53 protein-coding genes and 20 tRNA genes (2 of these 73 only partly in view) are annotated in these 57,671 nt (G+C 34.3%); 15 read left to right on the forward strand and 58 right to left on the reverse strand.

All coding sequences use genetic code 11. The features are described from left to right. Window positions 1–328 carry the final stretch of a transposase gene (locus tag LAB100_RS07290; protein ID WP_487246459.1) on the forward strand. 506 nt of this gene lie to the left of the window's left edge, so 328 of the gene's 834 nt are visible here — the last part of the coding sequence; its start codon lies off the left edge, out of view; the stop codon is at window positions 326–328. 161 nt (window positions 329–489) lie between these two features. Here LAB100_RS07290 and LAB100_RS11700 read toward each other — a convergent pair whose 3' ends face one another. The 3 genes from LAB100_RS11700 to LAB100_RS07305 form a co-directional block, all read right to left on the reverse strand. Next, window positions 490–1,200: a hypothetical protein gene (locus LAB100_RS11700; protein WP_246001293.1), complete on the reverse strand. Its 711-nt coding sequence runs from the start codon at window positions 1,198–1,200 to the stop codon at window positions 490–492. 1,647 nt (window positions 1,201–2,847) lie between these two features. Then, window positions 2,848–3,213 (reverse strand): TIGR02328 family protein, encoded by a 366-nt coding sequence (locus LAB100_RS07300; protein ID WP_119326537.1) that lies wholly within the window; start codon window positions 3,211–3,213, stop codon window positions 2,848–2,850. A 4-nt stretch (window positions 3,214–3,217) separates the two neighbouring features. Beyond that, a complete protein-coding gene (locus LAB100_RS07305) occupies window positions 3,218–3,598 on the reverse strand; it encodes a YbgA family protein (protein WP_119326538.1) in 381 nt (126 codons plus the stop codon). A 599-nt stretch (window positions 3,599–4,197) separates the two neighbouring features. On the opposite strand from LAB100_RS07305, the gene LAB100_RS11805 reads away from it, so the two are divergent. Then, entirely contained in the window at window positions 4,198–4,281 is an 84-nt protein-coding gene (locus tag LAB100_RS11805; protein WP_371851217.1) for a putative holin-like toxin, read from the forward strand. A 208-nt stretch (window positions 4,282–4,489) separates the two neighbouring features. Here LAB100_RS11805 and LAB100_RS07310 read toward each other — a convergent pair whose 3' ends face one another. Then, window positions 4,490–4,633 (reverse strand): SHOCT domain-containing protein, encoded by a 144-nt coding sequence (locus tag LAB100_RS07310; RefSeq protein ID WP_119326539.1) that lies wholly within the window; start codon window positions 4,631–4,633, stop codon window positions 4,490–4,492. Window positions 4,634–4,802: 169 nt separating this feature from the next. Here LAB100_RS07310 and LAB100_RS07315 point away from each other — a divergent pair, with 169 nt between their 5' ends. Next, entirely contained in the window at window positions 4,803–5,495 is a 693-nt protein-coding gene (locus LAB100_RS07315; protein ID WP_126322031.1) for a TIM44-like domain-containing protein, read from the forward strand. A 36-nt stretch (window positions 5,496–5,531) separates the two neighbouring features. On the opposite strand, the gene LAB100_RS07320 is transcribed toward LAB100_RS07315, so the two are convergent. Together LAB100_RS07320 and LAB100_RS07325 are read right to left on the reverse strand one after the other, a co-directional pair. Further along, complete coding sequence (locus tag LAB100_RS07320; protein ID WP_119326541.1) at window positions 5,532–6,686, reverse strand: MDR family MFS transporter; 1,155 nt, start codon at window positions 6,684–6,686, stop codon at window positions 5,532–5,534. A gap of 68 nt (window positions 6,687–6,754) precedes the next feature. Continuing rightward, window positions 6,755–7,522, reverse strand: coding sequence for a hypothetical protein (locus tag LAB100_RS07325; protein ID WP_119326542.1), 768 nt, complete (start codon window positions 7,520–7,522; stop codon window positions 6,755–6,757). Between the two features lie 275 nt (window positions 7,523–7,797). On the opposite strand from LAB100_RS07325, the gene LAB100_RS07330 reads away from it, so the two are divergent. Continuing rightward, the gene (locus LAB100_RS07330) at window positions 7,798–10,335 is read left to right on the forward strand and encodes an Ig-like domain-containing protein (RefSeq protein ID WP_119326543.1); all 2,538 of its coding nucleotides are present in this window, start codon (window positions 7,798–7,800) and stop codon (window positions 10,333–10,335) included. Window positions 10,336–10,453: 118 nt separating this feature from the next. Here the strand turns inward: LAB100_RS07330 and lplA are convergent, their stop codons facing one another. Next, entirely contained in the window at window positions 10,454–11,476 is a 1,023-nt protein-coding gene (lplA, locus tag LAB100_RS07335) for a lipoate--protein ligase (RefSeq protein WP_119326544.1), read from the reverse strand. 256 nt (window positions 11,477–11,732) lie between these two features. Between lplA and LAB100_RS07340 the strand changes: the two genes are divergently transcribed. Next, the gene (locus tag LAB100_RS07340; protein WP_119326545.1) at window positions 11,733–14,213 is read left to right on the forward strand and encodes an isopeptide-forming domain-containing fimbrial protein; all 2,481 of its coding nucleotides are present in this window, start codon (window positions 11,733–11,735) and stop codon (window positions 14,211–14,213) included. A gap of 134 nt (window positions 14,214–14,347) precedes the next feature. On the opposite strand, the gene LAB100_RS07345 is transcribed toward LAB100_RS07340, so the two are convergent. Next, entirely contained in the window at window positions 14,348–14,986 is a 639-nt protein-coding gene (locus LAB100_RS07345) for a GNAT family N-acetyltransferase (RefSeq protein WP_119326546.1), read from the reverse strand. Between the two features lie 309 nt (window positions 14,987–15,295). Here LAB100_RS07345 and LAB100_RS07350 point away from each other — a divergent pair, with 309 nt between their 5' ends. After that, a complete protein-coding gene (locus LAB100_RS07350) occupies window positions 15,296–16,477 on the forward strand; it encodes an MFS transporter (RefSeq protein ID WP_119326547.1) in 1,182 nt (393 codons plus the stop codon). Between the two features lie 86 nt (window positions 16,478–16,563). On the opposite strand, the gene LAB100_RS07355 is transcribed toward LAB100_RS07350, so the two are convergent. The 3 genes from LAB100_RS07355 to LAB100_RS07365 all read right to left on the reverse strand — a co-directional run bounded on the left by LAB100_RS07355 (window position 16,564) and on the right by LAB100_RS07365 (window position 18,762). Next, the gene (locus LAB100_RS07355; RefSeq protein WP_119326548.1) at window positions 16,564–16,773 is read right to left on the reverse strand and encodes a DUF3923 family protein; all 210 of its coding nucleotides are present in this window, start codon (window positions 16,771–16,773) and stop codon (window positions 16,564–16,566) included. An 89-nt stretch (window positions 16,774–16,862) separates the two neighbouring features. After that, window positions 16,863–18,209, reverse strand: coding sequence for an NADP-specific glutamate dehydrogenase (gene gdhA, locus LAB100_RS07360; RefSeq protein ID WP_119326549.1), 1,347 nt, complete (start codon window positions 18,207–18,209; stop codon window positions 16,863–16,865). Between the two features lie 133 nt (window positions 18,210–18,342). Further along, window positions 18,343–18,762: a GNAT family N-acetyltransferase gene (locus LAB100_RS07365; RefSeq protein WP_119326550.1), complete on the reverse strand. Its 420-nt coding sequence runs from the start codon at window positions 18,760–18,762 to the stop codon at window positions 18,343–18,345. A gap of 143 nt (window positions 18,763–18,905) precedes the next feature. On the opposite strand from LAB100_RS07365, the gene LAB100_RS07370 reads away from it, so the two are divergent. Then, window positions 18,906–19,226 (forward strand): DMT family transporter, encoded by a 321-nt coding sequence (locus LAB100_RS07370; protein ID WP_119326551.1) that lies wholly within the window; start codon window positions 18,906–18,908, stop codon window positions 19,224–19,226. On the opposite strand, the gene LAB100_RS07375 is transcribed toward LAB100_RS07370, so the two are convergent. Beyond that, complete coding sequence (locus tag LAB100_RS07375; protein ID WP_119326552.1) at window positions 19,223–19,897, reverse strand: YoaK family protein; 675 nt, start codon at window positions 19,895–19,897, stop codon at window positions 19,223–19,225. The two genes, LAB100_RS07370 and LAB100_RS07375, sit on opposite strands and share 4 nt — an antisense overlap. Window positions 19,898–20,037: 140 nt before the next feature. Here LAB100_RS07375 and LAB100_RS07380 point away from each other — a divergent pair, with 140 nt between their 5' ends. The 3 genes from LAB100_RS07380 (at window position 20,038) to LAB100_RS07390 (ending at window position 21,638) form a co-directional block, all read left to right on the forward strand. After that, window positions 20,038–20,289 carry a hypothetical protein gene (locus LAB100_RS07380; protein WP_119326553.1) on the forward strand — a complete coding sequence of 84 codons (252 nt, stop codon included), beginning with the start codon at window positions 20,038–20,040 and terminating at the stop codon, window positions 20,287–20,289. 237 nt (window positions 20,290–20,526) lie between these two features. Further along, window positions 20,527–21,381 (forward strand): glycerophosphodiester phosphodiesterase, encoded by an 855-nt coding sequence (locus LAB100_RS07385; RefSeq protein WP_246001295.1) that lies wholly within the window; start codon window positions 20,527–20,529, stop codon window positions 21,379–21,381. 2 nt (window positions 21,382–21,383) lie between these two features. Next, a complete protein-coding gene (locus tag LAB100_RS07390; protein ID WP_246001298.1) occupies window positions 21,384–21,638 on the forward strand; it encodes a DUF3781 domain-containing protein in 255 nt (84 codons plus the stop codon). Between the two features lie 310 nt (window positions 21,639–21,948). Here the strand turns inward: LAB100_RS07390 and adhE are convergent, their stop codons facing one another. The 20 genes from adhE to murB form a co-directional block, all read right to left on the reverse strand. Further along, on the reverse strand, window positions 21,949–24,567 hold the full coding sequence (gene adhE / locus LAB100_RS07395; protein ID WP_119326554.1) for a bifunctional acetaldehyde-CoA/alcohol dehydrogenase: 2,619 nt from the start codon (window positions 24,565–24,567) through the stop codon (window positions 21,949–21,951). A gap of 285 nt (window positions 24,568–24,852) precedes the next feature. Next, window positions 24,853–26,529 carry an oleate hydratase gene (locus LAB100_RS07400; RefSeq protein ID WP_119326555.1) on the reverse strand — a complete coding sequence of 559 codons (1,677 nt, stop codon included), beginning with the start codon at window positions 26,527–26,529 and terminating at the stop codon, window positions 24,853–24,855. Window positions 26,530–26,744: 215 nt separating this feature from the next. Then, complete coding sequence (locus LAB100_RS07405; protein ID WP_119326556.1) at window positions 26,745–27,941, reverse strand: acetate/propionate family kinase; 1,197 nt, start codon at window positions 27,939–27,941, stop codon at window positions 26,745–26,747. A gap of 10 nt (window positions 27,942–27,951) precedes the next feature. Beyond that, window positions 27,952–28,965, reverse strand: a complete 1,014-nt coding sequence (locus LAB100_RS07410) for a class I SAM-dependent methyltransferase (RefSeq protein WP_119326557.1) — start codon at window positions 28,963–28,965, stop codon at window positions 27,952–27,954. Window positions 28,966–29,230: 265 nt separating this feature from the next. Further along, on the reverse strand, window positions 29,231–29,605 hold the full coding sequence (locus tag LAB100_RS07415) for a competence type IV pilus minor pilin ComGF (RefSeq protein WP_162894213.1): 375 nt from the start codon (window positions 29,603–29,605) through the stop codon (window positions 29,231–29,233). A gap of 52 nt (window positions 29,606–29,657) precedes the next feature. Next, a complete protein-coding gene (locus LAB100_RS07420; RefSeq protein ID WP_119326560.1) occupies window positions 29,658–29,939 on the reverse strand; it encodes a hypothetical protein in 282 nt (93 codons plus the stop codon). After that, window positions 29,923–30,360, reverse strand: a complete 438-nt coding sequence (locus tag LAB100_RS07425) for a type II secretion system protein (protein ID WP_119326561.1) — start codon at window positions 30,358–30,360, stop codon at window positions 29,923–29,925. The genes LAB100_RS07420 and LAB100_RS07425 overlap by 17 nt, the downstream gene beginning before the upstream one ends. After that, a complete protein-coding gene (gene comGC / locus LAB100_RS07430) occupies window positions 30,350–30,640 on the reverse strand; it encodes a competence type IV pilus major pilin ComGC (protein WP_119326562.1) in 291 nt (96 codons plus the stop codon). The genes LAB100_RS07425 and comGC overlap by 11 nt, the downstream gene beginning before the upstream one ends. Next, on the reverse strand, window positions 30,640–31,626 hold the full coding sequence (locus tag LAB100_RS07435; RefSeq protein WP_246001299.1) for a type II secretion system F family protein: 987 nt from the start codon (window positions 31,624–31,626) through the stop codon (window positions 30,640–30,642). Before LAB100_RS07435 ends, comGC begins: the two co-directional genes overlap by 1 nt. Then, window positions 31,619–32,587 carry a competence type IV pilus ATPase ComGA gene (comGA, locus tag LAB100_RS07440; RefSeq protein WP_119326564.1) on the reverse strand — a complete coding sequence of 323 codons (969 nt, stop codon included), beginning with the start codon at window positions 32,585–32,587 and terminating at the stop codon, window positions 31,619–31,621. The genes LAB100_RS07435 and comGA overlap by 8 nt, the downstream gene beginning before the upstream one ends. Window positions 32,588–32,663: 76 nt before the next feature. Next, window positions 32,664–33,398: a YebC/PmpR family DNA-binding transcriptional regulator gene (locus tag LAB100_RS07445; RefSeq protein ID WP_119326565.1), complete on the reverse strand. Its 735-nt coding sequence runs from the start codon at window positions 33,396–33,398 to the stop codon at window positions 32,664–32,666. Window positions 33,399–33,505: 107 nt separating this feature from the next. Beyond that, a complete protein-coding gene (locus tag LAB100_RS07450) occupies window positions 33,506–36,991 on the reverse strand; it encodes a leucine-rich repeat protein (protein ID WP_162894214.1) in 3,486 nt (1,161 codons plus the stop codon). A gap of 233 nt (window positions 36,992–37,224) precedes the next feature. After that, a complete protein-coding gene (locus LAB100_RS07455; RefSeq protein WP_119326567.1) occupies window positions 37,225–37,743 on the reverse strand; it encodes a VanZ family protein in 519 nt (172 codons plus the stop codon). Continuing rightward, window positions 37,736–39,340, reverse strand: coding sequence for an APC family permease (locus LAB100_RS07460; RefSeq protein ID WP_119326568.1), 1,605 nt, complete (start codon window positions 39,338–39,340; stop codon window positions 37,736–37,738). Before LAB100_RS07460 ends, LAB100_RS07455 begins: the two co-directional genes overlap by 8 nt. Before the next feature lie 82 nt (window positions 39,341–39,422). Beyond that, complete coding sequence (gene glmS, locus LAB100_RS07465; RefSeq protein WP_119326569.1) at window positions 39,423–41,234, reverse strand: glutamine--fructose-6-phosphate transaminase (isomerizing); 1,812 nt, start codon at window positions 41,232–41,234, stop codon at window positions 39,423–39,425. Between the two features lie 277 nt (window positions 41,235–41,511). After that, window positions 41,512–42,864 (reverse strand): phosphoglucosamine mutase, encoded by a 1,353-nt coding sequence (gene glmM / locus LAB100_RS07470; RefSeq protein WP_119326570.1) that lies wholly within the window; start codon window positions 42,862–42,864, stop codon window positions 41,512–41,514. Between the two features lie 21 nt (window positions 42,865–42,885). After that, the gene (locus LAB100_RS07475) at window positions 42,886–43,971 is read right to left on the reverse strand and encodes a CdaR family protein (RefSeq protein WP_119326571.1); all 1,086 of its coding nucleotides are present in this window, start codon (window positions 43,969–43,971) and stop codon (window positions 42,886–42,888) included. Next, window positions 43,955–44,812, reverse strand: a complete 858-nt coding sequence (cdaA, locus tag LAB100_RS07480) for a diadenylate cyclase CdaA (RefSeq protein ID WP_119326572.1) — start codon at window positions 44,810–44,812, stop codon at window positions 43,955–43,957. Before cdaA ends, LAB100_RS07475 begins: the two co-directional genes overlap by 17 nt. Window positions 44,813–44,977: 165 nt before the next feature. Next, window positions 44,978–47,098, reverse strand: a complete 2,121-nt coding sequence (locus LAB100_RS07485; protein ID WP_119326573.1) for a cation:proton antiporter — start codon at window positions 47,096–47,098, stop codon at window positions 44,978–44,980. A 20-nt stretch (window positions 47,099–47,118) separates the two neighbouring features. Next, window positions 47,119–48,018: a UDP-N-acetylmuramate dehydrogenase gene (gene murB, locus LAB100_RS07490; protein WP_119326574.1), complete on the reverse strand. Its 900-nt coding sequence runs from the start codon at window positions 48,016–48,018 to the stop codon at window positions 47,119–47,121. 112 nt (window positions 48,019–48,130) lie between these two features. Here murB and LAB100_RS07495 point away from each other — a divergent pair, with 112 nt between their 5' ends. Further along, window positions 48,131–48,892 carry an exodeoxyribonuclease III gene (locus tag LAB100_RS07495; RefSeq protein WP_119326575.1) on the forward strand — a complete coding sequence of 254 codons (762 nt, stop codon included), beginning with the start codon at window positions 48,131–48,133 and terminating at the stop codon, window positions 48,890–48,892. A 3-nt stretch (window positions 48,893–48,895) separates the two neighbouring features. Then, on the forward strand, window positions 48,896–49,432 hold the full coding sequence (locus LAB100_RS07500) for a 3'-5' exonuclease (protein WP_119326576.1): 537 nt from the start codon (window positions 48,896–48,898) through the stop codon (window positions 49,430–49,432). Between the two features lie 80 nt (window positions 49,433–49,512). Here the strand turns inward: LAB100_RS07500 and LAB100_RS07505 are convergent, their stop codons facing one another. The 4 genes from LAB100_RS07505 to LAB100_RS07520 are packed head-to-tail and all read right to left on the reverse strand — an operon-like array spanning window position 49,513 to window position 52,114. Further along, window positions 49,513–49,977: a GNAT family N-acetyltransferase gene (locus tag LAB100_RS07505; RefSeq protein ID WP_119326577.1), complete on the reverse strand. Its 465-nt coding sequence runs from the start codon at window positions 49,975–49,977 to the stop codon at window positions 49,513–49,515. Continuing rightward, entirely contained in the window at window positions 49,974–50,435 is a 462-nt protein-coding gene (gene tsaE, locus LAB100_RS07510) for a tRNA (adenosine(37)-N6)-threonylcarbamoyltransferase complex ATPase subunit type 1 TsaE (RefSeq protein ID WP_119326578.1), read from the reverse strand. Before tsaE ends, LAB100_RS07505 begins: the two co-directional genes overlap by 4 nt. A 15-nt stretch (window positions 50,436–50,450) precedes the next feature. Beyond that, window positions 50,451–51,419: a phosphate acetyltransferase gene (gene pta, locus LAB100_RS07515; protein WP_119326579.1), complete on the reverse strand. Its 969-nt coding sequence runs from the start codon at window positions 51,417–51,419 to the stop codon at window positions 50,451–50,453. Next, window positions 51,419–52,114: a uracil-DNA glycosylase gene (locus tag LAB100_RS07520; RefSeq protein ID WP_119326580.1), complete on the reverse strand. Its 696-nt coding sequence runs from the start codon at window positions 52,112–52,114 to the stop codon at window positions 51,419–51,421. Before LAB100_RS07520 ends, pta begins: the two co-directional genes overlap by 1 nt. Window positions 52,115–52,197: 83 nt before the next feature. On the opposite strand from LAB100_RS07520, the gene LAB100_RS07525 reads away from it, so the two are divergent. Both LAB100_RS07525 and LAB100_RS07530 read left to right on the forward strand, forming a co-directional pair. After that, window positions 52,198–53,076: a Cof-type HAD-IIB family hydrolase gene (locus tag LAB100_RS07525; RefSeq protein WP_119326581.1), complete on the forward strand. Its 879-nt coding sequence runs from the start codon at window positions 52,198–52,200 to the stop codon at window positions 53,074–53,076. Window positions 53,077–53,078: 2 nt separating this feature from the next. Continuing rightward, complete coding sequence (locus tag LAB100_RS07530) at window positions 53,079–53,627, forward strand: LURP-one-related/scramblase family protein (protein ID WP_119326582.1); 549 nt, start codon at window positions 53,079–53,081, stop codon at window positions 53,625–53,627. Window positions 53,628–53,659: 32 nt separating this feature from the next. Here the strand turns inward: LAB100_RS07530 and LAB100_RS07535 are convergent, their stop codons facing one another. Continuing rightward, a complete protein-coding gene (locus LAB100_RS07535; protein WP_119326583.1) occupies window positions 53,660–54,226 on the reverse strand; it encodes a GNAT family N-acetyltransferase in 567 nt (188 codons plus the stop codon). Window positions 54,227–54,493: 267 nt separating this feature from the next. Continuing rightward, window positions 54,494–54,991 (reverse strand): TetR/AcrR family transcriptional regulator, encoded by a 498-nt coding sequence (locus LAB100_RS07540; RefSeq protein ID WP_162894215.1) that lies wholly within the window; start codon window positions 54,989–54,991, stop codon window positions 54,494–54,496. 230 nt (window positions 54,992–55,221) lie between these two features. Between LAB100_RS07540 and LAB100_RS07545 the strand changes: the two genes are divergently transcribed. Next, window positions 55,222–55,710, forward strand: a complete 489-nt coding sequence (locus LAB100_RS07545; RefSeq protein ID WP_119326585.1) for a hypothetical protein — start codon at window positions 55,222–55,224, stop codon at window positions 55,708–55,710. Window positions 55,711–55,826: 116 nt separating this feature from the next. On the opposite strand, the gene LAB100_RS07550 is transcribed toward LAB100_RS07545, so the two are convergent. The 20 genes from LAB100_RS07550 to LAB100_RS07645 form a co-directional block, all read right to left on the reverse strand. Next, window positions 55,827–55,910, reverse strand: a tRNA-Leu gene (locus LAB100_RS07550). Between the two features lie 34 nt (window positions 55,911–55,944). Further along, window positions 55,945–56,015: transfer RNA gene (locus tag LAB100_RS07555), tRNA-Cys, on the reverse strand. A 20-nt stretch (window positions 56,016–56,035) separates the two neighbouring features. Beyond that, a tRNA-Gln gene (locus LAB100_RS07560) sits at window positions 56,036–56,107 on the reverse strand. A 6-nt stretch (window positions 56,108–56,113) separates the two neighbouring features. Further along, window positions 56,114–56,186, reverse strand: a tRNA-His gene (locus LAB100_RS07565). Between the two features lie 22 nt (window positions 56,187–56,208). After that, window positions 56,209–56,279, reverse strand: a tRNA-Trp gene (locus LAB100_RS07570). A gap of 6 nt (window positions 56,280–56,285) precedes the next feature. Next, a tRNA-Tyr gene (locus LAB100_RS07575) sits at window positions 56,286–56,368 on the reverse strand. 4 nt (window positions 56,369–56,372) lie between these two features. Then, window positions 56,373–56,445: transfer RNA gene (locus LAB100_RS07580), tRNA-Phe, on the reverse strand. Between the two features lie 5 nt (window positions 56,446–56,450). After that, window positions 56,451–56,524: transfer RNA gene (locus LAB100_RS07585), tRNA-Asp, on the reverse strand. Window positions 56,525–56,547: 23 nt separating this feature from the next. Then, a tRNA-Met gene (locus LAB100_RS07590) sits at window positions 56,548–56,621 on the reverse strand. A gap of 31 nt (window positions 56,622–56,652) precedes the next feature. Continuing rightward, window positions 56,653–56,742, reverse strand: a tRNA-Ser gene (locus LAB100_RS07595). 47 nt (window positions 56,743–56,789) lie between these two features. Next, window positions 56,790–56,861, reverse strand: a tRNA-Glu gene (locus LAB100_RS07600). A 7-nt stretch (window positions 56,862–56,868) separates the two neighbouring features. Further along, window positions 56,869–56,956: transfer RNA gene (locus LAB100_RS07605), tRNA-Ser, on the reverse strand. Between the two features lie 8 nt (window positions 56,957–56,964). Further along, a tRNA-Ile gene (locus LAB100_RS07610) sits at window positions 56,965–57,039 on the reverse strand. A gap of 13 nt (window positions 57,040–57,052) precedes the next feature. After that, window positions 57,053–57,123: transfer RNA gene (locus LAB100_RS07615), tRNA-Gly, on the reverse strand. A gap of 45 nt (window positions 57,124–57,168) precedes the next feature. Next, window positions 57,169–57,242: transfer RNA gene (locus LAB100_RS07620), tRNA-Asp, on the reverse strand. A gap of 23 nt (window positions 57,243–57,265) precedes the next feature. Continuing rightward, window positions 57,266–57,339: transfer RNA gene (locus LAB100_RS07625), tRNA-Met, on the reverse strand. Window positions 57,340–57,372: 33 nt separating this feature from the next. Beyond that, a tRNA-Ile gene (locus tag LAB100_RS07630) sits at window positions 57,373–57,446 on the reverse strand. Between the two features lie 7 nt (window positions 57,447–57,453). After that, window positions 57,454–57,527 (reverse strand) — tRNA-Met (locus LAB100_RS07635). A gap of 34 nt (window positions 57,528–57,561) precedes the next feature. After that, window positions 57,562–57,635, reverse strand: a tRNA-Pro gene (locus LAB100_RS07640). 13 nt (window positions 57,636–57,648) lie between these two features. Continuing rightward, window positions 57,649–57,671 (reverse strand) — tRNA-Arg (locus tag LAB100_RS07645); it runs 51 nt beyond the window's last position.

Raw genomic sequence — 57,671 nt, forward strand, 5'->3', positions numbered from 1 at the left:
GCCTGGTGGGAATCGTAAAAGAATATACATCAATCCTTCATTGGAATATTTTAAAGCTGGCATGAGAAGTAAACTTTCGATTCCCCAATATGCTGATATTTATGCACGTAGAAAAAATGACGTGGAACCAGTCTTCGGAAATATGAAGACTTGTTTAGGTTTCAAAAGATTCCATGTTAAAGGATTGAATAAAGTTAAAAAGGAAATGATGATCGTAGTAATGGCATTGAATATCAGGAAACTGGTATCAATGTCATTTTTTATTTGTATTTTTAGAGAACAAAAAAGTTCGATGTGGAATTTTTTCAAATTCACGTCGAACTTTTAAGATAAAGGGACTGTTTTGTCACAGCCTCTTTCCTACGATTAATCAAATAAGTATATAGAAAATGAGAGTGTTCTAAACAGTACTTCATAATTAATTATTTAAAATTATGAAGGTAAGAGTTAGTATTTGAATTGGAAATGGTTGAGCATCTCTATGAACAATCAGTTCATATTCAAATAAACGTATTTATGCTTATTTTTAATTAGAGAATATAAGCATTTGAGTGTCTTGTTCATGCAAGCCACTACTGCAACCTTGTCCCTTTTAGGGACCGGTTGCTTTTTTAATTTATAATAATCCACTATATGGTTAGGTGCAGAAGCTTGTTGTTTTATCATATTACATACAGCCAAAAATAGAATTCCTTGCGCCATTGGATTTCCACGTTTGTTTATATGATTTCCTCTGATATATTGTCCTGATTGATACATGATTAGATCAATAAGTTGTGCGGCTGTCATTTCACCGATGCCAGGCATCGAAGAAATGATTTCTAGTTCGGGTAAACTTTTAGCAAATTGAATTATCTGCCTATTCAATTTCTCTTTCTCAATCGTTATATCTATCAAATGACGCGAATAATATTTCACCTCTTGTGCTTGAACATCATTTACTCTTGTTTCTAGACAACTATTTTGGGCAAACCTAATCAGCTTTTCAGCGTATTTTAAGGCCTTCTCTTTTGAAATGTGTTTATCTGTTTCATTGATCAATATATTTTTTAATTTAGTTCTAGATATGCCTGTAATTAAATCTGGATGCGGAAAAAGATTAACTATATTTAAAGCTAACTTTGAGGTTCTACTGGCAAAAAGTTTTTCTATCTCTGGAAATGTTTGTTGTAATTCAGTATGTAAATAAACCTGATTCAACTTGCGAGAATCTTCGATTCTCTCGTAGAACCTATTTAATTCTCTAATTTTTGAATATATAGGATTCTGACATGTCATCAATCTATATTGATTCTCATAAGCACTGATGGCGATTTTATGAGCATCATCAGTGTCAATCTTTACACGGCCGTAAATTCTCTGTTTTAAGATGTAATTCAAGAGGATTTAATAAGGCATAAGGTATTTTATTATCTCTACAATATCTTTCCATGGGACGTGAATATATTCCAGTGGCTTCAAAATAAAAAGTTGGATTATTGGCACATTTTGCCGTTGCATCAAGTCTGCCAAAACCCATTTTATTATGTTTAAAATCGAACTCGGTAACACGTAAAAGACACAGTAACTATGCCCTTTAGAAACATCTAAAGCAATTATATCTGACATAATTTTCCTTTCTAAAGCTATCCGTATCAACATTTAGAATCTCATTTCCTATACACGGAATCCCACAACCTAAAATCTGAGAAGAAAAATGAAGATAACGGAGACCATTTTTAATTACGGACACAAAGTCCCTGAGACTATGTACGATCTTTGTCTTCAGTGTACAAAAAAGTTCTAAGCAAAGAATTTAATCTTTACTTAGAACTAATCTTAGGTTGTTTTCTTTATGTCGTTACAATTAGAAATATGGCCAAAAATACACGACAAAAAGATATGCGCAAAATTACGCACACCCCTTGTTATTGTCTTAATTGATTAGTGAATAGGTGTACTCCCTATAATAAAAATGCTATGTACTCAAAGTGCACAGCATAAAACAAGGAGAGAAAAACATCTCTCCAAAATTGGGTAGATCTTTTTTACTGCCTAGGTTCAATTTAGTAACCTCAAAACGTAAAACTTAATTCCAGTATTTTATTCCATCATTTTCCAACATTTAATCTTCATTTGAGTTTTTATGCTTGCACAACTTTCAGCTAGCCTTTATATATGCCCTAACGTCTCTTAACATTCTTTAGTGCGCTCTCTTAACACTTTGGTACGTAATAACATTCAATAATATATCCAATAGAAGCGTTGCTAATCAAAGTGAGAGTTATTTACAAGTGTACATTAAGTACGGTTGTAATAAAAAGTTAAGCTAATTATAAGCACATAAATCATATATATTTTTAAAGCTATCAGCAAAGTATAATAAGGCTTTATTTTTTATACACGCTGTACTGCGTATGCTTATATCCTACCAATTTCATAGTTAAATCATTACTGTTATCAAGTATATAGAGATTCTTTAAAATCTCTTTATATATTTTTGGAGCTTTTGTTAATACAGTTGTACGTCTTGATTACATAGTCTTTGGCTTGCTGTAATGTCATGACATTTACATCATTAGCATTTGTACACACATCTACAATCACATTTTCAAAAGAGGGATGTTCTAGGTCTGTTAATAAAATGTGTGATCTAGCTTTTAATCTAGTAAAGTCTACTTTAAAATAATTTTTAACATTCTTTATGGCTTTGTTTTCGTCTATCAATTAATGAACAACCTCACTCATGATATATAATTAACTTGTTGGAAACGATTAATAGCTGCTCATGCTACACATTTTATGTGTGGTTTTTTTATACCAGAAAATAAAAAGTACCATTCTTAATGAACAGCACTTTAAATAATATTATTTAATAAAGATTCCCTTAGCTTTTAAATTATCGACACACTCTTTTAAATACGTACTATTATGTTCTGGATATAAAGGATATGTACTAGGTATTTCTTCTAGTTTATTGTATGGTTCACAATGTTCACCTCTATAATTTGGATCAAACCATTCTTTGCTTGGCTTATATCCCCGTTTAATCATTTCATTCATGACTAACAGATGAAATTGATACAATTTATAGGGAGAATATTTAAAAGCATAATCTACAGTAGAATGTTTTTTGCCCCAACCGTTACCCCTAAGTGCTGCAACCTCTCTGTGTTGTCCTAATAATTGTTGCCTAGGCAATTTAGAAATCAAGTCTTCATGCCATAATCTCATATTATTATTCTCCTATTTCTTTTATTATTCTTGATTGCATAAGATACTTTATCTGATATTTATAAGTCAATCCTTTTAAAAAAGTACCCAACTGGTCATTTTCAGGTTCTAAAGATGTAATTAAGTTAATATATTCTTTTCTTTCAGAATCGGTGCATATCTTTTTAAAGTATCCCCAAATATGCTGATAGGTATTTGTTAATGTTTTCTTTGTAGGTTTAATATTTTCTAGGGATTTTATAATGCTTTCAAATTCTGCACTCTTAGTTTCAGACCAATCATTATTCTTAGCCATTAAGCGGACTGTTTCATAGCTTTTTTGGGATTTTGACATTACCCAATATTTGTTATAAGACCATTGTTTTTGCCAATTAAAAATTACCATCACCTTCAAATCATTATAGTTATGCCTAATACGACAGCGTTAAATCATTAGGTATATTGAATAGTTTAATATTTTATGAATTAAAATCATATAAAATAAAATTATGAATTTTTTCCTAATTTAATTGTTTTCTACCAAAAGTGATAGAATGAATACTTTGCTTAATTGGAATTATTCACAAGGATGTTAATAATTATCATTGATTCATTTGTATAAATTTATACCAAACCTAACTTGATATAATTGACTTGTTGATTCTTAAATCCTTTATCTGTTCATATTATGGGTGTCTTTGTGTTGCTTGGTTCATACCAACATTTCTCAATAATTAGAGATGCTTATTTACCAATATTTTAGGGTGCAACCTTTTTTTATATTAACTTGCTAAATATGAATACACAAATACTACTTTTTACAATATTCAATGATTCACATCAAAAAAGCCATTTATTAAGATTACAATAAATGACTTTCATTGATCTACTTGATATTAGATAATATTAATTATAACAAGTTAATGGCGGTGGCTAACTTCATGATACTGTGAGGTGATGCCTTATAAGATTAATTAAATGGCTTTACCTCTCGAAAGGATAACCATGAGTGTTTTTCAGGCTCTAACGTTAATGATTTCTTTTGCAACGTTAGTAGTTCTAATACTCGAATTTAATCGAAAAAAATAACCGTCTAAACTTTAGCGGGTTTACGGTTATTTGATTAACTATTAAGATTTAAAAAGTAGCTACCGTCTTAAACGGGCTATCTGAGGGGTGTTCCAGCATCCCTCTTTTTTGTACACTTATATTATAACAGGTTATTTTTAATTAGGCACATTCCTATTTTTAACATATCAAAAACAATGAATCAATTATTTAGTACCTTAATTTTTTGTTATAGAAATTCTTCTTCTGTTAGAACTCCACCATCTAATAATTGTTTTAGTTTTAACAACTCATCTACTGTAGTTGAAACTGGTTGCTTATCAGATGACTTGTTAAAAATAATTTTTCCAATATTTTCTTTCAATTCAACCATATCATCATAGTATTCTCATCTTAAGCAGCATTGAATACACCCAATTTTTTAAGTTGAATTGATGGATTTTTATTTTTCAATAATTCGTTCATTTTAAATATCTCTTATCATCTTTTATAGATACAATATAAACACTAACTTTAAACTATAACATCGAAGGGAATAAGTTTTGAAAAAAATAGTCTTACTAACAATTTTTACCCTATCTTTTCTATTCACCATCTCCACTACACCTGTTTCGGCACGTGCTGGTGGCAGTATGGGCAGTGGTTCCACTACTAGTAGCAGTTCCTCCACTAATGATAATGACAACAATTATCGTGGTTACCGCAATTACAATAGTTATGGATACAACCGCCTGTCTCTAATAGATTTCATCTTCATGGGTTTTGTTGGTTTTTCTTTCTTCAAAACTATTAAACGTCGACGTCAAAATAATTTCACAGTTCCAAAAACATATGACGAACTGCATCCGAAATTAAAAACTGCTTTTGAACCCTTTTTTTATAAGGTAGAAGATGCTTGGACCAAAAATGATTTGGAAACTTTAAATTCATTAATGTCTCCGCATTACTACTTTAAACAAAAGAGAATTATCAATAGCTATATCCGTAATCATAAAACCGATCACTTAGATAGTCTAGTTATTGTTGATCTCCAACAAGCAATTACTAATATTGATGAAAAAATTCAAGTCATTGTAACTGCACAAGCCCGTGATTATTTTCAGTATGACAATAAATCTGCTGAATACAATCAACAAATTCAAGAAGACACTAACATTGAACGTTTCACAGAAATCTGGACTTTAACTTGGAAAGATGACGACTTGCAACTTTGTGATATTAAGCCAATTTCATAATTTTCAAAAAAAAGAATCCGATATATCGGATTCTTTTTAAATTGTTTCTAATTTCTCATTTCCACGTCTAAAGACTACTAAAGAGCTCACTAAAACTAAAATTGCTAGAAAATACAGAATATTATAAGAACTGTTTTCCACAATCAATCCACCAAAAAACGGTCCAACAGCTCTTGCAAAAGTTGCCGCCATACTGACAATACTTTGATAACGTCCCGCTTCTGACTTTGGAGTTGACTCACTAACCAAAGCAGGTATACCTGGATAGACTAACATCTCACCTAAAGTCAACAAGACAATCCCTATCGCAAATGATAAATACTTAGTTGCTCCGATTATAGAAATAAATGCCGTGACAAATAAAAATACTCCTAAGGGAATTTGAATTTTCTTGAACCAAGCCTTGTTTTCTGCCAGATGATTAATTAATGGAAGGAAGATAACTATAACAATCGCATTAATTGTCCAAAGTAGTCCATATTTACTAACAGGAATCCCCAAGGTTGTTAAATGTGTCGAAATATTACTATCCCATTGCGAATAAGACACCCATGTCATCCCTAAAAATAAAGCAATCATACTAACCCCAGGACGCAACTTAGTTTTAGGTCTTTTTCCAGTAGCAGTTGCCTTGTCCTTTTTAATATCTCGATCGTTATACCAAAACAAAGCTAGGATAAAGAAGATAGCTAAAAAAATAAAGTTAGCAACAAAAACTAATGTCATCTGAACATCAGCAATATAACCACCTAAAGCCGTACCTATCGCGTTGCCTAAATTAGTTCCCACATAAATGGAATTAAAAAGTTTATACCGATCAACCTCATCAATCTGTGCTCCAAAGGAATTGATAACTGTAAAAGCACTTCCAACACCAAATCCTAATATTGGCAATAAAATTGGATATGCTGGCCAACCATGATTAAATATCAAACCAATCAAAGCCATTAAGGCAATTAAAGTACTAAATATCGTTGTTTTATGACCGCCAATACGGTCAAATAACTTTCCGCCGACATAATTTCCTAAGAAGGTTAGGATAGAATTTAAAAAAAGTACAATTCCAGCAATTGCTAGCGATTTGTGTAAATAATTGTGGATAAAGATCGTATTGATAGGCCAAATAAAGCTAGCTCCAATTGATTCCAAAAAAGCTCCCAATATCAAAACCTGTGCATTTACCTTTTTCATATCCTTACCTCCTAAAAAAATAACCGTCAGCTTAATAGCCAACGATCACATAAGTTGTCAACCGATATTTATCTTACAATAGTCAACTCATCTAAAGTTTTGCCGTCAGGAGAAATGAATTGTTTCCAACTATTAGTCCCTGCAAAATAAAGAAATGTCCCGACTTCATTGACGCTTCTTAATGTAACATCAGAAGTTAAAATATTTTCTTTGATTTGATTTTCATTTTCCTGACGAAGGCGCAATCCGAATTTACCTGCAAATCCGATAAGTCCCGCTTTAGTTAGAGGAGCATTAGCTAATAATATGGCACCCTTTTTTATAACCAATTCATTACGCTTTACCCAATAAACCGTTGCTTTGCTTCCATTGTAATCAATCTTAAAAGGAACATTAGCTAATGATTTTTGATACTTATGACGTGGTTTGGCAATAGGTTTCTTTAATTGAACAATTTGTAATCCAAAAGCTCTTAACAATGGCAAGATATTTTCCCAATATTTTCGATAAACTGCAATTGATTGATCAGAAATAGTCATCTGATAATTAACATTCATCTGGTACCCATCTTGTTTCAACTCTTCAGTTAGAAAGAAGAAAAAATCAGGTGCAATAATATTTTCAGGAACGACTATTTCAATAAAGTTGGTCGCATCACCGACATTATTTAAACTTCCAAAACTAAGTTCAACCATCTCATTATTTTTCAAAGAAAAGAAAATTGATTCTGAATTTATTTCCTCTGGTTTTGCTGAATAATAATTAATTATTCCATTATCTTTTAAATTAAGCGTTATCTGCTGATCAGATAAACTACCTGTAAAATCTGTTGCCATATTTTTACCTTCCGATACTCACAAATTTACACAATAATTAAAGTCTAACATAGCTCTGTAAGAATAAATTACTTACCAGTTAAATGAAAGTTCTATTTTCTGAAATTATCCATTAATATCTTTATAAATGACAAAAAAATCAATAATTAGTATATATTTTCTTCCAAATTATGTATCATACCAATATTTTATAAAGCTGTTTATGAAAGTTGGAAGTAACTATTATTTAGTAATTTTATAATATTTATGAGTTGTTTTATTTGGGAGAAATATTTATGAAATATTTGAAACTTATTATTCTAAATCTTCTATTAATTTTTATATCATTACTTTTTTTACCTACAAGTCGTGCAGAAGCCGTTGTCACAAATCCTAACGAATTCAATGATGGCGGTTCTAACTGGACTAAATACGGCGCTGTTAATAGTGCTACTGCCCAAAATACTTCAATTCCTATTTCAAGTTCATTAGGCTTAGGATACGGTTTTGGGGGCGCACAAAATACATCTGGAAAAGTTGTCACTGGTGGTATTGATTCTACTTTCCTAAACATGCCCCTAGACCTCGCTGGAGGTTCCTCACAGTCTAACTTCTTTTCAGGAAGTAGAATGAATGTCTTTCTCGACAATAATTCTAATTACATTAGTACAACCTTCCAGGGAAAATCTACTAGTCAAAATGATGTAAATAAACAATCAGGTTGGTCATCTCCTGATTTTCTACTCACGCCTGTTGGATACAATGGTTCCATGAGCCAAAAAGACTTTTCAATTTTAGGTTATCCTACAAGTTCGAACGGTAGTAGTAATGTTGGTCTGGAGAATAAAACCTTCTGGGTTGGAAATTATGATGGTAAAAAGGCTTATCGAATTCTTGGACAATTTACTAGAAAGTCTGCTTCTCAAACAGGAAAAGAAGCTTACGATCTTGATGTCGAATTACTATTAAGACCATCTCCAACAAACTCAGCTATTGTTCAAAGAGAATTATATGTATATAATCCATCTGCCAATAACCAGAAATTTCAAATCTATTTTGGTGAAGATACGGCACTTGGTACTAATATGGGTTACAACGATTATGTCCCCGTCAGATCCATTGGTGATGGCAGTGGTCTTTACATTAGTAATTCTGCAGATCCTAATGATGCTTCTAGAAAACTATTCATTACTAATGATTCCATTGATGGCTTTTCTGATTTTACGGGATTAAATCTTACTAATGGAGTTAATGGCAATATGTCCAATAATCCTAATTGGTTGTGGAAATTCAATAATGGCGGTGGTCAAAAAGATAGCACGGCTAACGATAATTTAATTGCTACATCTTCAAATCCATCCGCTAGTGGTGATACTGGTTATCTTTTGAAATGGCCTAGTACAACCTTAGCAGCTGGTGAGGTAGCTCATTATAGCTCAACTATTGGTGCTACCATCTCCCCATACGCTTTCCCAATTGCTCAGAAAACATATACTAATGAAACACGTTCTGATGGTACTAACAGGGTTGGAGATAAATTAAAATTTTCTCTAAAAATGCAAAATGATGGTATTAATAGTACTTTCAATTTTAATAACATAAAGGATTCTATCCCTGCTGGATTACAAATTGATCCTAATTCATTTAAAAAAATTATAACTACTGTTACTAACGGTAATAATTCTTCCACGACTTCAACCGTTTCATCTTCAGATGCCTACAATTCAGAGAACAATGAAGTTAACTTTTCCCCTGGATACCAATTAAAAGATAATCAAAAATATACACTCACATTTGAGGCTACGATTACAAATGATGCTAGTGGCAAGATGCTTACAAATACGGGTCTATTTTACGGATATGATCCAAATGCATACAGTACTAATCAAAAATATCAAGATTCTGTAAATATCCCCGTAGAGAACTCCAAATTTGGCTACACTTTCACCAAACAAATAAAAAAGTCTACCGACACTGATTATTCATCTAATGTCAAAGGCAGTGCTGGTGATCAAGTAGATTATAAAATTAACTATAACGTTTTAAGTGGCAGTAATTACACGAGTAGTTTAGCAAATGGTGCAACAATAACTGATTCTTTACCAGACGGACTTCACTTAAAGGCAAATTCAGTCAATTATACGAATGGCTCCGGCACCCAAACTATCACTAATGGCAATTCCCTAAATGATCTTGCACTAGGAACAATGGCCCCCGGACAAACGGGTACATTAACATTCAGCGCTATTATTGACAAAAGTACTGCTGGAACTATTGATAATCACGCTACTGTTAATAACGCTAAAAATAGTTTAGGAATCTCTCTTGGTGACATGACTTCATCAATTGCAACAATTAATGTTCAAGACTCTGAAAGTTTTCTTTCAGTACCAAATATCGATTTTGGATCTGTTAATATGGATGGAAAAGAAAGAACAATTAATAATGTTGCTTCTAATGGTGGTTTAAGGGTCGCTCATCCAAATACTAACAAATATTTAGTCAAGGTTTCCTATAACAATTTGGCCTCTGGAAAAATGGTCAATAGCAACGGTGATTCTATCTCTAATGGCAATTTAGATTCCAGTGGCAATGGTTTGCTTTACATTAAACAAAGAACATCATCAATTAGTGATATTGGTAAATTCGTACCTATTCTTTCAACTGGTACACCAATCCAAACTGATGAATTCACTGGTGGAAGTTCTAATACTGATCTATCCGGATATGTTGGTGTAGGTGATTGGCAAATTAAATTGGGTTCAAATACTAAGAACGGATCGTATAAAGGTACATTAACTTGGAGTATCGATGACTCTATTACCAACAATTAAGCAAATATGAAATAGAATACAATTTCTTCTGTATAGAAAATTCCTCATGTAACAACCATTCTTTTGGTGGTCGTCACATGGGGAATTTTTATATTACTTATTAAACGATGTTTTGGTTCTACGATAATAATAAACTTGCTAAAATCTCTGGTTTAATTTTTCCTAAATTAGCCGCTAAATCTACTTTGGACAATGCCTGGATTAATGATTCTTTATTAAACTCAGTTTTCACCAAGGCTTTTTCAATCAAGCTAATATCTCCGCCAGTGATGAAATCCCCATAGATTCGGATATCTGAAATACGATTGTCTTGCAACGAAAAGTTAAAGGCCACTGTTCCAATATCATAATGCTTAGAAACATAATGCGTAAAACCGGGATTCTTACCATAATTCCACTCTTCAGTATCATATTTATCCTTCAAACGTGATTCGATCACATTCCAGTCGTGATCATTCAAAGTGTAAGTTTCGATATCAGAAATTTTATCAACATGATAGATTCGTTTGAGTAGTTCTTCTTTAAATTGATTAGCATTCATACTTCTAAAAGGTTCATCAAGATTTGGTTTGATATTAGTGATTCGTTTGTTAACTGATTTAACACCTTTCGACTCCAATTTATCTTGTTCAGGTGTCAAAACTTTGCTAGCAGTATCCATATCTAAATCAAACATCAATGTTCCACCGGCAGCGTATGAATCACCAACTTTAAACATTGTCATGCCAGAGAACTTCTTCCCATCGACAACAATATCATTACGACCATGCATTTCTACACCAGTCGCCCCCATATCGTGGAGAGCATCAATGATTGGTTGAGCAAAATAAGCATAATCACCGAAATGCCCATCATCACCGATAACAATATTTTCAAAAATCAAATTACCATAATCATGATAAACAGCGCCACCACCAGAAGTTCTTCTAACTAACTGTAGTTTATGTTCCTTGAGATATGGGAAATTGACCTCAGCATAGGCATTTTGATGTACACCAACGATCACTGAAGGATTATTAATATATAAAATTAAACCGTGTCCTGGTAAACGCAAGTCATTAACTAAATAATTATCTAAAGATTGATTAACAATAGCATCGTAAACAGGCTTTCCATTTTTTGATGTATCAATAAAAAACATAGAATTCACTCCTTTTTTCTCAATTGCTTTTTACATTGTAAACCCTTTCAGCACAATTAGGAGGAAATCTGAAAAAAATCCCCCATTTTCTCTAGTTTTTAATGAAGATATAATTTTATAAATACTCTCATTATTCTCAAAAAACCTAAAAAAACTATATATTTTTAATCATTTAATTGTTTTTTAAGATAAAATAAACGTAAAAGATCATGGAAAATAATTTATTACATATTAGTTAAAAGGGGGAACAATGAGAATGAAAAAACTTATCAGAGCCCTATCACTTATTTTCACAATATTATTTATTTTTCTCTTAACCTCAACCAAAATAGCAAATGCTGCTAATGCAAATAATTTTGATGATGGTATTAGTAATTGGGGGTCCTACACCAATCCTTCTGCACAATTTAATACATTATCTATGGGTATTAAGGGTCTTAGTCTGGGCTATTCCTTTGGTTTAACTCAAGATACTAGTGGAAAGGTTTTTCAAGGACATACCAGTTCTGACAGTGACTTTTTAAAGCCAACCGTTACTACTGGTTCTAATTCATCATACTTTTCTAAGATAAATGAATTTATTGATGATAATGGAACATATAGAAATGCTCTTTTTCAAGGTCAATCTAATTCTTCTACTGTAGCTACTCAAGGTGTTTCCTTCACTTCACCTGACTTTATGATTGTTCCTTCAGACAATACGTCATCAAAAATTTATTCCAGTAATTTTGCACTTTTAGGTAGCAACTTTAACAATAATGGTAATACTGGACTTACTAATAAGAAATTTTATGCCGCCAATCTAGGAAAAGATGCCAATGGTAATGATCGTTATGCTTATAAAATCATTGGTGATTTTACTAGAAATGAAAATTCAGACAATAATGGAACATATAATCTTCAAGCTGAAATCCTATTAAGACCTTCTCCTACTAATAACGCCATTGTTCAAAGGGAATTATATTTATACAATCCGAATAATAACTCGCAAAAGTTTACAGTTTTATTCGGTGAAGATACAAGTATGAAAAATGGGTACAGCCTTCCAGATAGTGTTCCTGTTTATGATCTTGGTAGTAAACGTGGTGTCTATGTCGATAGTGATGGATACAATGGTCACAACTATCGGCTATATGTTACTAACGAAGTCTCCGATGGCTTTAATTCCTATACTGGACAATCTAAATCAGGCTCAGCCGTTAATTGGGTAGATGCCTTTTCCAATAAAATTGTTTCTGGAACTGGTGCCGAAACACAGAATAATCCTACGGGTACTCAATTATCTGGATTTGGTGATTCAGCCTACACTTTAAAATGGAGTCCTACAACCTTAGGACCTTACCAAACTGCCCATTACAGTTCCACTTTTGGTGTTGCTGCCAGTCCTGTTTCAGTTCCAACTGCAACCAAAACCTACAAAAATGAATCCAGATCTGACGGCACTAATCATATCGGTGACAAATTAAAATTCACTTTAAAAATGATCAATAATGGTTATAGCGCCAGCTGGAGCTATCAAAAACTAACCGATGAAATCCCTACTGGGCTTCAAATTGATCCCAACTCCATCAAGCAATCAAGTAACGGCGGTACCGCCAGCAGTCTTGTGCCAGGTGACTACGATTCTGATCAACACACCTTGACTGTTTATCCCAATACCACTTTAACGGATCAAAAATATACTACAATTACCTTTGAAGCTAGTATTGTTAAAAGTGCTCTTAATAATTTAAACAGTGATGGTGCTATTACTAATAAGGCTACATTCACTGGTACTGATACCGGTAATGGCGAAACTTCGAGTAAAGATTTTGACGCCTCCGTTGATATACCAATTCAACAACCTAGCTTTAATTATTCATTTTCAAAAAAAGTTCTGAATGTCACTAACGGAGATACTGATTATAAAACTAGCGTCAATGCCAAAAAGGGCGATACCGTTAGATTCAAATTGCTTTATACAGTTGCTTCAAGCAGCAAAGATACTCTAGTCAGTGGTGCCAAGATGACTGATGACTTACCTGCCGGTCTTGAATTCACTTCTTCTTCTAAATATGCCGAAGTTACTGGTCCAGATAACTATACTTATAAAGATGATTTCAACGATGGTGGTTTGGGTATTGGTAATGTCACTCAAGGTACGAGCGTCACAGTCATTTTCGATGCTAAAGTTACTGCTTCAACTGCGGGAAAAGTAACTAATACTGCTACTGTCAGTGGCGGAACAACTAGCGCTAATGAAACTCCTGGTGACATGATATCTGATGGTGCTGACATAAACATTCAAAATGTTGATTCTATTACCAGTACACCTAGTTCTATCGACTTTGGTGCCGTCAATATGTATGGCGAATCTGCTACTTTAACGAATAAAAGTACTGTTGGAGAATTAGTCGTAACTCATCCAGACACCAACGATTTCAACGTTAACGTAGCCTATGACAACGATAATGAAGGCACTAAAATGAAAAATAACAATAACGATTCCCTCTCAACTGACGGTTCTGGCCTACTCTTTATTAAACAAAGAACTAATTCTGCCACTGATAAGGGTACATGGACGCCTTTACTTCCAGGAGGAACGCCGATTCAAACAGAATCCTTTAAAGGTAATCAGCAAACCTTGAATCTATCAAATTACGTTGGTGTCGGCGATTGGAAGATCAAGCTTGCACCCGAAACGACGATTGGTACTTACCATGGAACATTGACTTGGACTTTAAGTGAATCAGTTTAGAAAATCGTAAAAAAGATTAAGTTTCCTTAATAATGACTACACTAATAAAACAATTTGTTATTCTTATCTCGTAGGAATCAGTTGTTTTTATAAAAAAAGAGTCGCTCACAAATGTGAACGGCTCTTTTTTTGCCTTAAATCGCTTTAGATAAAACCCAATCATTAACATCCCCATGGCTCAAATTAACATGTTTAACTGAACGAACGGAGAAATTGTTCTTCTTATAAAACTTAACATTTTTCTTAGTATTAGTTTCCAAAATAATATTTCGATAACCAATTTTTTTAACGTACGGACTAATGTGATTGTTGAGCATCTTACTACCGATACCTTGACCACGTAAACTTTTATCCACGGCCAAATATTCAACAACACATTTTCTTTTACCTTTGACTTTATCGAATAGATCTTCAAACTTAAAGATATCGAATGCATTGAAACCATTGAATCCGCTCTTAATAATTTCCGGTATTAATTTCAAACCGTCCATCGACAGATAATCCCAATTATTGATTTGTCTGCCTTGATTGAATTCAATTAGAGCCACTGCTCTAGGCGTTCCCTTTCCGTCAGCTCCAACATAAACCAAACCTTTTTTCATAAATACATTAACTTCTAAGGCAAAATATTTACGCATTAATTTATCAAACTTAGCGCTTGATCTAAACTCCTGTGGAAACATATTCCTTGTTGTTATGTATTCTCTAAATGATTCTACTAGTAAATTTATTATCTGGGGTTTATCACTGTTCAACCCGCTTCGAAAATCCAAAAATATGACCTCCTTATTAAGTCATGTTTATATAATAGCCACTTCTATACTGATTGTCCATCAATAGCGACCAATTATAAAATATTTATATGCCAAAAGTAGATTTTGTTATATATATTTAACAGAAAAGTTAGATTAAAGTATTAGACATTAATATAGAAGCATAGTACCATTATCAGTAATGTGAGATTTCAAGTTCATAACTGGCCGATATCTAAGTTCTTCTTAGAATATCGGCTTTCTTATAATCAACTACTATCAACAGATGGTAGTTTTTTTGAACTCAAATAACTTATGGGGAGGGGAATTATGGGAAAGAACAAAAAATCAATCTACATTCTTGTATTCAGTAACTTTTTAATTTGTTTAGGTATCGGCCTAGTTATTCCGGTCACACCTTTCATTAAAAATGAATTTCATTTCAGTACATCACAAATGGGAGTAATGACTTCACTGTTTGCCTTTGCACAATTCGTTGCATCACCAATTGTTGGTAAAATGTCTGACAAAATCGGTCGTAAACCAGTCATTGTTTTCGGATTATTCACATATATGATTTCTGAATTCATTTTTGCGATTGCAACAACCTTACCGATTTTCAATCTTTCTCGTATCATCGGTGGATTATCGGCAGCAATGGTTATTCCTACTTCTATGGCATTGGGATCTGATTTAACTACTTTAAAAGACCGTGCTAAAGTTATTGGTTGGCTTTCTGCTGCCTTTAGTGGTGGATTAATCTTAGGGCCTGGTCTTGGCGGTATCCTAGCTGGTATCACTTATAAGACACCCTTCTGGGTTGCTGGTGTCTTAAGCATCACTAGTGCTATCTTTACTTACTTCTTCTTAAAAGAAGACAAAGAGGTCCTTGAAGCCGAGGAAGCTGAGGCTGAAAAGAAAGCTCAACAAAAAGGCTCAATCAGAGCAATTCTTACTTTGCCAATGGTTATGCTTTTTGGAATGATCTTAGTTTCATCATTTGGTCTACAAGGATTCGAAAGTATTTATAGTATTTACGTTAATCAGGTATTTGATTTTGGTTTAGGGACTATTGCCCTAGTATTAACTTTAAACGGAATTATTTCCTTAATTTTACAAGTCGCAGCTTTTAACTGGATCATCAATAAAATCGGTGAAATGCGTCTAATCAGTATTGCATTCTTATTGAGTGCTATCTGTGTCTTTTGGATAACTCAAGCCCATTCACACATCGAAGTTATCGTTGCTACGTTAGTTATCTTCTCATCATTTGATCTATTAAGACCTGCCATTACCACTCTTCTAACTAAATCAAGTCGTTCTAACCAAGGATTGATCAATGGTATGAATATGTCATTAACTAGTGTCGGAAATGTTATTGGACCCTTGATGTCTGGTGCTTTGATGGATTGGAATACACACTATCCATACTTAGTCGTAACGTTTATCTTGGCAGCTTCATATCTATTAACTTTTGTTGTCAGAAGGCATCCAATCGTTCCAGCTGAATAGTAAAAAGGACAGTATCTATAAAAGAGCATTCGAGTATATAAAATACTTGAATCTTTTAACAGATATTGTCCTTTTTTATTAAAAAATTATTTTTGTCTTCTTTTGATTATCGTATAACTCAACCACTGACACAAAATGATTAAAACTAGAAAAATTCCTAAAATACCTAGACTAACCATTCTGATCTGTGGGGTTTGAGTTACCCCAGTGCCATCAACTTTTCTTAGCAAAATAAAAATCACACCTATAACAAATATAATTAACCAAATAAAATTAATTATTCGCCAAATTTTCATCTGTTTCCCCCCTTACCAATAACAGAATACTACTACTTTTCCTCAAAAAAAATGACCAACTGCAAAAGCAATTGATCATTTTCTATTTTTTAAACCAAACCTTGAGCAAGCATTGCTTTAGCGACTTTTTCAAATCCGGCAATATTGGCTCCGGCTTGGAAATCCTTGCCTAGATCATATTCTTTATCAGCAGCAGCAGTTTTATCATAAATATCTTGCATGATGTCTTGCAACTGTCCGTCAACATCTTCAAAACTCCAAGATAGTCGTTCACTATTTTGACTCATCTCCAAAGCCGATACAGCTACACCACCAGCATTGGCTGCTTTGGCAGGTCCATAAATAATTTGATTATCTTTATAAACCTTAATAGCTTCAGTATTACTTGGCATGTTAGCACCTTCAGCAATATACTTAACGCCATCTTTAGCAATTAGTTGAGCTTTCTTACCATCAATTTCATTTTGAGTAGCACATGGTAAAGCAATATCATAATCAATACTCAAATCCCAAACTGAACCTTCAAAGTACTGAGCCGTTTTGATTTTATCAGCATATTCTTTAATTCGAGCACGTTCAACTTCTTTAATTTGTTTAACTGTTGCTAAATCAATTCCATTCGAATCATATATATAACCATTTGAATCAGAAACAGTTACTACTTTAGCACCCTTTTCTTGGGCTTTTTGCAAAGCGTAAATTGCTACATTTCCAGCACCAGAGATCTTAACTACTTTATTCTTCAAAGTATCATTTTGATCTTTTACTAAGGCATCCAAGTAGTAAATCAAACCAAAACCAGTAGCTTCAATTCTAGCTAATGAACCGCCATATTGCAATCCTTTACCTGTTAAAATACCATTTTGTGATCCATTCAAACGCTTGTATTGACCATACAAGTAGCCGATCTCGCGTCCACCAACACCGATATCACCGGCGGGAACATCAAGATCTGGACCAATATGTTTTTGGAGTTCCGTCATAAAACTTTGACAAAAACGCATAATCTCTAAATCAGATTTACCTTTAGGATCAAAATCAGAACCACCCTTGCCACCACCAATGGGCAACCCTGTTAAACTATTTTTTAAAATTTGTTCAAAACCTAAAAATTTAACAATACTCAAATTAACACTAGGATGGAAACGTAAGCCACCCTTATAAGGTCCAATAGCGGAATTAAATTGCACTCTAAAACCTCGATTAATTTGGAAGTTTCCTTTGTCATCTTGCCAAGGAACTCGGAATTGAATCACACGTTCAGGCTCAACCATCAGGCCCAAGATATTTGCTTTAATATATTCTGGATGTTTCTTTAAAACAGGTTTCAAACTATCTATAACAGTAAAAACTGCTTCCTGAAATTCTGATTGATCAGGATCTCTACTAATAATCTTCTCTTTTAGACCTTTAATATAAGTCTCGACATCTGTCATAAAACAACCTACCTTCTATAAAAGTAACGATTCATCCGTATATTTAATAACCCATTAAATAATAAGATTGATATTATTATATCCCTTTATTAGAATTAATAACTTTAAATTAGAAAATTATTTAACTTGAATATTACTTTATCCAAATCAATTGTTCTTCTTTCTCATTATTCCCTCGGTCAATATCTGTAAAATTTAGCTTAAAATCATTTTGCCGATAAAAACTACGAGCAGCCAGATTTTTTAAATAAACATCGAGTATCAATTGATCATAATTTTGCTTTAAGTAATTCAACAATTGTCTACCAATTCCTTGATTTCGATATTTTTTATCAACAAAAATTCCTGCAATATAATCATCTTTTAAACCTACAAAGCCTTTGATATTACCTTCAACATAAACAAATATATCCGCTTGTTGGAACTGTTCTTTGACTTCATTTAAGTGATCAAGCCAATAATTTTTATCAACAAAATCATGTGCATCAAGATTTCCCTGCAACCAAATCTGTCCTATTCGATCAAGTTCTTTTTTTTGCATTCTTCTAATCATATTTGCCAATCACCTTTTAATTTGCTAGAATAATTTTAAATTAATCAACACCGCCGGGTGTCATTTAAAAAAGTACTCTTACCAATTCCATTAGGCCAAAGAAGGAATTGCTAGGGGTACTTATTTTTTTGGAGGAAAATATTATGAATTGGATCTATTTAATTACTGCCGGACTTTTTGAAGTCGTTTGGGCAACTACCATGAAATTAAGCCATGGATTTACTAAGTTAAACTACACCATCTTAACTATTGTAGGATTAGCTTTGAGCATGGGGTTATTAGCTTTAGCTGTCAAAAAGATGCCTATGAGTCTAGCCTATCCAATTTGGACTGGCGTGGGAGCAGTTGGCTCTATTATTGTCGGCGTATTTCTTTTCGGCGATAAAATGTCCCCTCTAACTTGGGTCTTTGTTGTTCTTTTATTAGTTAGTATTATCGGAATCAAGTTCACTTCTGGTAGCTAAGTATCCCTTCGATACAAGAGAATCGTATAATAGCTACCTACGATCAATAACAATGCCGGTACAAACCAAATCGTTCTTAAGAAGAACCATTTTTGCAATAAGGCCGAAACCACTGCTCCACCAGAAAATCCTAAAACTAATTCAAAATAGGTTTTGGACACAGTTATGTTATTACTACGTCGATGATAAAAATATTCAACAAACGCTATTATGGCTTTTTTCAAATTACCGGTTGAGAAAACATTGTTGTATCCTAAACCTTCAATCTGATCAAAGGAAACATTTTGCATTGCCATTACAAACGCCAACAATGGCACGACGTATAAATTGGAAACAGTTTTTGGTAAAAAACCTACTATAATACAGATAATAAATTCTGCTACCAAACTAGTTAAACGCCAATAATGACTACGATTATTTTTATGTTTCAAAATTTCTACTGCAATGATTCCTAAACAGAAGAAAAACATCGTTGCAATTTTTGTTACAATTCCTGGCAAGTTGTGTCTAGCAATATCGACACTCAAAAAAACAATGTTTCCTGTTTGTCCAGCTGCCAAAACATGACCACGTTGTACAAAAGTGTAAGCATCTATAAAGCCACCAATAAAAGTTAAACCAATTGCAATTTCTCGCAATTGGAATAATTTAAAACTTTGAAATCTCTTCATTTCAATCCTTCTTCAATTCCATCTAATACAATCATCTTACCAAAACAAACTAATTTCAGTCATTATTTTATCAGCACCAATTAATGACAACGCTTTCGTTATGAGTTATGCTTTAGTCAAAGTTGAAAGGATGCGATACTATGTTGACACCTGAAGATATTAATCAAGAAATCAAGGAATATAATGAAGCTAAATTAGAAATCATTCGTCAAAATCCTTGGTTGATTCCTGCATCAATTGCTCTAATGACCATCCCTATGGCAGTTTCAATTCATGGATTTTGGAAAAACGCCCAATTAAAAAAGCGCCTTAAGATTGAACGTGAAAAAACTAAGCAATTACAAAATGGAAAAAACAGTCTCCCCAAGATTCGTCCTTTCCATAATTTTTAACAAAATAAGAACGGTATCTGTTAATAGATACTGTTTTTTTATTATCTAATTTTGAAATAATTAATAAAGTAATAAATCAATTCAGAACAATAAGAAAATTGATTCAGTAGTAAAATTCTTATTGTGGAAGACAGTTCTACACTATAAACGAATATAGGAAAGAACCTAATTTATTTTGTGGTAGCACTTTTTTTATTAATCCACTATCATAGAAATATATTTAATCGGGGGGATATTATGAAAAAAGCAACCTTGTTATTAGCTTTAACCCTTTTGGGGCTACCATTATTTTCTACAACTGTTCAAGCTGCCGCAGCACCAAAAGCTAAAAATTTAACTTCAATTACACAAAGCGTTAACCACGCTTCACCAGATACACCCATCATCTTTTCACACCGTGGCAGTCCTTACAACAATCCGGACCACTCTTACAGTGGCTATAATCAAGCTATCAAAGATGGCAGTCAATATATCGAACAAGACGTTTGGCTTAGCAAAGATAATAAGCTTTACGTGTCTCATGATGATAATCTAAAAAAATCCACCGGTCATAATGTGACTATTTCAAACTCAACTTCCAGCAAAATCAACAAAGTAAAATTGCATAACGGCGAAAAGATCCATCAACTTAAAGATGTCTTCAAAAGATATGGAAAAAAGGTTCACTATATAATAGAAACAAAAAAGAATGCCGGCGATAATACTGATACTGAAAAAGCTCTGGTTAAAGAACTAAAAAATTATAAAATGACTAAAAACGTTATTTTTCAAGACTCAAGTTTACCCGGTATCGAAGATTTCCATAAATCTTTGAAAAATATACCTACCCTATGGCTACTGGACTCTGTGACCGAACGACAATATAGTGAACAAATTGAAAATGCTCCACGTTATATTAAATTTATTTCATTAAAATTAGATCAGTGGACTCCTAAACTAGTCAAATTAGCTCATAAAAACGGCTTTAAAACTAATGGTTGGATTCTCAATACTTATAACGATAATTATGATGCACTAATTACACTAAAACTAGACAGTGTATTCACCAACAACACCAAAGAAACTTCTAAATTAATAGATCGGTGGAAATAATAATGATTCCTGACCGTATGGTTTTTTCACAAAAAGTTTGTTACACACCTCTAGTATTTGAACGAGTTAATAAGAAATTAAAGACAGATTTCTCAATAGCCGAGATCAAATCAATAGTTCAAAATATCATCAACGATTCTACAACTAAAATAACCAAAACAGGTAAAAATTATTACTTACTAAATAAACAAGTTGAATTAGTAATTAATTCATATAACTATCGTTTGATAACTGCCAATAAAAAGAAAATATCTTAAATCAAAAAAGCGTCTATCTTAAAGATCAAACTTCAGATTTTACTCTGGAACTGATCATTAGATAGACGTTTTTTTATACTTTATTTTATACAACTAAAAATCTTAATTACACTCCAAATTAGTAAATATATTAATCCGGAGCAACAAAGAAAATGGGCTCAGTAGTGAAATTCTACTAACCTCACATAGTGAGGTTAGTAGAAGACCGAGCTTGAAGACTGTTGGCAGCGCCAAGAGGCTCCAAGTCATGCCCACTACGTTCCAACCCAATTTTCTTTGTTGTGGATAATGGCATCCCTCAAAAAACTTTTTACTTTTCGATTCCTTTTCCGACGTAAACATTTTCAAGAATTTGTTTTAATTCTGAGATTAATGGTTCCTTAGGGTTAGTGAATGAGAATTGATCACCAAAGGCTTGTTCTGACAATGAATCTAGACGTTTATCAAAATCATCTTTTTCAATGTAGTTATCCTTAAGGCTCAACTTGATACCAACGGCATGAGCAAGATCAATGATTCTCTTAACTAAAGCATCCTTCAAAGCTCTTTCATCTTTGCCTGTTAAACCAACATAACTGGCAATAGCAGCATAATCTGAATCAGCTCTGAAACTTTCATACTTAGGCCACATAGTCATCTTTGTAGGCTGCTCGAAGTTATAGTTAATAACTTGTGGCAAAGCAATAATTGATGCTAAACCATGTCTGATTCCATATGCATTAGTCAAAACATCAGTGATTGAATGACCAACACCAGCAAAGGCATTACCGAATGAAATACCAGCTAATGTTGAAGCATTGTGCATTTCGGCTTGAGCATTTTTATCACCCTTGACTGCTTTTTCGAGGTTATCAAAGACTAACTTGGCAGCTTGTAATGCGTATGGTCTTGTATAATCAGAAGCCATATTTGCTACATATGATTCAATAGCATTATTCAAAACATCCATTCCAGATTCAGCCATAATATCTTCTGGCATTGTTTCTACAAATTGTGAATCAATAATAGCAACATCTGGAGTTAAAGCATAATCAGCGATTGGGTACTTTGTACCAGTCTTAGTATCAATAATTGAACTGAATGGAGTTACTTCAGCACCAGTTCCAAAGGTTGTTGGAATAGCCACAAATTGTGCTTTTTCAGGCTTAGGGAACTTGTAAGTACGTTTTCTAATATCAATAAATCCTTGTTTAGCACCAAATAAGTCAACATCTGGATGTTCATAGAAGAGCCACATATCTTTGGCAGTTTCCATTGTTGTTCCGCCACCTAAAGCAATAATAGTGTCGGGCTTAAACAAGTTCATTTGAGTAACTCCACGTTGAACAATATCAGTTGTAACAATATTATCAACATCGGAGAACATAGAATATTCAACATGCACCTTACTACGTTTAAGTTCATCAGTAATTGTATCAACATAACCTAATTGAACCATTACTGGATCACAGACGATGAAAGCTCTCTTCATACCTTGAAGATCTTCAAGATAACGAACTGAAGTCTTTTCATAGTAAACTCTTGGTTGTTTAATCCATTGCATGTTATTTCTCCGTTTAGCGATTGTCTTAATATTAAGCAAATCAAATGAAGATACATTATGAGAAATAGAATTCTTCCCCCATGAACCAGTACCAAGAGTAAGTGATGGAATCATTTCATTGTAAAGATTACCAATACCACCAATAGCAGCAGGAGTATTAACTAGTACACGACTAGCTTTCATCTTGATACCAAATTCAGTGGCCAAATCTTCATCCATAGTATGAATACCAACAGTATGTCCTAGACCACCAAAATGCAATAATTCGTCAGCCTTTTCGAAGCCTTCTTTATGACCGCTAACTTTATAAACTGACAAAACTGGTGAAAGTTTTTCAGCTGAAAGTGGCTCGTCTGGACCAACCTTGCTTAATTCGACGCCAAGTACTTTAGTATCAGCTGGCACTTTGATACCAGCCAATTTAGCAATATTGAGAGCTGATTGTCCAGCAATTGGACCCTTAACTCCACCTTCTGGTCTAAACATTGCTTCTGATAACTTCTTATAGTCACTCTTCTTAATAAAGAAGACTTTGTTCTTTTCAAATAGATCTTTAACTTCATCGTAAATATCAGCATCAATAATGGCACTATTTTCAGCGGCACAAACCATACCATTATCAAATGTCTTAGAAATCATAATATCATTAACAGCACGTTTAACATTTGCTGTCTTTTCAATATAAGCAGGACCATTACCAGGACCAACACCTAAAGCAGGCTTTCCAGTTGAATAAGCGGCCTTAACCATACCTGGACCACCAGTAGCTAGAACACTAGCAACGCCTTCGTTATTCATCAAATATGAAGTAGCATCAATACTTGGTTTTTCGACCCATTGAATAACTCCCTCAGGAGCTCCAGCATCAACTGCAGCCTTCAACATAACTTTGGCAGCAGCAACAGAACATTTTTGTGCTTGGGGATGGAATCCAAAAATAATCGGATTACGTGTCTTCAAGGCAATCAATGATTTAAACATTGTTGTTGAAGTAGGATTTGTAACTGGTGTAACACCGGCCAAAACACCTAGTGGTTCAGCAACTTTGATTAAGCGATGTTCCTTGTCGTTCTCAATGATACCAACGGTTTTATCACGTTTAATTGAATGCCAAATCTCTTCTGTGGCATACATATTTTTAATAACTTTATCTTCGACTAAGCCACGACCAGTTTCTGCATAAGCTAACTTAGCTAATTCAAAACTAGCATTTAAACCGGCAATCGCCATTTGATGAACAATGTGATCAACTTGTTCTTGAGTAAAACTATCCATGATGTCTAAAGCCTTATGAGCTTTAGCGACCATAGCATCAATAACAGGTTTTACATCTTCTTTTTTATCGGGTTTTGCAGCAACCTTTGTATCTTTGGAACCTTTCAACATTTGATTACCTCCAAGATTTAAAATCGTTTGTTAACTAATTCACGTTTTATCTTATCACTGTGTGAATTATGTTCAAGCATTTTAATCTAAATAATCCATGTAAACGTATCCACGTTGATATATCAACACGTAGTGTGATAATTACATCTATTTTTGCTTTTTCACATCATAATTTTCGGTATTTTTATTGTGAATAATTCTTCACATGCTAGTCTAATAAGGCCTTTTTAAGTTCACAAAAAAAGAGCTGAAACGGATTTCAGCCCTAGCTTGTGAAACATTTTTTTATCTAAACATGGTCTTCGTAGCACGAGCCATGATCTTAGGATCCTTCTCGTAATGGTGCATTGGCGTCATTTCTGACAATGGAATATTCAAGAATGTGTAGACGGCACGTTGTGCAGCTCTAAAGGAATATTGCTCCGTAAAGACCATATCAAATGGTTGTTCAGCAAATTGACTAATAAATGCTAAGTTCTTACTATGCTTTGGAACAACATCAGGACGATCGCCAACTGCTCTTTGATTGAACAAAGCACTAGCATATGGCATATGAACTGGAATTACATTAACAATGCTATCCATAATTTCTTGTTTATGGTTAGCAATATTATCCTTACTTGGATCAACTGCTGCCAAATGGCCAAGGAACTCTTCAAGCATTTCTTTACCAGTCATTTCAATAATTGGTTTTTGAACGTAATCACCATTTCTTCTTGGATACATGAAGTAACCCCAGAAGACTGATTCATTAGGTTTTTGACTCTTAAAGTGAGGTTGATGGTGAACAACAATAGACATTAGTGATGTACTGTGAATCCAAGTATTCAAGGCATTACCAGGTTCTTGTTGAGTAATTCTAGCAATTTGGTTGAGTAAATAATGATTATTAGTTGTCACTGTGAAACTCATCCACTCACTTTGAGTTCGATCATTGAAGAATTTGTCTGGATTTCCTAGTGAATAGAACTTCTCAGATGCCTTCTTCCAAAGCTCAGCACTTGGTGCGTATTCCATATTCTCTTTAACAGGTGTATCAAAATCACCAATAGACGAACTGTCAGTAATTGAACCATTAGTATCAAAGACTAGGTCATTTTCATCAATATCAATATGACCTTCTTTATTATCATTATCGACCTCTTCATACTTAATACCAGTTACGATGATATCATCTTGTAAAGGTGTATCTTTGAATTCCAAATCTGTAACTTTACGGTTGTTAATAAAGGTTACGCCACGATCCTCAAGATACTTACGCATTGGCAAAATAATACTCTCATATTGATTATAAGGCGTTCTTGTGACACCTTCCAAAGTATTGATACGACTAAATTCTAGAATCATACGATTCATGTAACGACGTAGTTCCATAGCTGAACTTGAACGTTTGAAGGCAAAGGTGGTTTGCCACATGTACCAGAAATTAGTTGTAAAGAAACCAGGAGTACTTGCAAACCATTCAGCAATACTGATGTTATTAAGTGTCTCTTCTTTACTCTCCGGCATCAACATTAATTTACTCAATAAATAACGTTCTTTGTTAGTAAATTGCATATGTTTATAGTTATCTTTATTTGGTTTAACACGTGGGCCATTTTCATCAATCAAACGACCAACATCATGTGTTGGATGAGCATGATCGAAATTCAAAATATCATCAGTAACAGTTTGACCAGGGTGATCCAAAGATGGAACTGAGCGCAATAGATCCCAGAGATTTTCGTATGTTTCCTCATTCAACATACGACCACCCTTAGCTAAATAACCCTTACTATTAGATAAAGCTTGATTGCTATATTCATTTTCATAATCTTTAACTAAAGCACCATCGTTAGCACCATGTGTTTCTAGTCCCATCATAGTGATTTGATCACCATTGAAGCCTCCGTCACGAATCAAATAGATACCAGCGGCCAAATTACCAATACCAGTACCAATCATGTAGGCTTTTCTTGTCATATTAACTACCTCCATTCAATTCTTACTATCTCATCTATACACCTTAAATATAGCAGTTCCCAATTAAAAGTAAAGGTTTTCATTGCGATATTTTCAATATTTTTAATCTAGTTTTTGTTAAAAAAACAGTGTCCATTAAGAAGTATTCAAGTTAGTAAAATACCTGAAATTCTTAATAGACACTGTTCTTTTGTTTTATTACCTAAAATTTAAAATTAATCACTGTATTTCGTCAAACGAATAACATCACGAACAATCATTCGCTCCTCATCAGTAGGAACAACCATTACAGTAATAGCTGAATCTTTAGTACTAATGACACGAGTACCATCGCCGTTTTCATTTGCTTCTTTATCAATTTTTACACCCATATAGTTAAAGCTATTGGCAATATCCGCACGGATTTCAGCATTTTTAGCCCCTGTTCCCGCGGTAAAGATAATTACATCCGCTCCAGCTAAAAGAGCAATATAAGAACCAATATACTTTACAATACGGTTAACGTAAATCTTGATTGCTAGATCGGAACGATCATTTTCTTCTCTGGTTGCTAGTAAATCACGCATATCTGGAGAAACGCCAGAAATACCTAGCAATCCTGATTTAGTATTCAAAATTTTAACCATTTCAGTTGGATCAGCTATCTTTAATTTTTGCATCAAATAAGCCACTAGCGATGGATCAATATCACCAGATCTAGTACTCATAGTAATACCTGCCAATGGTGTAAAGCCCATTGAAGTATCAACAGACTTACCATCTTCAATAGCATCGATAGAAGCACCACTACCCAAATGACATGAAATAATCTTTAAGTCATTCAATGGCTTATGCAAATAGTCGGCTGCAGCTTGTGAGACATATCTATGACTAGTACCATGAGCCCCAAATTTACGAACACCATATTTTTCATAATATTCGTAAGGAATACTATACAAGTAATTGACTGGGTCCATTGTCTGATGAAATGACGTATCAAAAACAGCCACTTGTGGCACATCTGGAAGAATCTTTTCAAATGCTTCAATACCAGCAGCTTGTCCAGGATTATGCAAGGGTGCAAATTCAGAAAGATTCTTGATCTGTTGAACGACACGAGGCGTCACAACAGCCGAATCCTTAAAGATGCTTCCTCCGGCAACCACTCGATGACCAACCCCGGTAATTTCATCATAATTACCAATAATCTTCAAATCGATCAATTTATCGAGCATCTTATTAACAGCAGTAGTGTGATCAGGAATATCACCCATCTCACTAATCTTCTTGCCATTAAACTCCACTTCAAAGACAGAGTCAGAAAGGCCCAAACGATCAACCATCCCTTTAGCAACAACTTTTTCATCAGGTACTGTATATAGTTTCCACTTCAGTGTAGAGCTACCAGAATTAACGGCCATGATTTTAGACATATAATCTCACCTAACCTTTAAAATTTTTAGCCCAGTCTTGTAACTGGTCCTTAAACCCTTCAAATAATTTTGGATTATTGGTATCTGGTATTGTGCCCATCAAAACATTTCCAACTTGCTTAGCATTATTGCCATGCTTTTGTAGTACAACAATTGCTTTTTGTGCCTCTTTCGAAGCAAACAAAGTTGCAGGTAGATCCAATACAGCTTGTAAATATACACTTGAAACCATCCATTCAGATAATTTCTTAGCTTGATCAGTTTGGAAAATCTGTGAAGGTACAATAAATATACCGATTCCACCATCATTCAAATTATTCATTGTTTGTTCAATCAACAAATGATGAGCATAGGAATGCCCCTTATCAGCCTTAGTTTTGAACTTCATTGCATTATCATCAATAGGATAATAGCCAACTGGTAAGTCGGCAACCGCCATATCAATATCGGTAATATCCCATTCGGCAACACCATCTTGATGATAGGCATCAAGGTTAAGGTTCATCACTTCACTAAATGATTTTGCTAATGCCACTAAGGTATCGTCATTATCCAAAGCTGCCGCATTGATTTTAAACTTATCAGTCATATTCAATTGTTCAATAACTTCTATCAATAAGTTACCCGTACCAACGGTTGGATCAACTATGTTCACATTTTCTTTGTTTTGAACATTAAGTACCTCATAAGCAATGAGGCTGGCTATCAAACCAATCGCATCAGGAGTCATCAATTTGTTAACTTCGGATTTATCCTCTTTTTGAGCTTTGATAATAGCAATAGTAATAGCTTGTTTCAATTGTAATGGCGTTAAGTTCAAGTCTTTTAACGTTTGATAAACCTCTGTTAATTTCTCAACAGTTTCTTTATCAGGAACATCATTTTCAACATAAACCTTGCCATCGGAAATATTAGTTAATGTTTCCGCAAGTGCCTCCATATTGCTAACTCTCAAAGCTTTTTTCAATAAAGAATTAGCTTCGTCGAGCTTATCAAAATATGATTGCATATCTTTTTCTGACATAGTTAACCTCTTTGCTTAATAATAAAATTTTAACGTTGGAATCGATTTTATTCAAGGATTCCTAAATTCACAATAGTTTATTTTATTACTTTTATTAATTTTTTTCTCGATTTGTCGCTTATACAAATTATCTAACCGCCGGTAGTTTTCAATTTGTTCATTCAAATAAGAATTACTGTAACCAACGACCATAATAGAAACCACTAGTATCAATATACTATTTAACATGACCGTTGCGCCATGTTTTTGATTACTTTTTAACAAACTAATCATCATTAATCAAAAACATCTCAGATAACTGGCCGGCTTTATTCTCTGTTGTAATGATAACCAAATTTCGAATTTTTTCAATCCCAATTTTTCGTAAATTTGTGATAATTGGCACATAACCTTTCCCATCATCCCTTGTTAAAAGTAAAGTGAAGTTATTTATATTACCATATTTTTTTATCGCAATCTTTTTATTAGTCTTTTTATCTAAATATACTAATCTATTCTCATCACATGTCACAATTTCATTATTGGACAAAGTCTCTTGGAGTTTTTCTTGGGTAATATGCCAACGTAATTGATCTCGAAAGCTGGTTTGTTGAATTGTTTTTAGTAATTGTAAGGATTGCTGCAAAATTCCTAATGTCATGATTGTTATCATCAAAGCCAGAACTGATTCATACAATATGAAACCTTGATGCTTAGATTTGTATTTGATAAACATTTTTATTCACTCTAACTTGATATTTATTTTTAATCTGAGAAAAATAATAATCTTGACCTTTAATTGTCATCTTCTCGGGTATTTGTGAATTTTTTAAATGCAACAGAACAATTTTATGAGCGTTAACCCTTTGTTCCCAGTTGTTCAGAAGTTTAAATTGCTCGTTCACACACAACGTCAAAGTAAAAATTACTAGAAGTGCAATTGTTAGTGAAGTAATTGCTTCAATCAAAATAAATCCTTCATGTCTTCTTCTCAACAATCTCACCCCAATTCATCTGAACTTTATAAATATAAGTGTGTTTCGTTAACGTTGATTTGAATTTAATCGTTACTGGTGGTGCTTCACCTGAAGACGATATTCGATACGTTCTTTTAAAATTTTCCGAAACACTTAAAGTCTTAGGTAAATTGCGGCTTCTAATTTGAGCTTTATTGGTCCCCACATCCGAATTAAAAGTAATTTTATTATTCTCGAATCTAACTAGTACCGCACGCTTATTCAAATAACAATAATTCAACATACTTTTAAAAGTATCCTTGAACCATTCCAAAGTTTGCTGTTCTTCAACTCTATCTTGATAATTTTTCAAATTATATATTGATATTATCAGAAGACTGCATGAGATTCCTAAGGCGATTACCGTTTCTAAAAGCGTAAAAGCTTTTCTAGTTTTCATTAGTTAATTCTTCTTTAAAATCTTTAGCCTTTTTCAATTGATTTTCGGTTATATAACCTTCATTTTTTAATTCATCTAAGGTTGGTTTCTTGGCACCATTATCATTTTCATACATCTCTTCTTGCGTTTTGATAGTTGTCACAAAAGCCTCGTCAGACTTTTTAGTAGCTTTATTTCTTTGATCGGCTAAATTGGGAATCATGATCAATAACAACAGTGAAATAATAAATAATACAATCACCATTTCAATTAAGGTAAAAGCTTTTCTAGTTTTTTTCATCAAGACATTCCTTTCATCATTCCATAAATTGGTAATAAGACTATTAAATAAGTCACAATGATCACTATTGCAATCACTCCAAAAAGTATCGGTTGAATTAGATTCAAAACTTTCTTTAATCTTTTTTGTGTTTCTTCAAATTTTAATTCTGACATTAGTAACAAATCTTCGGCCAATTGCCTTCCACTTTCTCCTGCTTGCAAGATAACTATTAATTGATCCGGTAAAAAAACTTCTGATTCGATCATTTGTAAAAGATTTTTTCCTGAAACCAATCCTTTGATAAATTTTGCCGACAAATGGGATTGAATTGAACCTTTTTGGAAGCGTTTGTTAGATTCACAAATATCATATAAATTCATTCCATTAGATAATTGCATTCCAAGTCCTTGTAAGATCAAAAATTGATAGAAACACAAATATATTTTTCCTACGAGGGGTAATTTCACAAGAGTTATTGCTCTTTGATATTCATGTTTTTGGTGTAATTTCAAAATTAATATAAATATCGCAACGACTAATAATAAGAATATTCCCAGCAATAATTTCAAAAACCAATCGATACTTTGTCCACTACCAGTGATTGTCAGCTGTGGCACAATATATGCTTTCATTCCTATAAGCATTGTTAACAAAAAAATCAGAATAAAACATGGATAAGCTAATAACTCCTTTAATTTATTTTTTTGTTTGGCCTGGCTTTGTAAAAGTATGCCAGTTTGTTGTAACGCCAAATCAATTTTCCCATGATCTTGAGCAATCACTAACTGGTTAAAAACTACATCAGGTAACTTTAAATGAACCAATGCTTGTGAAACCATTTTTCCTACTTTTAGATCTTGATGTATTTTTTCAAAGACTGAATTTTGTTTATCTAGTAAGCGTAAACAATTCATCGATTGACTTAGTGAAAATCCATTTCTTAATAACTTACTTATTATCAATAAATAGTCAGCCTGTTGTGTTGAATTAATTTTTTTAACCATATAAATATTCTTGATAGACTTGTGCATTTATTTGACCTGCTTGATATGATTTTTGAATCATTTCTTTCCACCCATCATCTACTTTTCCTGATTGAATAAATTCTTTAATTTCTATACTATTCATCGAATCTAAGAACAAAGTTAAATCAGCTGATATCGGTATTAATCTTTGATAAGAGATGTAATTGACGGCATTGATAATTTCTTCTTTGGCAACACCAAACTGTTGCAATCTTTGAATTACTGAATATTTTGATTTACCGTGAATCGTTGTCATAACTGTATAGCCACAAATTGCCGCTTGTATTGCTTGACGAGCAGTCTGGCTATCACGAATCTCACCGATGATCAAAACCTCTGGCCGATGTCTTAGACTAGTCTTAATCAATTCTTCATAAGTCATCCCTGCCTCTTCATTTACTTGTAACTGTAAAAATTGTTCTTCAACTATTTCAATCGGATCCTCAATACACATAATCTTCTTATTCCAACTTAATTGACGACCTAACGCATACATCAACGAAGTTTTACCAGATCCCATTGGACCAGAAAAAAGCATCATACCTTTTCGCTGTGCCATTGGTAATAATTGTTCAATCAAATCCTCATCAATAGGAGCATTTAGTTCTTGTGGATAAATGAGCCGAACTACCATTGATTCACGATTTTTAAAATCACCGACTGCCGATATTCGTACAAAGATATTTCTATTTTGATACACAAAATTAAATGAACCTTTCTGAGAACGTCGACGTTCAGAAACATCTAAACCAGAATTGAATTTCAAATAATTCATAATCATTAATGTTTCATCAATCGTTAAATCTGCCACCGTATAGTTCTGAATTGAATTTTGAGCTTCCAAATGATAAAAGTTTTCTCGTGGCAAAAAATAAATATCAGATATCTTATTCGTACATGCTTCCGTTAAAAGATTGTTGACCATCGTTTCTGCAGTCATATTACAACCTCCTTTCAGAAAAAATTACGCAAAAAAAGACCGCAAACTTAATTGTTTACGGTCTTTAAAATTTGAACTATTCGTCGTCTTCATCTGCAGCAGCAGTGTAAACTTCTGAAACATCTTCATCATCTTCCAATTGGTCGATCATGTGTTCGAATTGTTCTTTCTTTTCTTCTGGAACTGGAGTTGTATTTTGTGGGATCATTGTTAATTCTGAATCAGCTAATTCATAGCCTTTTTCAATCAATCCATCACGAACTGCAGCAAATTCCTTTGCTTCTGTATAAATTTCATAAGCATCATCTGATGTTTGTAGATCATCTGCACCAAGGTCCATGATGTCCATCAAAACTGTATCTTCATCTTGAGTGTTCTTTGTACGATCAAGAACGATATAGCCTTTACGATCAAACATATAAGAAACTGAACCACTTGAACCCATACTTCCTCCGTTACGAGTAAATGCAACACGTACGGCAGAAGCAGTTCTGTTTTTGTTATCTGTTAAAGTTTTAACTAAAACTGCAACTCCACCTGGAGCATAGCCTTCGTATGTAACTTCATCATAATGTTCTTCACTGCCACCCTCAGCTTTTTTAAGGGCACGTTTGATGTTGTCCTTTGGCATATTGGCTGCACGAGCTTTATCTACTATTAAACGAAGGGCAGCATTATCGTTAGGATCGGCACCACCCGATTTAGCTGCCATGAATAACTCACGAGACAGCTTTTGGAAGATTTTACCACGTTTTGCATCTTGGGCACCTTTTCTACCTTGGATGTTATGCCATTTTGAATGTCCTGACATTTCTGTTTCCTTCTTTCATGATTATTGTAAACCGCATATAATTTTATCAAAGTAACTCCGTTATTTCAATGTTTGTAGCGTAAATAACCATGGAAAAGTGATATTTATTACCCTTGATGACGAACCTTTTTGATATCGATTACACCCAGCGTCAAAATACCGATTACAGCACCCAAAATTTTCATTAAACTACCACTGTCATTTCCTGTTTGAGGGAATGTTGTTACCCCTGATTTTTGAGAACTTGGATCGTATCCATTAATGTATGAAGTACGTTTAGGTTCTACCAAAGTACCTGGTTCATTTCCACTGATGTTAGGGACATAATAAATATCACCAGACATAATGATAGTTTCCTGATTCTTAGGATCAAGTGGGTCTGTTGGATCTGTTGGATCTGTTGGATCTGTTGGATCTGTTGGATCTGTTGGATCTGTTGGATGAGTACCAGTTCCACCACTATTTTCTTTTTCTAAAACATTTAACTTAACTGTTTTTTCTTGACCGTCACTGGTACTCAACTTAACATCATAACTTCCAACAGTTGTTAATTTAGCATGGCTTAAATCAACTGTAACTGTTTCTGGTTGACCATTTTCATCTGTCGCACTAGCATTGAAATTTTCTGCTGTTGGCTCTGGATCACCGATATGCATTGTATAATCATTGCCATTAATTGATTTTTGAGAAGCTGTTATATGAAGAACCCCTGCTTTAACTGTAATATCATAATTGGGATTTTCTCCAGGTTCTACCGTTATTGAATAATCACCAACGTTTTCTCCTGGCACTCTTTCCAATTTATAATTAATACTTTCACCATTTACAGTACCCTCAACTTTAGCTGTTAAAGTCGGATCATTAGTCCCGGCAACTTTCGAGACACTATCGGGTGTAATTGTAACTTGAGCTGGTGTAATCACAAAAGCATTCTTATTTGCATTAAATTGCCAATCATACAGTTTACTTCTATCAAGAGCTTGAATATTTTCTTTTCCTTGAGAAGTCAATTCAACTGTGTAAGAACCAGCATTTTTGGCATCCTCGTCTAACTCAAGGTCGCCATCTTTGAGATTATAAATAGTTCCATCTGAAAGTGTCACTTTATAATTTTCATTATTAAGTGATTGGGAATTACCATTATATGTTACTGATTGATTCCCGGTAATATCCACAGTACCAGAACGAAGATAAACCATTACATCAGCGGTATTCTGTTCACTTCCATAACTATAAGTGACTTTATAGGTTCCAGCTTGAGTAGTATCAACTGATTCAACTGCTTTATTATTTGGATCAACTATTGAAACACTGATTTGATCTAATGACAAAGTCGTACCATCAGGTTTTTCAGCACTATCAAAGTTATCACTAGGATTCCAAGTACTACCAGCTGGTATCTTAGTATCAAATACTTTGATACTTGGATCATCCAAGACAACCTCATACGTACCACTATATCCATTATCAGAACTTGTAGAACCTGTTGGAACTAAGGTCCAGTTGAAATTAAAACTAGTCGTTTTAGCTGGAATTTCAAATTTTCCAGTATTTTTATCATAAGTAACATCATTGGTTAAATCACTTATATCAATATCATTTTGTGTGACTCCGCCGATATTAACATTAAAGTAATCAGAAATATCATTAGATTTAGAATCTGTAAATATATGTGCAAACTGATTGATAGCCGCATTAATATTATAATTTCCTATATCTTTCAAACTGGCATTTGGGGCTAATACAGTTGTAATTTGATTTGAAGAAAATGCATCTGTACCAATAGAAATATTACTAGCATCGGTAGCTACCCCTGTTAAATGGTTGCTCAAAAATGCATTTTTTCCAATTGATGTTACGGAACTAGGAATTGATAATGTCCCACCCAATGAATTGTAGTCAAAAGCTGAATCACCAATTGTTTGTAAGTTATTGCCTAATTTAAGTTGGGTTAAATGATTTCCAGAAAACGCCTCATCACCAATAGTTGTTACACTATCCGGAATACTCAAATTACCAGTCAATTCAGTATACTCAAAAGCACCGCTACCAATGGTTTTTAAACTCGTAGCATTAGTCAAATCAATATTATTCAATGCTTGATCATAAGTGAATGCCTGATGACCTATTGAAACAAGACTAGGACCAAATTTTATATTTTGTAAGCTAGTATTGGATAAAAAGGCCTGATCGCCGATTGTTTGTAAACTGTCAGGTAATAGAACATCCGTAATTTTATTATCATAAATAAAAGCACTATTACCAATGTTTGTTAATGATGTTGATTTAGACATATCAACAGTTTTTAAACTACCATTTGAAACAAATGCTAAATCACCAATTGTTTTTAAACTAGCTGGCATCGTTATACTCTCTACCGCATTATTATAACCAAATGCATTGTCACCAATACTTGTTACTGAATCTGGAAGTTTGATTTCTGCAATTTGATCACTAGTAAAAGCAGTATCGCCAATTGTTTGTAAAGTTTTATTATCAGTAAAGTCAACTGTTTTAAGATTGTCATTATATTCAAAGGCACCTTCACCAATGCTAGTAAGTCCATTTCCAATAGTGACACTAGTTAAGTTTTTGTTATTAAAAAAGGCATTATTACCAATACTAGTAAGTCCATTTCCAATAGTGACACTAGTTAAGTTTTTGTTATTAAAAAAGGCATTATCACCAATACTTATAACGTTATAATCAGTCGATTGGTTTGTACTATTGTCTGTAACGGTAATTTGTGAAGGAATTGTAATATCAGTATCAGTTAAACCACTATTTGTACCAGTTAACGTAGCATTACCTTCATTGTCAGTACTCCAATTGAAATTACTAGTGTTTTTATTACCATCGGGAGAAGTAACTTTATACTTACTTGTATCAACAGGGGTCAATGTCGATGTTGCGGTATCGATCTTTACATTGTCAGGAGTGGTCGTCAATGATGTTGGTAAAATTGCTGTCGTTTCAGTTTCTGGATTTGCAGCTGTCACTTTCTCAGTTGTTGCGGCGGCAAGTGTAGTCGCATTTTTGGATGAATCAGTTAAATCGTTTGTTTCTTTCTCTTCAATCGCTTTACTAGGATCAGTATTTTTTGCTGCGGAAGTAGTTTCTTGTGTAGTTGTAGATTCCAAGGGACTTTCTGTTGGCGTGTTTTCAGAATTAGTAGCAGGAGTTGTCGTCAATGATGTTGCTGTAGAAGATATTGCATTAGTTGATGAAGCCTCTGTTGACCCCTTTACTATTTCTGTAGAAACTTGCGTTGTGTTTTTTAAAGCATCATTGCTGTCAGTTGATGCTGTTTGATTATCGGTGGTATTAGTTGTACTAGATGATTCAACTGGGTTGGTTGAACCATTAGAATTTGAATTAGCTGTTTTCAATGAACTAGGTGCAGTTGATGTTGTAGTTTTAGAACTTGTAGTTTCTTCTTTTGCCGAACTTGTTGAAGATGTTACAGATGTATTAGTTGTATCTGCGTGTACAGTTACCTGATGTCCTAGAGAACCTCCTAGGCCCAAGGTCATTGCTGCACCAGCGGCAATTAATAATTCTTTTCTATCAATTGTTAACTTCTTATTTGTCATATTAATAAACCGTCCTTGCTGGGATGAAATCAAAATCATAAATTTGTCTAAACATCTCAAATCATATAATACAACTTTTGTTATAAGTATCTACATTTTTGCTTTTAGACAATTTATGAACATGATTAATAATTAAAAAACCATGAATGAAATAATATACCAAAAAAGCCGACCATTTAGGTCGGCTTTTATAAATAGAATTATAATAATTTGAATCAAAACTTATTTTTTAATTAAAATCTGTTGGATTCTTTACGTTTTAAAGTAAAATATAAAATCAACATTACAACTAAAGCTCCCGTTAATGCTCCAAAACTATCTAATATAACATCAACTACCGACGGAGTTCTGCCACCAGTCAATCCTTGATGAAATTCATCAAAAGCAGCTAATCCAGTGGCCGCAAACCACGGAATAATAATCTGTAAGAAATGGTTATTTTTAAAATACGTATAGAGTGCTAAGCACAAGAACACTCCAAGAATCAAATAAGTTCCAAAATGTGCGCCCTTTCTAATTAGAAATTCTACAAAATGATAATAACCATCATTTTCAACTGATTGATATTTACCACCATAATTGAATCCCATTCTATCAAAGAATCCATATAAAGGCTTATTTTTGAAATATCTTTCCATAAAGGGAACCGAAGTTTGTTGTTTATAGGTCATTGAGGAGCTATAAAATAAAATCAATTCAATAAGAACTACTCCACCCCAATACCATCTTTCTAACTTTTTTAATCTATCCATTATATTCTTCATCCCAGTTTACCGTGGAATTTAATTTTTTAGCATCATCAAAATAACCTGAATAATATGATGAATTAATAGCCCAATAATACATGATTGTCGAGAAAACAACTATTACAACAAAATCCAATGGATATTGAACCAAATTCAAGCCACCAAAATCATTACTACCGATCCATGAAATAATTGATAAACCAATCAAATGCACAATCAACCATAAACTAGCATAGAATTTTTGCTTGAATTCTTTAAAACCACGTCGAAAATCATATATAAAGTATACTGGCAATCCTATGATAATAATTACAATAACCTCAACAGTCGTTGGAAACATAGACCAATAAATTGCCAAACTGATCAGATCAAATACCACAGGTGCTAAAAATTTCATTCCTCTAATTTTTGTAGGACGTTTAAATTCAGGTCCCATCTTTCGCAAACTTCCTGCCACCACTGGTCCCGATAATAATGAGATCAACGTTGACGCCGCTACTACTCGTGACAACAAGGCCCAATTTTTAAACAAAAGAATCAAAATAACACTTACAAAGAAATCAACCATCAAAGCAATTCTTGGCGTATTGTAAGAATTATTAGTATTACTCAAGAACTTAGGTAAATGTTTGTTCTTAGGCATTGATGACAATGATTTACTTGCAGACGCTGAAAAAGCTATTCCACTACCAATTGGTGAAATAAAAGCCGTAAAGTAGATCAATGTTGATAGCCAATAAATATTTAATAAAATCGCTAAATCAGCAAAGGGTGAATTAAAGTTAATCTGTGACCAACCACCACTAATAATTGATTTTGGCACAGCACCAATAAAGACAATTTGTAGAGCAATATAAATCACTGCACTTATTAGTAAAGAAAAGATAATTCCTCGCCGTATATTAACTGCAGGCTTTAAAATATCATTTCCTAAATTAATTACTGTCTGAAAGGCAACATAAGAATAAATAATTCCCGCACTACCAATTGCCACAAAAATGGAAGAAGTTCCATTAGGCATAAACTGATGTAGGTTATGACCCATATTACTTAAATCAAAATGTGCTGTTATTAAAATCAGCATCGTAATTATCGGTACAACAATTTTAAAAACTGAAATCAAATTATTAAATTTAGCCATAATCGTAACTGACCAATAATTTATCAATGTAAAAATCAAAATCAAAACTGTTGCCATCAAAATACCATTAAATGACAACTGACCGTTTTTCATAAAAGTATGTGTCCACTGTGACCATTTCCAAGGCCAAGTACTCATATACTGAGTTGATGCCACTGCTTCAATCGGTAAAATTGCTAAAAGCGATAACCAATTAGCCCACGAGAAAATATGTCCCAAAAGCGAACCATGAGTATACATCGTAAAACGACTCATCGCTCCATCCTCGGGAAACATCGTTCCTATTTCTACATAAACCATTGCAATCATCGCTACTAAAATTGCCCCCAAGATCCATGCCAAAATTGCAGCCGGACCAGCTATCTTGGCCGCCTGACTAGAGCCAAACATCCACCCAGAACCAATAATGGCACTGAGACCAAACATAACTGTTGAGAACAAATTCAATTTTTTATCCCTCATAAAACCACCAATCTATTTTTTTTAATATAAAAAATAGCCTCTATAATAGAGGCTATTAGTTAATATACTATCCTAAATTAGGTTACTCTACAGTAACACTTTTAGCAAGATTACGTGGTTTATCGACATCATTTCCACGGGCTAAACTTGCATAGTAAGCAAGCAATTGTGCCGGTACTACACTGATGATTGGGGAAATCAATTCATCAATTTCTGGAATAATAATTTGATCACCGGGTTCAGCATATTTTTGACTAGCAATTACTAGTACGTGTGCACCACGAGCTTGAACTTCTTGAATGTTGCCACGAGTATGACTTGCACCAACACCATCATTGATATAAGCAAAAACTGGTGTATTCTTTTCGATCAAAGCAATAGTTCCATGTTTCAATTCACCAGCAGCAAATCCTTCTGCATGGATATAAGAGATTTCTTTCAACTTCAAAGCGGCTTCGAGTGACAAGGAATAATCAATTCCACGTCCAATATAGAAGGCATCCCTTTGATCAGTTAAGAAGTCAGCAGCCAAAGCTTTGATTTTTTCCTTCTCATCAACAATTGTTTGGATACCATTAGCAGCTAAAGCTAATTGTTTTTTAACATCAAATTCTTTGGCAGCATCTAGATTCTTAGCCATACCAAGTGCTTTAGCTAACACTGCTTCGACTGCAATTTGGGCCGTATAAGCTTTAGTTGAAGCAACAGCAATTTCTGGTCCGGCAAGCAATTCCATTGTAAAGGTTGCTTCTCTTGAAAGAGTTGAATTTGGAACGTTAGTAATAGTTAAACTTGGCAAATTCATTTTGTTAACCTTAACCAAAACTTGACGACTATCAGCAGTTTCACCACTTTGAGATAGGAAAATAAAGAATGGATGCTTTGATAGTTTTGGCATATGATAACCAAATTCGCTTCCCAATTCAGCATCAACTGGTATATCAGCAATTCTTTCAAAGATATTCTTACCAACTAACCCAGCATGCCAACTAGTACCAGCAGCAATAATATATAAACGATCAGCTTTTTTCATTTCTTCAATCAAATCAGATTCAACATTAAGACTACCATCAGCATTAAGGTAATTTTGAGAAATCTTTCTCATTACATTAGGTTGTTCATCAATTTCTTTTAACATGTAGTGATCATATGTACCTTTAGAAATATCACTAGCATCAAGATTTACTGTATATGAGTCTCTAGAAACTGAGGTTCCATCAATTTTACTGATCCTAACTGAACCCTTTTCCAAAATTACCACTTCGCCATCGTGAATTTCTACAAATTCATGAGTTTGGTCAAGCATTGCCATAGCATCAGAACAAATGACATTGAAACCATCACCCAAACCAATTAACAAAGGACTCTTATTCTTAGCGACAAAGATACGGTCTGGTTGTTCTTTATCGATCATAGCAAAAGCATATGATCCTTTAATTAAACCTAATGCCTTTCTAAAGGCAGCTTCACCATCCAAACCTTCTTTAGCAAAATGATCAACTAATTGAACAGCTACCTCAGTATCAGTTTGGCTCTTGAAATCAACATCTTGTAAATAATTTTCTTTTAATTCTTCATAGTTTGTTAAAACACCATTATGTACTAAATAAAAACGATTATCTTCTGAAAAGTGAGGATGAGCATTTTCAATGGTTGGCTTACCATGAGTTGCCCATCTTGTATGCCCAATTCCGACTAATCCTTGAACATCTTCAGAAACTGCATTTTCTAATTTACTAATTTTTCCAACTTCTTTAACCAAGAAATCTTTTCCATCTTGATTATTGACATAGATACCGGCTGAATCATATCCACGGTATTCAAGTTTCTCTAATCCGTTTAACAAAATATCAGTAGTTTTATTATTTCCGATTACTCCAACAATTCCACACATAGTAATTCATGCCTTTCTAAATTGGTCTAGTTTATTTTAAAATAAATGGTATAGTTCATTTAAGTTAATGTTATCGCCTTGCGACAATGACTAGAATACTAATCTAGTGGTTTTTTGTCAAGAAAAGTTTTATATTTTTATTAAATTGGTACAGTTGGTACATACCGATATACTTAATATGGTATATCTCATATGTTTATTTGATAAAAAAACAGCACCTAATAAGAATGGTATTAATATACCCTTCTTATTAGGTGCTGCCAGTTCATTCAGAATCTTAATTTAATTCGTTTTTTACAACTTCAACAATTTGATCACAATACTCATTAACCTTTTCTACGGTTGGAGCTTCACACATAACACGTAGTAAAGCTTGTGTACCACTAGGACGCACTAATACTCGGCCATCGCCATCCATTTCATCTTCAACTGTTTTAATAACGTCTAAGATTGGTTGATGTTGATCCCATGAGTTTTTATCAGCTACGGGCACATTAACTAATTTTTGTGGATAGACTTTAACAGGAGCGCCTAATTCGGCAAGGCTCTTGCCAGTTTCTTTCATAACATGCAACAAATGGATACCTGTAAGCATACCATCACCAGTGTTCATATATTCATACAAAACAACATGCCCTGATTGTTCCCCACCGATGTTGTAATTATTTTTACGGATTTCTTCTACAACGTGTCTATCACCAACAGCTGTTTGTACTGAATTCATTCCATTAGCTTCAATAGCCTTGTACAAACCAATATTGCTCATAACAGTGGTTACAATTGTATCTTTCTTAAGACGTCCACCATCATGAAGGTATTTACCAAGGATAAACATAATCTTGTCACCATCAACGATATTACCGTCAGCATCAACAGCAATACAACGATCCCCATCACCATCAAAGGCCAATCCAGCAACAGCATCAGATTCCTTAACACGTTTTGCTAATTCTTCTGGATGAGTTGAGCCAACATTCTTATTAATATTAATACCATCTGGATGAGAAGCCATAATATCAAAATCAACGCCTAAGTCAGCAAACAAAGTACTTGCTAGTCGACTTGTTGAACCATTGGCAGTATCCAAAACAATTTTCATACCACTTAAATCATCTGAAAGTGTTTGTTTCAAGAATTGAAGATACTTTTGAGCACCTTCTGGATAGTCAGAAACGCTACCTAAACCTTCAGCTGATGGTCTTGGCAAAGTATCTTCTTTTGCATCTAATAACTCTTCAATTTCTTCTTCAACATCATCAGGCAACTTGTAGCCATCTGAACCAAAGAACTTGATTCCATTATCTTCAGCAGGATTGTGTGATGCAGAAATCATAATTCCAGCATCAGCTGAAACGGCACGTATTAAGTATGCTACCGCTGGAGTTGTAATTACATCAAGGTTCAAAACCTCGATACCTACAGAAAGTAGTCCAGAAATTAAGCTTGATTGCAACATTTGACCAGAAATACGTGTATCTCTAGCAACCAAAACTCGTGGACGTGTATCACTATTTTCTGAATGTTGTGTAAGAACATAGCCTCCAAAACGACCTAGCTTAAATGCTAGTTCTGGACTTAATTCTTTATTTGCAATACCTCTTACTCCGTCTGTTCCAAAATATTTTGTCATGAAAAACTTACCCCCAGCGTATTATTGTTCGCTATTATTATCTTCTGTCGAATTAGTATTCGAAGAATTTGTATCGTTAGTACTATTACCATTCGTATTAGTACTGTTATTGTTGTTACTATTATTCGACGAACTATTATTATTGGATGATGTTGTTCCAGTATTAATCGTCACATCAATTGCTTGTGGATCCGTAAAAGCCACTTTATTTCCTAAAGCATCGCCTAAATCAATCGATTTTTTGGTATTCCCGGTCACATCAGACACATCAACCGGTATATCGACCGAATCGTTGATTGCATCTATTTGTGCCTGAGTTCCGAAAATTCTAATGTTTTTCACATCAGATTCAAGTGAGAAATTTGTATTATCCGAATTTCCCTTTTGCTTCAAGTTGATACTTACTTGTTTACTTTGAATAGTAATCGGAATTTTTACATGGACTGTTTGTGGATCTAATGTAACATTTACAGTTTTACCATTTTTATCGAGCGCTTGCACTAAAACTTCTTGATCAAACGTTGATTTTATTCCTTTAGGTAAAATTGGTTTGACGACAACTTTATTGATTTTCTCAATCTCAGAAGCTGCACCAGTAACTGTCACAGTATCTGGAGATACTTCAGTCTTACCGGCTTCATAGCCTGTTGCTAAGGATTCTTTATTATAATCAACATCAACGTCAAACCTTTTTGTTTCACGGCGTTGAATATTAACAGTAACGTACTTAGGTTTAATACTATAGGTTAATTCACTATTCAAACCAGACTCTTTAATTTGCACACGATGTTGTCCAATAGAAAGGTCTTTAAGATTCAAATAGAGATTGAAGTTTTGCGTATTCTTTGTAGCTGTAACTAAGGCAGCCGGTCCTTCAATTGTTACTTTTACATTCTGTGGATAGCCAGTTATATAATACTTTTCCACATCTGCTTGTAACTGCAAAGGTACTGTTAAAGTAGCTTTCTTAGTGACTGTAGAAGTATTTGATTGATTTGAATTTCTTGTCGATCCAACTCCCGGCGTACTTACATAAAAAAACAGCCATAAAGAACAGCAGAGGGCAATAAATGCATAAAAATAATTACTATTAATTATCCTTTTCATCTTGGTCCTCCTTCTTTCGACGACCAATCTTAAAGAAATCCAAAATTGAATGATTATTGTTCTCATTTGGATCTTTTAATTGGGCATGAAGGTACTTCAGATAATCCTCACGAGAAAGATCAAGCATCATATGACCATTTCTTGTGATCATTACACCACCAGTTTCTTCAGAAACAACGATTGTAATTGCATCAGTTACTTCACTAATACCAACAGCAGCACGGTGACGAGTACCCAATTCCTTAGGAATCGTATTACTTTCTGAAAGTGGTAAATAAGCCGCTGCAACAGAAATACGGTTATTTCTAACAATTACCGCCCCATCATGCAACGGCGTATTAGGAATGAAGATATTAATCAATAAGGCACCTGTAACTTCGGCATCCAAATCAATACCAGTCTCGACATATTCTTCCAAACCAGTATTCATTTCCAAAGTGATCAACGCCCCAATTCGACGCTTACTCATGTACTGAATTGCTTGATCAAGACTCTCAATCAAATGATTTTTGGTCTTACCTTCTTCATTACTAGTTGAGCTAAATAACGGCATTCGTCCCAAATGTTCCAATCCACGACGAATTTCGGGCTGAAAAATTATCACGATAACGATGATTCCCCAGTTAATCAACTGATCCATCAAAAAAGAAACTGTATGTAGGTTTAAGGCCCAACTAATAATCTTTATACCAAAGATTATTACAATTCCCTTTAAAAGTTGTACCGCTTTAGTTCCACGTAACATTGACAGAACCTTATATAGAAAATACCAGACTACCAGGATATCAACCAAGTTAGCCAAATTCTGCCACGTAAAAATATTGCTTGGTATAAAATTCATTTTTCTAGCTCCTTAGCAGTTCGAACTAATTATAACAAACAATAAAAATTATAAAAGTTCATCATATTTAGGATCTTTTCTTGTGTTTTTTTATAACTAATTGAATCTATTGCAGAGAACGGCAACATTAAATATAACCAAACCCAAGAAAAGCTATCAGATATTTTAATCTACTCCTATGTTTATAACTTCTTCACTATAATTAATATTTTGTCTTAATTCATTGGCAGTTAATTTACTAATTTTTCCTTGTTCTAACATATCTTGAACAAAGGCTCTTTGATAACTTAGAGCCTTAACTTCCAATGCCATACGATCACTATTAAATTGTGGTGAGCGACCTCGATACTTTCCTTGTAATAATTCAAGGCGATCCTCGTAATGACGTTGGAAAATATAAATCAAATTGTCATCTATATCTTCTTGATCTGATTGATTCAATTCCTGTAACTTAGCAAGCGCCTTTTTAGCACCAGCAATAGATACCTTAATTGAATCCTGATTCATTTGTTTAATATCATCGTATTTTACAGAACGATAGATCCAACGTTTAATCTGTAAATAAGTTCTTCTAAAATAACTAAGGAAAAATTCAATTGTGGCATTATAACGACGATGCACAATTTCTTTTTTATATTTAGCTATTTTTCCAGTCGCTATATCGTAGGACTCGTCAGAGATTTCATGATTCTCATACAATTCATCAATTGCTTCTAATTCGCAATTAAAACAAATATCCCACAATTCAGCATCTTTCTTACCTTTAACACGACGCTTACTAATTTGATGGCTAACTATTCTAGAATTGCTATTTCTGATTCCTAAATTTCGAATATCATATAAATACTCAGCAATTACCGAAGAATAAACAGCTGTATCGCCATCATCCATTTCATTACGAAGTTTTTTTATAGTCTTATCAAGAATCAACCGACTGGCTTCAACTTGAGTTAATTCAATCGGAGTAGCGTCCTCGTCGTCATTATCATCATCGCTATCTGGACTAAATGTATTACCACGATAAGCAACAGGCGCACTATTTTTAGTTAGTAAAGGAATTAAGAACGTTGCCCCTAACAAACTAAAAATAATCACCGCACTAGCAACAAAGAGTAGCAAGGTTCTAGAAGGAAAAGGTGCTCCCCCTTTAATTGTCATTGGTAGCGACAAGACACCAACCATAGTTACGGCTCCACGGACACCTGAAATACCGGACATTAAACAATCATATAATCTTGTTTTCGACCAGAGTGTGATTTTACCATCTGAATTATTTGAAAATGTCGAATATACATAACTCCAAAGGAATCTAATTACAACAAGCATTATCCATATAATAAATGCCAAACCTGTTGCTAAAAACGTATTAATATTATCGTTATGAATCAACTCTTCCATTGCAAATGGAATTTCAATTCCTAATAGAACAAAAACAATCCCATTAAGAACATAAACTACTAAATCCCAAGTTCTCGAAGTGATCAATCGAATTTCAGGTGTGAACGCATTTCGATTTTGTGTCGAAGATATATTCAAGATACCAGCAATAACCACTGCCACTACTCCTGAAACATCAAAGACATCTTCAGCTACATAATAAACAATAAAAGGAATAATGATTTGAATAATAGCATGCAAAATAGAATCATCAACACCTTGGTTGATCAAATATAAACGCACGCCGTTAAAAATCCAAATCATCACTGCTCCAACCAAAGCCCCAACGATCGAGATATGGAAGAAGTCAATTGTGGCACTCTTTAATGAAAACATCCCCGTAACAGTAGCTGCTACACCATACTTAAAACAAATCAAACCAGATGCATCATTAATCAAACTTTCCCCACTGATCAAATGCATTAACTTATCAGGAATATGAGCCTTCTTGGCTATTGATTGCACCGCAATCGGATCAGTTGGAGACAATACTGCGACCAATGTAAAAGCCGTTGCCCAAGGCAATCTTGGGATTAAAAATTTAACAAATACCCCACCAACCAAAGTTGAGATAACAACTAAAACAATAGCATTTCCTAAAATCGGACCCTTGAGTTTCCAAAGTTCTCGTTTAGGAAAATTATTTCCATCATTAAATAGAATCGGCGCAATAAAAGCTAACAAAAACCACTCTGTATCAACATAAATTTTGACATGCATAAATAATGCTGCCAAAACCCCAGCTGCAATTTGCAACAAACTAGGCGGTATCGACACAAAGTAGTGACTTACAATATTGGCAATAATTAAAAGTGAAAGAATCAAAATAATTGATTCAAGTATCTCCACAGACAACACCTACCATTCTTTTATTTTTTGTCTTCACCAATAATGCGGACTTCGGTATGAAGTGACACATCAAATTTTGCTTTAACAGTCTTTTGGATCAAATGAATCAAATTCAAATAGTCAGTTGCCGTAGCATGTTTGATATTTACAATAAAACCTGCGTGCTTCATTGAAACTTGAGCCCCACCGACCATCTTGCCTTGTAAACCAGCCTTTATGATTAAAGGACCAGTAAAATGTCCCTTGGGACGCTTAAAGACACTACCACAAGAAGGATATTCAAGCGGCTGTTTTGAACGTCTCAATTCGTTCAAACGGTCCATTTCCTCTTGAATGGTTTCTTTATTTCCACGTTTTAAAGCAAACGTAGCGCTTATAACGATGCCACCATCATCTTGAACCATACTGTGACGATAACTAAATTTCATATCTTCATGAGTTAAAGTCGTGATATGTCCATCAGGTAACAAAACTTCGGCCGATTCAAAGACGTCCTTAATTTCACCGCCATAAGCTCCGGCATTCATAAAGACTGCTCCACCAACGCTACCAGGAATACCAGCCGCAAACTCAAGACCAGTCAAACCAGCTTTTTGAGCAGCAATCGTAGTGTTAATAATTGTAGCGCCCGCTTCAGCAGTAACCTTAGTTTCTGAAACTTCGATTTTATGAAAATTAGGTAAAATAATTACAATTCCACGGATACCACCATCTTTGATAATCAGATTACTGGCATTACCAATAATCGTTATAGGTACCTGATTTACTCTTGCTGTGTCAACGATTTCCACTAACTCTTCACGAGTTTTAGGGAATGCTAAAACATCAGCTGGACCACCAGTTTTAGTAAAAGTATATTTACTAAGGGGTTCATTTAATTTAAATTCAATATTAGGTAATTTTTCAACTGGAAAATTCAATATTCATCATCCTTTATGCTACTAAGACTTACGTCTAATTTTATCACATAGTTAGATACTTAACGAACTAACTAACATTACAAAAATGCTATAATTGTCGCGAGGTGATTTTATGAAACTTATATCGTGGAATGTTAATGGCCTACGTGCTGTCGTCAAAAAGGACTTTGTTGAAACCTTCAAAGAATTAGACGCAGATATCTTCAGTATTCAAGAAACAAAAATGCAAGCTGGGCAATTAGATCTTGATCTTCCCAGTTATCATCAATACTTCTTCTATGCTAAGAAAAAGGGATATTCCGGTACAGCCATTTTTTCTAAACAAGAACCAATAAATGTAAAAAATGGTCTAGGAGTCGAAGAATTCGATGATGAAGGTCGAACCATTACCCTAGAATTCCCAGATTTTTATTTGATTAATAGTTATACCCCTAATTCTCAACCCAAACTCAAGCGTGTTGATTATCGGATGCGTTATGACGATGCTTTAAGATCATACATGATTAAGTTATCAGCCGATAAACCAATAGTCCTTTGTGGAGACCTTAATGTTGCTCACGAGGAAATAGATCTTAAGAATCCCCAATCTAATCACAAAAATCCTGGATTTTCTGATCAAGAACGTAATAAATTTAGTGAATTACTCGATAGTGGTTTTATCGATAGTTTCAGATCACTTCATCCCGATGAAATAAAATATTCATGGTGGAGTTATCGTTTTAACGCTCGAAAAAATAATGCCGGTTGGAGAATTGATTACTTCGTAGTTTCTAATAACGGTAAAAGTTTAATTAAAAACGCCGATATTTTAAATAATATTTTTGGTTCCGATCACTGCCCTATTGAATTAGATTTAAACATTAAAGGAGAATAATTAATGAATTTTGTTTCCATGGATTTTGAAACTGCCAATGGTAGCCGAACTAGTGCCTGTTCCTTAGCTTTAGTTTTAGTACGTGACAGTAAAATTGTCGACAGTTTTTATACATTAATCAATCCACAAGAATATTTCAGTCCACGAAATATTCAAATTCACCATATCAGACCACAGGATGTCGCTGATGCCCCTACTTTTGATCAGGTTTGGCCTCATATCGAAACACTCTTTGACAACAGTCATCTAGTTGCGGCCCACAATGCCAGTTTTGATAACAGCGTTCTTAAAAACACTTTAACCAACTATGGTATTAAAGCACCTAAGTACTTAACCATTGATACTTTAAGAACTAGTCGTAAATTTTATCCACAGTTTCCAAATCACAAATTAAATACCGTCTCTGAAGCTCTCAATATTGATTTAAGAAATCATCATAATGCTTTAGCTGATAGTGTTGCTTGTGCTGAAATTCTTTTAAAAACTGAACAACAATTCGGTACTGAACAAATAAAAAAGATGGTAAAACTCACAAGCTAATATCATCCCATAAAAAAACAGCCTCTACTAAATCATCAGTAGAGACTGTTTTTTATTCTACTTAATATTGGATAATGTTATTAAACCATCTTTTCCATTACAAAGGTCTTTTCTTTTTCCACCTCAGTTGTGAATCCATATTTTTGATAAATATGAATTGCAACTGAGTTATTTTTATAGACTTCTAAGAATAATTTTTTCAATGGCGAATCCATCGCCCAGTCAATTGCATCTTCCAAAAGAAATGAAGCAATTCCATTATTCCAATAATCTTTATCAACTACCACACCAAATTCAGCCTTTTGTTCGTCAGATTTTTCTAAACGATAATAACCAACAATCTGACCATCAAAAATTGCCAAAACTATTTCATCATATACAGATTGATAAATTGCATCTAAAGCTATGGCTTCATTTTCGACCGTCACATCTTGCATATCAGCAAAAGAAATAAAGTCACTTTGCTGACTTGTCTTCTTTAGAAAAGCTAACAATTCATCTGCATCTTCTGGAATTGCTTCACGAAGCTTTAACTCTGCACTCATACTAATTCACCAAAGCCACGATCATTGAAACTTTCGCCATGTAGTTTGAATTCTACTTGACGTTCAGTATCTGACAATCTTTTAATATTGATTGAAATATGTTCATCAGGAATTTCATCTTTAATAAACTGAGGCCATTCAACAATAGTTATACCATTGCCATTGAAATATTCGTCAAATCCTAAATCTTCGTCTGGACTACTTTCCAAACGATAGGCATCCATATGATAAAGTGGAATTTTTCCATCTTTATATTCTCTAATCAAAGTAAAAGTAGGACTTTTTACATTACGTTTGATACCAAGTCCACGGGCTAATCCTCGCGTTAAGGTAGTTTTACCAACACCTAGATCACCATTAAGTACGACGACATCACCAGCTTTTAACAAACCAGCGAGTTTCTCACCTAATTTTTCAGTATCCTCATAAGAATGAGTTTTTAATTGATATTCAAGCATAATTTCTCCTTAATTCTATAATGCTAAAGCCGCAGTCAAAATTGCTGACTTATAAACATCTTCTTCATTGCAGCCACGAGATAAGTCAGAGATTGGTTTTGCAAGTCCTTGCAAAATAGGTCCAATAGCTTCAAAACCACCAAATCTTTGAGCAATCTTGTAACCAATGTTACCTGATTGCAAATCTGGGAAAATAAAGACATTAGCATGTCCGGCAACCTTTGAGCCTGGAGCTTTTTGGGCACCAACACTAGGTACAAAAGCAGCATCAAATTGTAATTCCCCATCAATTGGTAATTCTGGTGCTAGTTCTTGAGCAATCTTAGTAGCTTCTGCTACCTTAGTTACATCGTCACTCTTAGCACTTCCCTTGGTTGAGAAACTAAGCATAGCAACTTTAGGGTCAATATCAAACAATTTTGCATCGTGTGCTGTTTGAACAGCAATTTCAGCTAATTCTTGAGCATTAGGGTCAATGTTGATAGCACAATCAGCAAACATATAACGTTCATCACCTTTTTGCATGATGAAAGATCCACTAATACGTGAATTACCAGGTGCAGTCTTAACAATCTGCAATGCTGGACGAACAGTATCACCAGTTGAATGAATTGCACCGGAAACCATACCGTCAGCTTTACCCATATAAACTAACATTGTTCCAAAATAATTATTGTCTAACAACATTGTTTCGGCTTGTTCCTTAGTATTTTTACCTTTACGACGTTCAACAAATTTTTCAACCATCTCATTAAAAGCGGCATAATTCTTAGGATCGATAATTTCAATGTTAGAAATATCAAACGATTTCTCAGTAGCAATCTTCTCAATTTCAGCTTTAGCACCAATTAAAATAGGTTTAAGAATATTTTCTTTTACTAAACGAGTTGCAGCACCCAAGATTCTTGGTTCTTCACCTTCGGGGAATACAATCGTTAGATTCTTTCCATCAATTTTACTTTTTAGGCTTTCAAATAAATCCATTACTTTTCCTCCGTTTCATCGGCGTGTTCTGGTAATTGCCAATTGATTTCCTTTTCATTATAGTTTAAAAGCGCTTTATTTGCTTTAGAAAATGGTTTTGAGCCAAAAAAACCATAACGTGCAGCAAAAGGACTTGGATGTGTGGAAGAAATAATTGTATTCTTTGATTGGTCAATCAAAGGAATCTTACTTTTAGCAGCATTTCCCCATAAAATAAAAACTACTTTTCCACGATCAGACAAAGCTTTAATAGCATAATCAGTCAATTCTTCCCAGCCTTTACCCTTGTGAGAATTGGCCTGACCTCTCCTGACTGTTAAAACGGAGTTCAAAAGCAATACCCCTTGAGTTGCCCACGACTTCAAATATCCATGATTAACTGGTGTACATCCCAAATCATCTTGCAATTCTTTATAAATATTTCTCAGTGATGGCGGAATCGTCACACCTGGAGATACAGCAAAACTACAACCAATTGCTTGATTAGGTTCGTGATATGGATCTTGACCTAAAATAACAACTTTGGTTTCGGAAAATGGTGTCCAATCGAATGCTTGATAAATTTTATGCATTTCTGGATAAATAGTCTGTGTATTATATTCATTAACTAAAAATTCACGCAATTTTTCATAATACGGTTTGTCAAATTCACTGTTTAAAACATCTTGCCAATCATTGTTTATTAAGGTTTTCAAATTTACACCTACCTGTTTTGATATATAATGCCATAAAATATGGTAACATTCACTTATAGCATAACGCATTCGGAGGAAACTTTATGATTAAATTAATCGCATCCGACATGGATGGTACTTTATTAAATGAAAAGATGGAAGTTTCAGATCGTAACATTCAAGCAATCAAAGAAGCTGAAAAAGCTGGTATTGAATTTCTAATTGCTACTGGTCGCGGTCTAAGTGAAGCTAAACCATTTTTAAAGAATCATGTACATCCAGGCTTCATCACACTAAATGGTGCCGAAGTATTCAATAGCAATGAAAAGCTTATATCCAGTAACCCCATTTCAAAGACTTCACAAAAAGGTATCGTCGATTGCTTCAATAAATATAATGTTTATTTTGAAGTAATTACAGATAAAGGAATTTTCTCCAATGATCGTGAAGCTCGTGTTCAAAACCTAGCTAATCTTTTAGTTAAATTAAATCCTAGAACTTCCTTCAAACAAGCTCTCCGGGACACTCAAGAACGCGTTAAAATGATGCCAATGAACTTTGTCGATAATTATGATCACCTTTTCCAGGATGACTCTTATCAAATTATGAAGCTAATAGGATTCAATGAACATCAACATCGAATTCTTGCTCCCCTAAAAAAGGAAATCAGTAAAAATATTAAAGATGTGGTTGTAACATCATCTTCACCCAATAACGTTGAAGTAAACAGTGTTAATGCCCAAAAGGGAATTGCACTTTTACAATATGCTAAAAATAAAAATATTTTACCAGAAGAAATTATGGCCATTGGCGACAATCTCAACGATTATTCAATGATTCGTGATGCCGGCGTTGGAGTTGCCATGGCAAATGCCATTCCTGCTATCAAAGAATTAGCTCAAGTTTCAACCGACAGTAATATTAATGATGGTGTAGCTAAAATCATCGAAAAAACTGTCGCGGATTCTCAGCAACAGGATTAGCAATGGAGCTCTATATTAGAAAAGCAGACTTGGCAGTCGGCAATATTCTCGTCATTACAAATCAAAGTAAGGAAACCATTTTTATTGCTTCTCGTGATAAGAAAAACCCTTTTTTGATCAAATTATATAATCGCTTGAATACGTTAATTGGTGAAATAAAATTAAAGAATAATTTCTTGAAAATATATTCAATTGAAATCAATGGTGAAGAAAAAGCTACTATTAATGCTTTGCCAATGATCGACTTAAAATTTGTTTATCTTAGCAAAGCTAATTGGAGCGTCGTTGGAAACTTGGTTGCATCAAAATATCACGTTACCCAATCAGGCAAAGAAATTCTTCGAGTTCAACCAACTATTTTGAGTCAAGGACATCCTGGCTTAGAATTATCATTTAACAGCTTAGATGATGGACCCATGGGAACTTTGTTAGCCATCTTCTTAGATAAATATATCAAACTACCGACATTGGCACCCAAAGCTGACTTAGATAATTTGGGTATGAAATCAAAAATGCCATATTTAAATAACTTTAAAAACAAATGTGAATAAAAAGCTTGAAGAATAAAAATTCTTCAAGCTTTTTATTTTGTCAAATCATATTGCATATGATCATATAAATGACTTCCAATATACAATTGACCAACCTTCTTGAAACCAGTTTTATCATAAACATGTTTAGCTGGTTCATTAGTTACATCAACGTTTAGACTTAGAATCTTTTCACCACGGTCACGCATCACATCAATAAAGTGTTCCATTGTTTTCGTTCCAATGCCTTTACCTTGGTAAGCTGGAGCAACCGCAAATGAATCAAGGTACCATTCACCTGGCCAAGCTTCCTTATCACCGAATAGATTCTTTTCTTTAATGCCATATTTGTGCATAATTTTGATCAATGGCTCATCAATATTGTCTTCCTTACTTTCAGGATAGCCAACCATGATAGCGACCACATTGCCATCAATCTCATTTACAAGGATATTATCTAATCCATAACGATAGCCAGGTTGGAAGAAACCTTCCTTAATAACTTGGGCCATCTTTTCATTACCAACTTCTTTAAATACATCTAATTCCATTTCATCAAAGATTTGGAATAAAATTGGTAATATCTGATCTGCATCCTCTTCTTTTGCATTTCTAAACATTTTTTCACCTCAAGTATATATAATACATGATTTATAAATAATCTCAAATTAAGGGTGCATACCACTTATGAAACCACAAAAACAATGACCTGCCGAGATCATTGTTTTTAAATATAAAATAATGTCTGTAACGCTCCTGTTTTCATAATTTTTTGTAGGCAAACTTATAAGCAATTTGACTACATTTATATAATAGCGAAAACCACTTTCATTTTATATGTACACTTTTCAGAAAGTGTTGAAATTTGAACACATTTCCAAAAGTGTCTAAATACTTTTTAAAAGTCGATTATAATTTAGCAAATCCTTAATAATAATATCTTTGTCAGTACTCAAATTATCATCAAGCCAATTTCTTATGATTACTAGAAAGACGCCAATAAGATACCCTCGTTCGGTCTTCTTAGAAGAGTCGATTTTGTCATACTTTAATATTAGTTTATTCAGTTCCTTAATTATATCTCCATCACGTACCGTAATAACATTTTGATAGTACAAGTTAAGACATAAATTCTTGTTCTCGGCAATATAGTTTACAATCCCTATCAGTAAATCATCTGACGAATTACAACCATCTGTTACCTTTTCAATTATCTGATCTAAAATTGCTTTATATAAATAATCAATACACTCGAAATGATAGTAAATCGATCCACGGCTTACTTTCGACTTACGTGAAAGATCCATTATTGTAAATTGCTCAATTCTATGGCTGGAAAATTCCTTATAGGCAGTATCAATTAAATGTTTTGCTGTCAAATTCATCGTCTCGGCCTCTTTCATTTTTATATTAGTACTCGATTATAATAACAAGTCTAAATAATTTGAGATAGTAAATTTAGACGATTTTTCAATTTAATTTGTTATTAAATTTGAACAACCAATAAATATAAAACTAATAATTATTAATATTTAGCTACGCTTTATCTTACATATAAAGGTATTGTCAGAATTATAATTAATATCTAAGATGTCATATTTTGAGGGGAATATGTATGAATAGAAAAAGAATAGCTCTATTAACCGGTCTAACACTTTTAACAGGAACGTCATTGAATAACACTAACTTGCTAAAACACTCCTTAATACACAACGCTGAGGCCTCTAAAATAAATACCAATTCAAGACAATCAGAAAAGTATCCTGACATCATGAAAAAACTCGATGTTACATCTATGCAGCAATATAGTAGTCAAAGTCTTTTCATGAATATTACTATGAACAAATTTTATATCAAAGATATTGCCAGTAATTCCAATAAAACCCATTTAATATTAGTTCCCATAAAAACAAGTAACCAATATTTTATTCTTACATTGGATTCTAACGATAAAAATATATCGGTAGGACAAAAAATTACAATTCATGGATTCTTAAATGGTAAAGTCCGAATTAACAACAAATATATTTTGGCAGGACTAAATAAAAAGTATCTTAATAAAAAAGCTGTTTCTGTCATGGCTGACGATTTTAAAGTTTTTTAAATGAAATAATATTGTTCAAAATTACTTTAAGACACAAAAAAAGCTCTAGCCGCTGACATAACAACGATTAGAGCTAACTGATATTTGGTTTTACAAAGCTTTTGAAAACCCATTAATACCGGTGATCGGGGTCGAACCGATACTCCCTAGTGGGAACAGGATTTTGAATCCTGCGCGTCTGCCAATTCCGCCACACCGGCATATTAATATGCCTGATTACTTCAGCATAACCAAAGGCGGTAACCGGATTTGAACCGGTGATGAAGGTTTTGCAGACCTCTGCCTTACCACTTGGCTATACCGCCATATTCAATTATTACAGCAATTGGGTTAGCTGGATTCGAACCAGCGCATGATGGAGTCAAAGTCCATTGCCTTACCGCTTGGCTATAACCCAATAAAGGGCGGTATGTGGGAGTCGAACCCACGTGTGCCGGTGCCACAAACCGGTGTGTTAACCACTTCACCAATACCGCCATAATAATAAAAAGGTAGAAACAGGGATAGTAGGAATTGAACCCACACTGATGGTTTTGGAGACCATAGTTCTACCTTTAAACTATATCCCTAAAATATGGAGGGGAGTGGATTCGAACCACCGAACCCGAAGGAGCGGATTTACAGTCCGCCGCGTTTAGCCAGACTTCGCTACCCCTCCAAAATGGCGCGGGACGGAATCGAACCGCCGACACATGCAGCTTCAATGCATTGCTCTACCAACTGAGCTACCGAGCCATTAACGGTCCGTGCGAGAATCGAACTCGCGATCTCCTGCGTGACAGGCAGGCGTCCTAACCAACTAGACCAACGAACCAAAGGTTAATTATTTGAAACAAATTGCGGGAGCAGGATTTGAACCTACGACCTTCGGGTTATGAGCCCGACGAGCTACCAGACTGCTCCATCCCGCGATAATAAAAATAAATCATATGCTACCCACTAAGGAGGATGTGGGATTCGAACCCACGCGCCGCTTTCGCGACCTGACGGTTTTCAAGACCGTTCCCTTAAGCCGGACTTGGGTAATCCTCCATTGCTTAATACGTAAAACTATTTAAAACATGATGCTAAAGCATCAATGACCCGTACGAGATTTGAACTCATGTTACCGCCGTGAAAGGGCGGTGTCTTAACCACTTGACCAACGGGTCATATTAACGGAGAAGGAGGGATTTGAACCCTCGCGCCGCTTACGCGACCTACACCCTTAGCAGGGGCGCCTCTTCAGCCACTTGAGTACTTCTCCAGATATAGTGGGCCTAAATGGACTTGAACCATCGACCTCACGCTTATCAGGCGTGCGCTCTAAACCAGCTGAGCTATAGGCCCATAAAAGTGGCAAAGCGGGTGACGAGAATCGAACTCGCGACAACAGCTTGGAAGGCTGTGGTTTTACCACTAAACTACACCCGCATATTACCTTACGGCTACTTCTACCATAGTAAATTTCTTTACTAACGGTCCGTGCGAGAATCGAACTCGCGATCTCCTGCGTGACAGGCAGGCGTCCTAACCAACTAGACCAACGAACCAAAAATTAATTATTTGAAACAAATTGCGGGAGCAGGATTTGAACCTACGACCTTCGGGTTATGAGCCCGACGAGCTACCAGACTGCTCCATCCCGCGATAACAATAAATGTTAAGGTCCATTCAAAACGATGGACCCTGTAGGACTCGAACCTACGACCGAGCGGTTATGAGCCGCCTGCTCTAACCAACTGAGCTAAAGGTCCGGAATAATAGCGGCGAAGGGGATCGAACCCCCGACCTCCCGGGTATGAACCGGACGCTCTAGCCAGCTGAGCTACACCGCCAAAAACTATGATACTGGCAATAATATATTACCTATCGGGAAGACAGGATTCGAACCTGCGACCCCCTGGTCCCAAACCAGGTGCTCTACCAAGCTGAGCCACTTCCCGAAAATAAAACTAATGCACCTAGTAGGAGTCGAACCT

The sequence above is a fragment of the Companilactobacillus musae genome (assembly GCF_003967595.1).
GTDB classification, from domain to species: domain Bacteria; phylum Bacillota; class Bacilli; order Lactobacillales; family Lactobacillaceae; genus Companilactobacillus; species Companilactobacillus musae.

Bases quoted from the DNA above. Each gene is read 5' to 3' on its own strand.
- LAB100_RS07405 (WP_119326556.1), bottom strand. From the start codon at position 27,941: ATGTCTAAAATCATGGCCGTTAATTCTGGTAGCTCTACACTGAAGTGG.
- LAB100_RS07400 (WP_119326555.1), bottom strand. From the start codon at position 26,529: ATGACAAGAAAAGCCTACATGATTGGTACTGGTATTGGTAATTTGGCC.
- LAB100_RS07380 (WP_119326553.1), top strand. From the start codon at position 20,038: ATGTTGACACCTGAAGATATTAATCAAGAAATCAAGGAATATAATGAA.
- LAB100_RS07375 (WP_119326552.1), bottom strand. From the start codon at position 19,897: ATGAAGAGATTTCAAAGTTTTAAATTATTCCAATTGCGAGAAATTGCA.
- LAB100_RS07410 (WP_119326557.1), bottom strand. From the start codon at position 28,965: ATGTCAGAAAAAGATATGCAATCATATTTTGATAAGCTCGACGAAGCT.
- LAB100_RS07340 (WP_119326545.1), top strand. From the start codon at position 11,733: ATGAAAAAACTTATCAGAGCCCTATCACTTATTTTCACAATATTATTT.
- gdhA (WP_119326549.1), bottom strand. From the start codon at position 18,209: ATGACAGATGTCGAGACTTATATTAAAGGTCTAAAAGAGAAGATTATT.
- LAB100_RS07320 (WP_119326541.1), bottom strand. From the start codon at position 6,686: ATGAAAAAGGTAAATGCACAGGTTTTGATATTGGGAGCTTTTTTGGAA.
- LAB100_RS07460 (WP_119326568.1), bottom strand. From the start codon at position 39,340: ATGAGGGATAAAAAATTGAATTTGTTCTCAACAGTTATGTTTGGTCTC.
- LAB100_RS07495 (WP_119326575.1), top strand. From the start codon at position 48,131: ATGAAACTTATATCGTGGAATGTTAATGGCCTACGTGCTGTCGTCAAA.
- LAB100_RS07415 (WP_162894213.1), bottom strand. From the start codon at position 29,605: ATGACATTAGGAATTTTGCAGCAATCCTTACAATTACTAAAAACAATT.
- glmS (WP_119326569.1), bottom strand. From the start codon at position 41,234: ATGTGTGGAATTGTTGGAGTAATCGGAAATAATAAAACTACTGATATT.
- LAB100_RS07530 (WP_119326582.1), top strand. From the start codon at position 53,079: ATGGAGCTCTATATTAGAAAAGCAGACTTGGCAGTCGGCAATATTCTC.
- LAB100_RS07425 (WP_119326561.1), bottom strand. From the start codon at position 30,360: ATGAAAACTAGAAAAGCTTTTACGCTTTTAGAAACGGTAATCGCCTTA.
- LAB100_RS07535 (WP_119326583.1), bottom strand. From the start codon at position 54,226: ATGTTTAGAAATGCAAAAGAAGAGGATGCAGATCAGATATTACCAATT.
- LAB100_RS07545 (WP_119326585.1), top strand. From the start codon at position 55,222: ATGAATAGAAAAAGAATAGCTCTATTAACCGGTCTAACACTTTTAACA.
- tsaE (WP_119326578.1), bottom strand. From the start codon at position 50,435: ATGCTTGAATATCAATTAAAAACTCATTCTTATGAGGATACTGAAAAA.
- comGA (WP_119326564.1), bottom strand. From the start codon at position 32,587: ATGACTGCAGAAACGATGGTCAACAATCTTTTAACGGAAGCATGTACG.
- LAB100_RS11805 (WP_371851217.1), top strand. From the start codon at position 4,198: ATGAGTGTTTTTCAGGCTCTAACGTTAATGATTTCTTTTGCAACGTTA.
- LAB100_RS07365 (WP_119326550.1), bottom strand. From the start codon at position 18,762: ATGATTAGAAGAATGCAAAAAAAAGAACTTGATCGAATAGGACAGATT.
- glmM (WP_119326570.1), bottom strand. From the start codon at position 42,864: ATGACAAAATATTTTGGAACAGACGGAGTAAGAGGTATTGCAAATAAA.
- LAB100_RS07330 (WP_119326543.1), top strand. From the start codon at position 7,798: ATGAAATATTTGAAACTTATTATTCTAAATCTTCTATTAATTTTTATA.
- LAB100_RS07310 (WP_119326539.1), bottom strand. From the start codon at position 4,633: ATGGTTGAATTGAAAGAAAATATTGGAAAAATTATTTTTAACAAGTCA.
- LAB100_RS07505 (WP_119326577.1), bottom strand. From the start codon at position 49,977: ATGAGTGCAGAGTTAAAGCTTCGTGAAGCAATTCCAGAAGATGCAGAT.
- LAB100_RS07540 (WP_162894215.1), bottom strand. From the start codon at position 54,991: ATGAATTTGACAGCAAAACATTTAATTGATACTGCCTATAAGGAATTT.
- LAB100_RS07350 (WP_119326547.1), top strand. From the start codon at position 15,296: ATGGGAAAGAACAAAAAATCAATCTACATTCTTGTATTCAGTAACTTT.
- LAB100_RS07455 (WP_119326567.1), bottom strand. From the start codon at position 37,743: ATGGATAGATTAAAAAAGTTAGAAAGATGGTATTGGGGTGGAGTAGTT.
- LAB100_RS07355 (WP_119326548.1), bottom strand. From the start codon at position 16,773: ATGAAAATTTGGCGAATAATTAATTTTATTTGGTTAATTATATTTGTT.
- pta (WP_119326579.1), bottom strand. From the start codon at position 51,419: ATGGATTTATTTGAAAGCCTAAAAAGTAAAATTGATGGAAAGAATCTA.
- LAB100_RS07305 (WP_119326538.1), bottom strand. From the start codon at position 3,598: ATGGTAATTTTTAATTGGCAAAAACAATGGTCTTATAACAAATATTGG.
- LAB100_RS07500 (WP_119326576.1), top strand. From the start codon at position 48,896: ATGAATTTTGTTTCCATGGATTTTGAAACTGCCAATGGTAGCCGAACT.
- LAB100_RS07325 (WP_119326542.1), bottom strand. From the start codon at position 7,522: ATGGCAACAGATTTTACAGGTAGTTTATCTGATCAGCAGATAACGCTT.
- LAB100_RS07385 (WP_246001295.1), top strand. From the start codon at position 20,527: ATGAAAAAAGCAACCTTGTTATTAGCTTTAACCCTTTTGGGGCTACCA.
- lplA (WP_119326544.1), bottom strand. From the start codon at position 11,476: ATGTTTTTTATTGATACATCAAAAAATGGAAAGCCTGTTTACGATGCT.
- comGC (WP_119326562.1), bottom strand. From the start codon at position 30,640: ATGAAAAAAACTAGAAAAGCTTTTACCTTAATTGAAATGGTGATTGTA.
- LAB100_RS07475 (WP_119326571.1), bottom strand. From the start codon at position 43,971: ATGAAAAGGATAATTAATAGTAATTATTTTTATGCATTTATTGCCCTC.
- LAB100_RS07300 (WP_119326537.1), bottom strand. From the start codon at position 3,213: ATGAGATTATGGCATGAAGACTTGATTTCTAAATTGCCTAGGCAACAA.
- adhE (WP_119326554.1), bottom strand. From the start codon at position 24,567: ATGTTGAAAGGTTCCAAAGATACAAAGGTTGCTGCAAAACCCGATAAA.
- cdaA (WP_119326572.1), bottom strand. From the start codon at position 44,812: ATGAATTTTATACCAAGCAATATTTTTACGTGGCAGAATTTGGCTAAC.
- LAB100_RS07450 (WP_162894214.1), bottom strand. From the start codon at position 36,991: ATGACAAATAAGAAGTTAACAATTGATAGAAAAGAATTATTAATTGCC.
- LAB100_RS07370 (WP_119326551.1), top strand. From the start codon at position 18,906: ATGAATTGGATCTATTTAATTACTGCCGGACTTTTTGAAGTCGTTTGG.
- LAB100_RS07525 (WP_119326581.1), top strand. From the start codon at position 52,198: ATGATTAAATTAATCGCATCCGACATGGATGGTACTTTATTAAATGAA.
- LAB100_RS07390 (WP_246001298.1), top strand. From the start codon at position 21,384: ATGATTCCTGACCGTATGGTTTTTTCACAAAAAGTTTGTTACACACCT.
- LAB100_RS07435 (WP_246001299.1), bottom strand. From the start codon at position 31,626: ATGGTTAAAAAAATTAATTCAACACAACAGGCTGACTATTTATTGATA.
- LAB100_RS07445 (WP_119326565.1), bottom strand. From the start codon at position 33,398: ATGTCAGGACATTCAAAATGGCATAACATCCAAGGTAGAAAAGGTGCC.